Genomic DNA, 57,671 nt, shown 5'->3' with positions numbered 1-57,671 from the left:
CGTGGGTTCGACCAAATGCGATGTGATCGCAGCCGCCCAGGCCTCACTGGGCGAACGCTTGAGTTGCTTTGTGCCTGCCCATCCGATTGCAGGCAAAGAAGTGGCAGGCATTGAACATGCTGACAGCACGCTTTATCAAAAGCGCCGAACCATTCTCACGCCTTTGCCGCAAACCAGCATTCAAAAAATGCAAGCCGCGCACACGGTGTGGACGGCCATCGGCAGCCATGTCAGCACCATGACGCCCGAAGCCCATGACGCCACGTTTGCGGCTGTCAGCCACTTGCCGCACCTGTTGGCGTTTGCGGCCGTCAATGCGCTCACGGCACAGCCCAAAGGCGCAACATTTCTAGAGATGGCAGGCCCGGGCTTCAGGGATTTTTCGCGGATAGCAGCCAGTGATGCTGCCGTGTGGCGCGACATCTTGAGCGCCAACAAAACAGAAGTGCTCATGCAGGTGTCCCACTTTCGTGCTGCACTCGAACAGTTCGAAAACACCTTGAGGCTGGGCGACACCCCCGCTTTGCAACACCTGATTCAACAAGCCAGCGATGTGCGCTCGGCCTGGACACTGCAAGCGGGCAACGCTTGCAACCAAGACTCCGAAGACTAAAGCATGTTCTCCACAGCCTTTCTTGACATTCCCCCGCTGCAAGGAGCCTCCGGCAGCGTCACCCTGCCCGGCTCCAAAAGCATATCCAACCGCGTGCTGCTGCTGTCGGCCCTGTGCCAAGGCACGACCGTTGTTCACGACTTGCTCGACTCTGACGACACCCAAGTGATGCTGGCCGCCCTGCGCCAACTGGGCTGCGGCGTGGAAGCGGCGGGCACCACGGTGACCATCACGGGTTTGGGTGGTCGAGCATGGCCGACTGAGGCCATCGAATTTTTCATGGGCAACGCGGGCACTGCCATGCGTCCGCTCACGGCAGCGCTAGCGGTTCAAGGCGGTGACTTCACGCTCAAGGGCGTGCCGCGCATGCACGAGCGTCCGATCGGCGACCTGGTGGATGCGTTGCGCGAACTCGGTTGCGCCATCGACTACCTGGGCAACGCAGGTTTTCCGCCGCTGCGCATCGGCCAGCCTGCGCTCCAGCTCGACAAACCCATCCCCGTGCGCGGGGATGTGTCCAGCCAGTTCTTGACCGCCTTGTTGATGGCGCTGCCACTGGCCGCTGCCGACCGCGCCATCACGATTGAAGTGGTGGGCGAACTCATCAGCAAGCCCTACATCGAGATCACGCTCAACCTGCTGGCGCGCTACGGTATTGATGTGGAACGACATGGCTGGGCGCGTTTTGTCATTCCTGCGGGCAGTCGCTACCAGTCACCAGGCAACATCCACGTTGAGGCCGATGCCTCATCGGCCAGCTATTTCATCGCACTCGGTGCCATTGCCCAAGGTGAAGGCATTCGAGTCAACGGCGTGGGCGCTGACTCCATCCAAGGAGACATCCGCTTTGTCGAGGCGGCCGAACGCATGGGCGCACGGGTCACCAGTGGGCCCAATTGGCTGGAAATCCGACGCGGCGCCTGGCCGCTCAAAGCCATTGAGCTCGACTGCAACCACATCCCCGACGCTGCCATGACGCTGGCCGTGATGGCGCTTTATGCCGACGGCCCCACCCTGCTGCGCAACATTGCCAGCTGGCGCGTGAAAGAAACCGACCGCATCGTGGCCATGGCCGCCGAATGCCGCAAATTGGGTGCCACAGTAGAAGAAGGTCCTGACTGGCTGCGCGTTCATCCATTGCCAAACGGTCAATTCAGCAATGCGTTGGCAAAGGGCCAGTGGCAAGCGGCCCGCATCCACACCTACGATGACCACCGCGTGGCCATGTGTTTTTCGTTGGCGGCCTTCAATGCGGCGCAGGTGCCCGTGCGCATCGAAGACCCCAAATGCGTGGCCAAGACCTTTCCTGATTATTTCGAGGCCCTGTTCTCGGTGGCCACCGCCAACGCCATGCAGATCCCGGTGATCTGCATCGATGGCCCCACCGCCTCCGGCAAAGGCACACTGGCCAGTCGCGTGGCTGCGAAGCTGGGCTACCACTACCTCGACTCGGGCGCACTGTACCGTGTCACGGCTCATGCCGCGCTGCAGGCCGGGCTCACACTCGAAGCCTCCGACGAAAGCCACATCGCCGACCTGGCCCGCCATCTGCCTGTGCACTTTGAAGGCGAACAAGTCTTGCTCAATGGCGTGGACGTGACGGATGCGATTCGCAGCGAACAAGGTGGCATGAACGCCTCCAAAGTGTCTGTTTTGCCCGCAGTGCGCGAGGCTTTGGTACAGCTACAGCACAGCTTTCGCCGCCTGCCCGGCCTCTTGGCCGACGGCCGCGACATGGGTACGGTGATCTTCCCGAATGCCCCATTGAAGGTTTTTTTGACCGCCAGCGCTGCCCAACGGGCCGAAAGACGGCATAAGCAATTGATTTTGAAGGGTTTTTCGGCTAATATCGACGCTCTTCGCGCTGACTTGGAAGCGCGTGATGCCCGGGACATGTCCCGCAGCGTTGCGCCACTCAAGCCCGCACAAGATGCCTTGCAACTGGACAACTCGTCCCTGACCATCGAAGCTTCGATGGAACAGGTGATGGGCTGGTGGCAAAGTCGGCAGGTTTTTGGTTAATCGACCGAGGTTGATGAACCCAAACCGGCCACCTAGCCCGCCCTTCGCGGGCTAAATAGAGGTTCCACCCGGCTCTCTTCGTGCAGCTTGCACACTGGCCAGGTGGATTTTTGAAACCAACCGCAGCTCACGCTGCACAACCAACCGCCACAGTCAGCTCCTGGAAACGACGCATTTCGCGCTCGTCAGTCCTGTTTTGTGGATGAGGAAAATTCATGTCTGAATCATTTGCCGCCCTATTCGAAGAATCCCTGACGCGCACCGAAATGCGCCCAGGCGAAGTCATCACTGCTGAAGTCGTGCGCATCGAGCACAACTTCGTTGTGGTCAACGCTGGTCTCAAGTCAGAGTCCTACGTGCCGCTCGAAGAGTTCAAAAACGACCAGGGTGAAGTTGAAGTCCAGGTCGGCGACTTTGTCTCCGTGGCCATCGGCTCCATCGAAAACGGTTACGGCGACACCATCTTGTCCCGTGACACCGCCAAGCGTCTGGCTTCGTGGATGTCCCTCGAAAAAGCCCTGGAATCCGGCGAGTTCGTCACTGGCGTGACCAGCGGCAAAGTCAAAGGTGGCCTGACCGTGTTGGTCAACGGCATCCGCGCTTTCTTGCCTGGCTCTTTGGTCGACACACGTCCTACCAAAGACCTGTCTCCCTACGAGAACAAGACTTTGGAATTCAAGGTCATCAAGCTCGACCGCAAGCGCAACAACGTCGTGTTGTCACGCCGCGCTGTGGTGGAAGCATCCATGGGCGAAGAGCGCGCCAAGCTGATGGAAACATTGCGCGAAGGCTCCATCGTTCACGGTGTGGTCAAGAACATCACCGAATACGGTGCATTCGTGGACTTGGGTGGCATCGACGGTTTGCTGCACATCACCGACATGGCATGGCGCCGTGTCCGTCACCCATCCGAAGTGGTCACTGCCGGTCAGGAAATCACTGCCAAGATCCTCAAGTTCGACACCGAGAAAAACCGCGTGTCCTTGGGCCTCAAGCAAATGGGCGACGATCCTTGGATGGGCGTGAACCGCCGCTACCCACAGGGCACTCGCATGTTCGGCAAGATCACCAACATCGCCGACTACGGCGCGTTTGTGGAACTCGAGCCAGGCATCGAAGGCTTGGTGCACGTCTCCGAAATGGACTGGACCAACAAGAACGTGGCCCCTTCCAAGATCGTTGCACTGGGTGACGAAGTCGAAGTCATGGTCCTCGAGATCGACGAAGACAAGCGCCGCATCAGTTTGGGCATGAAGCAGTGCCGTGCCAACCCATGGCAAGAGTTCGCTCAAAACACCAAGCGCGGTGACCGCGTCAAGGGCCCGATCAAGTCGATCACCGACTTCGGCGTGTTCGTGGGCTTGGCTGCCGGCATCGACGGCTTGGTGCACCTGTCTGACCTGTCCTGGAACGAAACCGGCGAAAACGCCGTGCGCGAATTCAAGAAGGGTCAAGAAGTCGAGGCTTTGGTCTTGGCTGTGGACGTGGACCGCGAACGCATCAGCTTGGGCATCAAACAGCTCGACTCCGATCCTTTCACCACCTTCGTGTCGATCAACGACAAAGGCCAAACCGTCACCGGCAAGGTCAAGACTGTGGATGCCAAAGGCGCTGAGATCGACCTGGGCGAAGACATTGTCGGCTACCTGCGCGTCAGCGAAATCTCGCGTGACCGCGTGGAAGATGCCAGCCACGTGCTGAAAGTTGGCGACGAAGTGACCGCTGTGGTGGTGAACGTGGATCGCAAGACCCGCAACATCCAGTTGTCCATCAAAGCCAAGGACGCTGTGGACCAACAAGAAGCCATGGCTTCCTTGTCTCAGCAGTCTTCGCGTGAAAACGCGGGCACAACCAGCCTGGGCGCTTTGTTGCGTGCCAAGTTGGACAACAACTGATCTCTTTGATCTGAAGACACTTGCTGTCTGAAAAGCCTGCCCCTGTCATGGGGGCAGGCTTTTTTCAGGCTGGTGCCCGACACCTGCAAGTTGCATGAACAACAAAGTAAGCACATGACCCGCTCCGATCTGGTTGAAGAACTCGCCGCCCGCTTTGCACAGCTGACCCACCGTGACGCCGAATTGGCCGTCAAAACGGTGCTGGACGCCATGAGCGATGCGCTGGTCAAAGGTCACCGCATCGAAATTCGCGGCTTTGGCAGCTTCTCCATCAACCGCCGCCCACCCCGTGTTGGCCGCAACCCCCGCTCAGGTGAGAGCGTTCAGATTCCGGAAAAACGGGTTCCCCATTTCAAACCAGGCAAAGCCCTGCGCGAAGCCGTGGATGCCGGCACAGTGTCCAGCGCCCAAGTGAACGCCCCCAAAGTTCTGTGACCCTTATCTCTCTTGTCGCCCAAGGTGCGCGGGTTTGTGATGCCTCACCCGCAGGGGGCACGAATGGGCCCATTAGAATGGCTCCAGCTTCCGAGGTCACACCATGAAACGTCTGCTCCGGCTGCTTCAGTGGCTACTGAAAGCAGCGGTTTTTTTCACGCTGTTCGCTTTTGCGCTGAACAACCAGCAAGAAACGCGCGTCAATTTCTTTTTCAGCACCTTTTGGTCAGCACCCACCGTCTTGGTGGTGCTTTCTGCCTTCAGCTTGGGCGTGATGGTGGGCGTGCTGGGCATGGTGCCAAGATGGTGGCGTCATCGCCAGACTGCGCGTCAACATCTGCCCACCGCAAGCGAACCCACTCCTGTGCCCGAGACGCCTCATGGAACTTGACCTGACCTGGATTTTGTTGGGCCTGCCCGCTGCGTTTGCGTTGGGCTGGATAGCCTCTCGTCTCGACTTGCGCCAAATGCGCATCGCCAACCGGCAGGCACCGCGTGCTTATTTCAAAGGCCTGAACTACCTGCTCAATGAGCAGCAGGACAAGGCGATTGATGCTTTCATTGAAGCCGTTCAAAACGACCCCGACACGTCAGAGTTGCACTTTGCTCTGGGCAACCTGTTTCGCCGCCGAGGTGAATACGACCGCGCTGTACGCGTGCACGAACACCTGATGTCGCGGGCCGATCTGAGCAGTGCCGATCGGCAGCGTGCACAACATGGCTTGGCCCTCGATTTTTTGAAAGCTGGCTTGCTCGACCGCGCGGAAGAAGCGCTGCGCAAACTGGAAGGAACATCCTACGAAGGCCAGGCACGGTTGGCACGACTGGCCATCTACGAGCGTTCGCGCGAATGGCCTGAAGCCGCACGCGTGGCGCGTCTTCTTGAAACCTCAGGTGAGGCCAATTTCGACATGCGCATGGCGCACTACCAATGTGAGCAAGCTCGCGAAGCCGTGCAACAAGGCGATATCCCCAATGCCCTGAACCTGTTGACGGCGGCCATTCAGGCAACCCCCGATGCGGCCAGACCCCGCATTTTGCTGGGGCAACTGCAACTGTCCCAGGGACAGGCCGCACAAGCATTTGAGACTTTGTCGGTTTTGTTTGAACGTTCGGATGCAGCCGCCCCACTGGCTGCTGCCAGTTTGGTCAAGGCTGCCCAGGCTGCCGCCTTGACCCAAGAGGCCGCGCAATTGCTGAAAACGCATTACGCCAAACAAGCCTGCATTGATGTGCTGGATGCCATCTCGGCCATAGAGTCAACGTCCCCAGAAGGGGGGGCGGCATCACACCAACGCTATCTGGACCATTTGAGCAACCATGCCTCCTTGATGGCTGCCACTCGATGGTTGACCGAAGAAAACAAGGGGCAGAACCCTTTGCCGGCCCCGGTACAAAAAGCGCTGGAGCAAGCCATCCGGCCCTTGGCCCGGTACCGTTGTGCCGCCTGCGGGTTTGAAGCCAAAGAGCACTTCTGGCACTGCCCGGGCTGCCAGGCTTGGGACAGCTACCCCCCGAGACGCATTGAAGAGTTGTGAACAACTGACTTGAAACACCTTGTTTCAAGTGATGCGAACGTCCCTGTTCTCCGATCTGAGCGCCCGACCCACAATGGCCTCAACTGCAGAGCGCTGCAGCCCACACAGGGAGAGGCAGAGATGATCAAAAAGATGACGACCGCCATCGTGAGCGTCATGTTGGCCGGAATCGCTTGGGCGCAGGTGGATCTGAACAAAGCGACAGAAATGGAACTCGATGGCTTGAAAGGTCTTGGTCCGGCGATGACCCGCGAAGTCATGCGCGAACGGGAAAAAGCCCTTTTTCGTGATTGGCCTGATGTGATGCAACGCGTCAAAGGCATCGGCCCCAAAAAGGCCGCCAACCTTTCAGAGCAAGGCGTCCGGGTCAAGGGCCAAGGCTATGGTCAAGCCCCGGCCTATCCACCCCAAAAACCCTGAACCTCAGTCAGACGCGCTGGATTCAGCCTCGCCAAAACCACCCCCACCTGGGGTGTGGATCTCGAAGACATCGCCCACCTGCATCTCGACTTGGCCAATGTGCGCCAAGGTCTGCACTTGGCCATCGCTGCGCACCAGCCGGTTGATGCCCGGCAAACCACTGAGCCCACCGGCCATGCCAAAAGCCGGGTGCACACGCCCATTGGACAAAATGCCCGCCGTCATCGGCTCCAAAAAGCGCACACGGCGCACCCCCCCATCCCCGCCGCGCCAGCGCCCTGCTCCGCCCGAGCCTGGGCGGATGGCGTAGCTTTCCAGCCGCACCGGAAAACGAAACTCCAACACCTCAGGGTCGGTCAGGCGTGAATTGGTCATGTGGGTTTGCACCACCGAGGTGCCGTCAAAACCACCCACTTGACGGCCTTGGTCGTCAAATCGCCCGCCAGCGCCACTGCCGCCTGCAATCGTCTCGTAATACTGCACCCGCGCATTGCCAAAGGTGAAGTTGTTCATCGTCGGCTGGCTGCCCGCCATCACGCCCAATGCGCCAAACAAGGCGTTGGTGATGCAAGTGGAGGTCTCCACATTGCCCGCCACCACCGAAGCGGGCGGGTTGGGGTTGAGCATGCAGCCTGGCGGAATGATGACATTCAAGGGCTTGAGGCAGCCGGCGTTCAAGGGAATGTCATCGTCCACCAAACTGCGAAAAACATACAACACCGCCGCCATGCACACAGCCCGAGGCGCGTTGAAGTTGTTGGGCAACTGGGCGCTGGTGCCGCTGAAATCGATCTCGGCCTTGCGCTCGGCGGCGTTGACGCGCACAGCCACTTGGATCTGCGCCCCATTGTCCAGGGGCAAGGTGAAAGCCCCGTCCTTCAGGCGCGTGATGACGCGGCGCACCGACTCTTCGGCGTTGTCTTGCACGTGGCGCATATAGGCTTGCACCACATCCAGGCCAAACTGCTCGACCATGCGGCGCAGCTCCTGCACGCCTTTTTCATTGGCCGCGATTTGCGCCTTCAAGTCGGCCATGTTTTGCGAGGGGTTGCGCGAGGGGTAGGGCCCACTTTGCAGCAAGGCCACCATCTCGGCTTCGCGCAAATGGCCCGCATCAACCAGTTTGAAGTTGTGGATCTGCACGCCCTCTTCTTCGATGCGCGTGGAAAACGGCGGCATCGAGCCCGGCGTCAAACCGCCCACATCGGCGTGGTGGCCACGCGAGCCCACAAAAAACACAGGGTGCGTGGGGTCTGACAGAAACACCGGCGTGATGACCGTGATGTCGGGCAAATGCGTGCCGCCGTGATAGGGGTCATTGAGCACAAACACATCGCCCGGCTGCATGCGGCCATGGTTGTCTTGGATCACGGTCTGGATGCTCTCACCCATGGAGCCCAAATGCACCGGCATGTGCGGGGCGTTGGCAATCAAATGCCCTTGGGCACTGAAGAGTGCACATGAAAAATCCAGCCGCTCCTTGATGTTGACCGAGTAAGCGGTGTTTTGCAGCTGCAAACCCATTTGCTCGGCGATGTTCATGAACAGGTTGTTGAACACCTCCAACAGCACCGGATCGGCTTGCGTGCCTGCGGCGTAATGCACAGCCCGTGGCTGCACGCGCACCAACAGCAAATGGTCCCATGCCGTCACCCGCGCTTGCCAACCGGGCTCCACCACCGTGGTGGCATTTTTCTCGGCGATGATGGCCGGGCCGTCGATCACATCCCCTGGGCGCAGGTCTTCGCGCACCACCAGCGCAGCGCCATGCCACTGGGCCACACCTTGCGCATTGGCGGTGTACATGCGCACGGTGTCTCGGCGCGGCACCTCGCGCTCGGGATGCAAGGCATGGACAGTCTCTTCGGGCGCATCGCCGGGGAGCACCGCCTCGACCGATACCGCCTCCACCACCAAGGCCTTGCCTTGCATCAAGAAGGCAAAGCGTTGGCGGTAGGCCGCCTCAAAACCCGCCACCAATTGGGCCTGATCGCCCCAAGGCACCACCAGCGCCGAGTCGGTGCCTTCGTAGCGCACATGCACGCGTTGGCGCAGCTCGATGCGGTCGGCATGGGTTGCATCCCCGCCCATTTGCGCCAGCAAGGCTTGACGCGTGTCGTCCCCCAAAGCCTGCAAGCGCTCGGCCATGAAAGGCATGGTCGCAGCGTCCAGTGGGCGCTCCATCGATGCTTCGCGCATCACGCTCTGATCGGCCAAACCCATGCCATAGGCCGACAAAACACCAGCCAGCGGGTGCACCAGCACCTGCGACATGCCCAATGCATCGGCCACCAAACACGCGTGCTGCCCGCCCGCGCCGCCAAAGCACTGCAAGGTGTAGCGCGTCACATCGTAGCCACGGGCCACCGAAATTTTCTTGATCGCGTTGGCCATCTGCTGCACCGCAATCTGGATGAAACCGTGCGCCACATCTTCGGCAGCGCGGCCGGTTTGCACGGCCAGTTTTTCAAAGTGCCCGCACACCACCTCGGCGTCGAGCGCTTGGTCCGCATCTGGCCCGAACACCGGGGGGAAAAACCGCGGCTGCACCTTGCCCACCATCAAGTTCGCATCGGTCACGGCCAAAGGCCCGCCACGGCGGTAACTGGCCGGGCCGGGCTTGGCCCCCGCGCTTTGTGGCCCGACCCGAAAACGCGCACCGTCAAAAGTGAGTAATGACCCCCCACCCGCCGCCACGGTGTGGATGCTCATCATGGGGGCGCGCATGCGCACGCCAGCCACCTGGGTTTCAAACTCGCGCTCGAACTGCCCGGCAAAGTGCGACACATCGGTCGAGGTGCCACCCATGTCAAAACCAATCACCTTGTCGTGCCCCGCCAGCTGGGCCGTGCGGGCCATGCCCACGATGCCGCCCGCCGGGCCGCTCAAGATCGCGTCTTTGCCCGCAAACACCTGCGCGTCTGTCAAGCCCCCCGAAGACTGCATGAACATCAGTTTCACACCCGGCATTTCGCTGGCCACTTGGTCGACATAGCGGCGCAAGATGGGCGACAAATAGGCATCGACCACGGTGGTGTCGCCCCGGCTGACCAGTTTCATCATCGGGCTGGTCTGGTGCGAGGTACTGATCTGTGTGAAGCCCACTTCACGCGCCAAACGTGCCGCAGCCCGCTCATGCGCCGTGTGCTGCCAGCCGTGCATGAAGACCACCGCCACCGACCGCACACCTTGCGCAAAACTGTTCACCAATTGGGTGCGCAAATGCACCTCATCGAGCGGCTGCAACACCTGGCCATCCACCGCAACACGTTCTTGCGCTTCCACCACCGCGCTGTAGAGCAACTCGGGCAGCACGATCTGACGGTCAAACAAACGCGGGCGGTTTTGGTAGGCGATGCGCAGCGCATCGCCAAAGCCCTGCGTGGTCACCAGCAGCGTGGCTTCACCCTTGCGCTCCAGCAAGGCGTTGGTGGCCACGGTGGTGCCCATCTTCACGCATTCGACCTGCTCTGGTGTGACGAGTTCACCGGGCTTCAACTCGAGCAAATGTCGGATGCCCGCCACCGCCGCATCGCGGTATTGCTCAGGGTTTTCAGAAAGCAGCTTGTGCGTGACCAAGGTGCCATCGGGGCGCTTGCCCACCACGTCGGTGAACGTGCCGCCACGGTCGATCCAAAATTGCCAACGCGGTGGAGATGTACTCATGAACAGGTCTTCCAAAACAACAGACAAGGATCTTTCATACTGTAAATGCAAGCAGATCATCATCTATGATCATTGGATATTTCCAGGCACCTATCGCTTGGAAGTCAAGAAGGAATGCTGTGTTCAAGAATGTGATGGTTTACCGCATCGGCGAGGGCTTCGCGCCCACATTGGCCGATGTGCAGGCGGCTCTGGAGCCGATCCAATTTGTGGAATGTGGCGCCAGCCAAGAAAAATCGATTGGCTGGGTGCCGCCACGCGGCGAAGCCCATGGCCCTTTGGTCGAGTCGGTGGCTGGGCAGTGGATCATGAAGCTGATGATCGAGTCCAAGGCGGTGCCCGGCAACGTGGTGCGCCGCAAGGCCGATGAACGCATCGCCGAAATCGAAGCGGCCACAGGCCGCAAGCCCGGCAAAAAAGAAAAGCGCGACCTGATGGACGAGGTGCTGCTGACGCTGCTGCCTCAGGCTTTTGCCCGCCAATCCAGCGTGCTGGTGTGGATGGACTTGGACAACCGCCGTCTGGTGCTGAATGCGGGCAGCCAAGGCAAGGCCGACGAAGTCATGTCGGCACTCATGAACGTGATGGGCGGTCTGTCAGTGTCTTTGATCCAAACCGTCACCTCGCCGCAAGCGGCCATGACGCAGTGGCTTTTGGCCCCCACGCCGGACGAATGGCCTGCCGACCTCACGGTGGAACGCGAAACCGTGCTCAAGTCCACCGGCGAAGATGCGGCCAGTGTGCGCTTCACGCGCCACCACCTGGCCAACGACGACGTGCGCAAACATGTGTTGGAAGGCAAACTGCCCACCCAGCTGGCGCTGAGCTGGGACGGCCGCGTGGCCTTTGTGCTGACCGAAACCCTGCAGCTCAAGAAAGTGCAATACCTTGATGGCGTCATGGACGAGTCGGGCACCGACAAGAAAGAAGACCGTTTTGATGCCGATATGGCCTTGTCCACCGGCTTGCTGGCCCCCCTGATCGACAGCCTGATCGAAGCCTTGGGTGGCGAGATGGAACTGGGCGCTGCGGGTACCGATGCCCTCACGGCGAATCCCGTACAAAAAACAGTCATTCCAACCGTCTTGGCAGGTGGGTCCGACGACGGAGACCCGCCTTTTTAACGCCACACAAGGACACGGCACATGTTCACAGTGATCGCCATTTGCATCGGTGCTTGTGTAGGTGCCTTGTCGCGCTGGCAATTGGGTTTGTGGCTCAACCTAACGCCCGCAGGCAGCGGCTTATTGCCCTGGGGCACCTTGGCGGCCAACCTGATCGGCGGTTACCTGGTGGGTGTTGGTGTGGGCGTGTTTCAGCAATTGCCTGAATTGGACCCGGTCTGGCGATTGGCTTTGATCACCGGATTTCTGGGGGCACTGACCACCTTCTCCAGCTTTTCGGCCGAAGTGGTGGCTCTGCTGCAGCAGGGGCGTTTCGCGGTAGCGGTTGGCACCGCTTCACTGCATCTTTTTGGTTCGTTGGCACTCACCTTGTTGGGCTTGAAGACCGTCAGCACACTGTGGGCACATTGATGGCCCCAGCCCTGAATCGTCTGCTCTGCCCCCGCTGCGCCGCATGCGCATGAGCGCGAGCGCACGTCATCACCGCCGCAGCGCCAAAGCCTGCTTATTCAGACCAAAACCTTGACGCCAGGGGCAAGGTGGCAAAAGCCACCAGCCCCCTGGGCATCTCCGATCCACGCTTTACCGCACACTCGGCATCGCTCGAGCCAGATTACTTGCCGGCATTAGGGAAAAACAACTGCTCTCCGCCGATTTTGTAATCGGCGATCACGGCTTGGCCAGCAGCCGTGGTGATCCAGTCGACAAACTTCTGTGCATCGGCCTGCTTGACGTGCGCATGCTTGGCCGGGTTGACCACCATCACGCCGTATTGGTTGAACAAGCGGTTGTCACCTTCGACCAAAATGGCCAGATCGGCGCGGTTCTTGAAGTTCAGCCAGGTGGCGCGGTCGGCCATCACATAGGCGCCCGAAGATGCCGCGATGTTCAGCGCCGGACCCATGCCGCAGCCACATTCCTTGTAGCCACTGCCTTTTTTGTCGGTCAAATTGGCCATCTTCCAAAAGCGCAGTTCGGCCGCATGCGTGCCGCTCTTGTCACCGCGTGACACAAAAGCTGCATTGCCACCCGACAACTTGGCCAAAGCCGCCACGATGTCTTTGCCTTTGGTGCCTGCCGGGTCGGCCTTGGGGCCAATCAGCACAAAGTCGTTGTACATCACAGGCAAGCGCTTGAGGCCAAAGCCATCGGCCACAAACTTTTCTTCGGCCACCTGGTCGTGCACAAACACCACGTCAGCGTCACCGCGACGCGCCATGTCCAGCGCTTGGCCCGTGCCCAGCGCCACCACTTTCACATCCAGCCCGCTGGCTTTTTTGAAGGCGGGCAACAGGTGCGCAAACAAGCCCGATTGCTCGGTCGAGGTGGTGGACGACATCACGATGGACTGGGCTTGCGCCCACGCCGATGTGGTGGCCAAAACCGCGCACACCAGGGCGCGACGGGTCATTGAGTTTTTAAAGGTCATAAAAGTTCTCCTTGAACAAAAGCATGGGCTGCTGGGCTGCACTCAGCCAGCAGGACGGGGTTGAAAAAATCGGCCACGGGCAGATCGGCCATGATGCGACCGCCCTCCAGATAAATGACTCGGGTGGACAGGCGCTTGACCTGGCCCAGGTTGTGGCTGGCCCAGATCAGCGTCACGGGCTGCGTTGCAGTGGAGCCCGCTGCAAATTCGGCCATCAAGGTCTCGACTTCGCGTTTGGCATGCGGGTCCAGACTGGCCGTGGGCTCGTCCAGCAGCAAGACATCGGGCTGCCGTGCCCAGGCGCGGGCCAATGCCAGTCGCTGCTGCTGGCCGCCAGACAATTGGCGACCGTTTTGCCCGGCCACAGATTGCAAGCCCACGCGCTGCAGAGCTTGCAGCGCCATCGCTTGCGCCGCTTTCCAGTTCAGGCCCCGTTGACGGTCCAGCCACAAGCCCAGTGCCACATTGTTCAAGGCCGACAGGCGCAGCAAGTGGGGTCTTTGGAACAGCATGGCCTGCTGCACGCCCGGCGCGTGCAGCACTTGGCCCTGAGAATGCGGCAGCAGTCCGTGCAAAGTACGCAGCAAAGTGCTTTTGCCCGAACCGTTGGCCCCCACCAGCGCCACGCGTTCTCCGGCCTCGATGCGCAAACTCACACCCGTCAAGGCCTGCTGTGCCCCCAATTGAACGCCGACGGCGTCCAGTGCGATCTGCACGGCCGTCATGGATGAACCCCATCTAAAGCGATGACTGGCAATGGCCTCGCGTGACGCCGCTCGCCCCACCGCCGAATCACGGCCAACAAGGCATTGAGCAGCAGCACCACCCCCAACAAAACCATGCCCAACCCCAGCGCCAGCGGCAAATCGCCCTTGCTGGTCTCGAGTGCAATGGCGGTGGTCATGACCCGGGTGAAGCCATCGATATTGCCACCCACAATCATCACGGCACCAACCTCCGAGATGGCACGGCCAAAGGCAGTGACGCCAATGGTCAGCAAGGCCAGGCGTTCATCCCAGGCCAGCAGCAAACTGCGCAGCCAAGGGCCAGCGCCAAGCGAGGCCCACTGCTCGCCGTGCTGACGCTCCACGTCCTCGACCACCTGCCGGGTCAATGCTGTGACCACTGGCACCACCAGGATGAACTGGGCCAACACCATGGCCTTAAAACTGAACATCCAGCCCAAAAATCCCAAAGGCCCGGTGCGCGAGAGCAGCAGATAAACCACCAGACCCACCACCACCGAAGGCAAAGCGAGCAAGGTGTTCAAGCCCAGAAGCACCGCGCCTCGGCCGCGAAAACGCGCCACCGCCAACCAGGCCCCCAGCGCTACGCCCACACCATAGGCCAGCAGGCAGGCCGTGGCACTGACGGCCAATGACCTCGCGACAACCACCCAAAGGGCTGGATCGGCAGAGGTGATGAGTTGCAACGCCGCGATGACGCTGTCGGAGAAGGTGTTCATGAGAGGGGGATGATGCTACCGGACGAACACCTCAGTCCGAGTAGGGGATGTCAACTATGAAATCAACTGCATACGACAAGCCCACTGTTTGTGGACGGATGCCACCAGGATTAAGGCAAACTCTTGCCTGTGCAACACATCAATCTTTCTTACAGCTGGACGCCACATCAAGACGAAGTGGCGCAGCGCCATCAAACCAGCCCCCTGCGCAACCCTTTGATGGACATGCTGCAAGCTGTACGCGAAGCAGGCTCGATTGCCGGAGCAGCCAAATCATTGCAACTGTCGTACCGACATGTCTGGGGAGAACTCAAGCGCTGGGAGCAAGCGCTTGAACAGCCCCTGATCCTCTGGGAAAAAGGCCACGCCGCCCGACTGAGCGAATTTGCCGACAAATTGCTGTGGGCCGAGCGCCAAGCACAGGCCCGGCTCGCCCCCCAAATCAGTGCCCTGCATGCCGAGCTGGAAAAAACGTTTTCTGTGGCTTTTGACCCTGAGCACCACGTGTTGCCCATTTTTGCCAGCCATGACGATGCGTTGGTTCAACTGAGAGAGCACGCAGCCAAACAGTCTCTGCACCTTGATTTGCGTTTTTGCGGCAGCGTCGACGCCATTCGCGCCTTGAATGAAGGCCGCTGCATCATGGCTGGCTTTCATGCGCCCTCTCAACCCGCCACAGATTCGCTGGTGGCACGCACATACAAACCGCTGCTCAAAACAGGTTTGCATAAACTGATTGGGTTTTCCAGCAGACAACAAGGCTTGATGGTGCAGCCCGGCAACCCCCTGGCGCTGCGCCGGCTGGACCATTTGCTCAGACCGGGCGTGCGTTTTGTCAACCGAAGCCCCGGAACAGGCACACGCCTACTGCTCGATCAATGGCTCACCGCCGCCGAACTGAACCACCAAAACATAGAAGGCTATGCACATGAAGAGCCTTCGCATGCGGCCATCGCCGCCTGCATTGCGGCAGGACAGGCCGATGTGGGTTTGGGCATCGGTTCAGCCGCTCAGGCACAAGGCCTGGATTTTGTCCCTCTTGAACAGGAAGACTACTGGCTTGTTTGCCTCAAAAGTGCCGTTGATTCCCCCCCTGTTCAGCATCTTTGCCGCTTGCTTCAGTCCGCAGATTGGACCGACCAGCTGAATGCCATGGCAGGCTACACCGCAGTCAACACATCCGGACAAATCCAATCCTTGAAGCAACGCCTGCCGTGGTGGACGCACCGTTCGCACAAACCAAAGCCATAAGTAATACCACGTACAAAGTATTTTTTAATGCCCGTTTGAGAGAAATTCAAACATCGACAGGTTAAATATCAGGCCTGCAACGCTTTAAAAAGGCGAATGCAAGGCTTACTCGTTGTTACCATTGACGGCGTTTGCAAAGCGCTTGCTTTGCGCAAGAGGCCTGACAGGCCTTTGTTATTTTTTGATTGGAGAGATGCCTTGACTGCCTTACTCAAATTTGCACGCTTCATGGACTGGCTGAGCGAAGGTTTCGGCAAGATCGCTTCGTGGGCCGTGTTTCTGGCGGCCATGATTTGTGCTGGAAATGCCTTCATCCGTTATGGTTTCGACTGGAGCTCCAACGGCCTGCTCGAAATCCAGTGGTACATGTTTGCTTGGGTGGTCATGGTCGGCGCGCCCTATGTGCTCAAGGTCAACGAGCATGTCCGCGTGGACCTGATCTACGGCAAACTCAAAGGCAACGCACCCGTTTATGTCGATATTTTCGGAATCATCGTGTTCCTGATGCCCATCATGGGCTATCTGGCATGGCTGTCTTTCCCTTACTTCATGAACACCTTGGTCTCAGGCGAAATGAGCCAGAACGCTGGTGGCCTGATTCGCTGGCCGGCCACTCTGGCGCTGCCCTTGGGCTTTGCCATGGTCTGGCTGCAAGGTCTGGCTGAGCTGATCAAACGTGTGGGTTACCTGACTGGCCAATACGCCATGGACACACACTATGAAAAGCCCCTGCAATGACATTCAGGCACTGAAATAGAACATAACAACAAAAAGGACACCAAATGCAAATGGAAAATTTCGCACCGATCATGTTCGCAGGCCTCGTCGTGGTGATGTTGGTCGGCTTCCCCGTCGCTTTCTCTCTCGCTGCACTGGGCCTGGCGAGTGGTTTTTATGCCATTGAAATGGGCTGGTTCCCCGTTGCCTTCATGAGCAACCTGCCCATCTCGATTTTCTCGATACTGAGCAACGACCTGCTGCTGGCGATCCCGTTCTTCACCTTCATGGGGACCATTCTTGAAAAATGTGGTCTGGCAGAAGACATGTTGGACTCGATGGGCCAATTGTTTGGCCCTGTGCGAGGAGGGCTGGGTTACTCGGTCATCATCGTGGGCTTCATTTTGGGGGCCATCACCGGCACCGTTGCGGGGCAAGTGATTGCCATGGCCTTGATTTCACTGCCTGTGATGATCCGCTACGGTTACAACATGCGCTACGCCACGGGCGTTTTGGCGGCATCGGGCACGATCACGCAATTGGTCCCTCCATCGCTGGTCTTGGTGGTGCTGGCCGACCAATTGGGCAAACCCGTAGGCGACATGTACAAGGGCGCTTGGGGCCCTTCGCTGATCCAGATTGGCATGTTCGCGCTTTACACCTACGGTTTGAGCCTCGTCAAACCCGAGTACGTTCCCGGCGTGCCTAAAGAAGCACGCACCCTGAACGGTTGGGCGCTGTGGGGCAAGTGCCTGAAGGGCATCATTCCATCGGCTGTGCTGATTTTCACCGTGCTGGGTTCGATGGGCGGCTTGCCGTTTCAAGACTCCGCACTGGCGACTCCGACCGAGGCCGGTGCCATGGGTGTGGTGGGCGCATTGATTCTGGCCGCCATGCACAAACGCCTGAACTGGAGTCTGTTGTGGGAAGCCATGCACGGGACCATGCGCCTGACGGCCATGGTTGTGTTCATTTTGATCGGCTCTCGGGTGTTCAGTCAGGTCTTCCAAGGTGTGGACGGGGCCAAATGGGTCGAACACTTGCTGACCGGCTTGCCGGGCGGTCAGGTGGGCTTCCTGATCGTGGTGAACCTGTTTGTGTTTTTCTTGGCCTTTTTCCTCGACTTTTTTGAAATTGCTTTCATCATCGTGCCGATGCTGGCCCCCGTGGCTGACAAGCTGGGGATTGACCTGATCTGGTTTGGTGTGCTGCTGTGCGTCAACCTTCAAACCAGCTTCATGCACCCACCATTCGGCTTTGCGCTTTTTTACTTGCGTGGCATTGCCGATACCTTGTTCAAGGACAAACGCATTCCTGTGGCCGTGAAATCGAGTGACATCTATTTGGGATCCATCCCTTGGGTGATCATGCAAATTTTGCTGGTAGTGATCGTGATCTTTGTACCGCAAACTGTGACCGCCTTCCTCGACAAGGAAGTCAAAGTGGACATCGACAAGGTGGTCATCGAGATGCCGCAAGACGGCCCCTCAGAACTGGAAACAGTGACGCCGGCAACAGGTGCTGAGCAAGAAAAAACCGACAAGGACGCGCAAGACAAGATTGACGACTTGTTTAAGAAATAAAGCGCTAGACCCCTTCAAACGCCTCGACTTCGAGGCGTTTTTTATGCGTAAACCTCAATGACACCCACACCCTTACCCGATTTGACCGAGCACTTGGGCCCCGCCCCTTTTCGCTTCACCCCAAAACACGAAACCGTGGCATCACCTGCATTCAGCCTGCCTTTCAAGGTCTTGGCCGTCTCGCTCTTGCTGGGCTTGGCTTTCTGGGCGTACCAATTGCACGGTCCCCAAATGGCACAAACCGACTACCTCTGGCTGTGGGCGGCATGGGGCATCATGGCCTACACCGTTGGCCACCTGCTGCTGGGAAAAACACGGTTGACATCCCAAACCTTGGAGCAAACCTGGATCTGGCACAAAAAGGTCGAGCTTCGTGACTTGGCCTACGTCAAACTGATCCGAGTCCCCGGCCTGGACGCCGTGATTGCACCACGCCTTTATGCCCGCACCTTGATGGGTAAATTCACCGTGATTTACGCATGCAGTCCGGAAATGATCGACGAGTTCAAACGGCTGGGGGCCGAACTCAAAGAGTTTCGATCCATGCGCTGATCGTCCTTTTCATCCCTTGAATATGGACATTCAAAAACAAAAAAACCGGCCTAGGCCGGTTTTTTTGTGCGTGAGTCAGATCACAACTTCTGAGCTTGCATGAACTTGTCAAAGGTGGCTTCGGTGAAGCGGAACCACAGGTTCTGGTCTGCCTGGAACTTGCGGTAGTCACCGTAAATTTTCTTCCAGTCAGGGTTCTTCTCGTTCAACTCTTCGTAAACCGCCATGGACTGCTTGAAGGCTTCTTTCATCACAGCATCAGGGAAAGCACGCAACTTAGTGCCTTTGCCCACGAGCTCTTTCAACGCCGCCGGATTCTTGGCATCGTACTTGGCCTGCATGGTGGTGTGTGCCACGGCTGCTGAGGCTGCAACGATCGCCTTGTTCTCTGGCGACAGTGCGTCGTAGGCTTTTTGATTGATGAAGAAGTCCAGCTGAGGGCCGCCCTCCCACCAACCTGGGTAGTAATAGAAGGGTGCCACTTTGTTGAAGCCCAGCTTCTGATCATCGTATGGGCCAATCCACTCGGCTGCGTCGATCGTGCCTTTTTCCAAAGACGTGTAGATCTCGCCACCAGGGATGTTTTGCGGCACACCGCCCATGCGCTCAAGCACGCGGCCAGCAAAGCCACCGATGCGCATTTTGAGACCCTTGATGTCTGCAACGGTCTTGATCTCTTTGCGGTACCAGCCGCCCATCTGGGCACCTGTGTTGCCACCTGGGAAGCTGATCATGTTGTATTTGGCGTAGAACTCGCGCATCAGCTTCAAGCCATTGCCTTCGTACATCCAAGCCGTCATCTGGCGGCTGTTCAAGCCGAATGGAATGGCGCAACCCAGCGCGAAGGCTTCGTTTTTGCCGAAAAAGTAGTAAGGGGCGGTGTGAGCCATCTCAACCGAACCTTGCTGCACTGCGTCCACCACGCCAAAGGGGGGTGTGATTTCGCCAGCGGCATGCACCGAAATTTCAAATTTGCCACCCGACATGACTTTGACATTCTGTGCAAAGACATCGGCTGCGCCGTGAATGGTGTCCAGCGCCTTGGGGAAGCTGGAGCTCAGGCGCCAGCGGATGGCAGCTTGAGCATGAACAGCTGGAGCGACACCAGCGGCCAAGACGCCAGCCAAGCCAGCGTTTTTAATGACGGAACGACGATCCATGAATGGACTCCTGTTGAAAATGTAAGACACACCCGAGAGAGCCGGGCGTTGACTCTTGAGTCGGGCTCTATTGTAAGAAGTGCACGACTGCCAAGAGCCACGGGTTTACCCTTTTTGTGCAATCTGGAATCGAAATTTGGTTGAAATTCAATGCATTTGAAAAGAATTCAGCCTGCTACTGGAGGGGACTTCAATCGGGCCAGCGCAGCCGAATGGCGCGCTCAATGCCCACCGCATCCAGCCCCTGCGAGACCAGCAACTTGGCAGGGTCACCATGCTCGATGAATTCATCGGCAAAGCCCAACTGCAACAAAGGCCGAACCAGCTTGGCGGCTTGCAGCGCTTCTGACACCGCACTGCCTGCGCCGCCCATGATGCAACCGTCTTCCAGGGTGACCAGCCTCTCGTGACTTTGGGCCATCTGCGTCAGCAATTCTGTGTCCAGCGGCTTGACCCAGCGCATGTTGACCACCGTGGCATTGAGTTTCTCTGCCGCTTGCAGGGCCGGAGCCAGCAGGCTGCCAAAGACCAAAATGGCCAGCTGTTCGCCCTGGCGGCGCACTTCACCTTTGCCGAAGGGCAAAACATCCAAGTCACAGCCGGGCACCGCGCCCACACCAGCCCCGCGTGGGTAACGCACGGCGACCGGGTGGTTTTGGGCGTATGCAGTGCTCAGCAATTGGCGGCACTCGCGCTCATCGGCCGGGCAAGCCAGGCTCATGTTCGGAATGCAACGGACAAACGCGATGTCATATGCCCCAGCGTGGGTCGCGCCATCTGCGCCCACCAGCCCGGCACGGTCGATCGCAAAAACCACCGGCAGGTTTTGCAGGGCCACGTCGTGGATCAACTGGTCGTAGGCACGTTGCAAAAACGTCGAATAAATCGCCACCACGGGCTTGAGGCCTTCGCAGGCCATGCCTGCGGCAAAGGTGACGGCATGCTGCTCGGCGATGCCCACGTCGTAATAACGGTCAGGAAAACGGCGGTGAAATTCCAGCATCCCGGAGCCTTCGCGCATGGCTGGCGTGATGCCCACCAGCCGCTTATCTTGCTCGGCCATGTCACACAACCACTGGCCAAACACTTGGGTGAAGGTGGTTTTAGGCGGCGTAACGGGGGGCAGCAAGCCCACATTCGGATCAAATTTACCGGGTCCGTGATAGGCCACTGGATCGGCCTCGGCCAGTTTGTAGCCTTGGCCCTTTTTGGTGACCACATGCAAGAACTGCGGGCCATCAAGGTGCTTGATGTTTTCCAGCGTCGGGATCAGCGATTCGAGATCGTGCCCGTCGATCGGTCCGATGTAGTTGAAGCCAAATTTCTCGAACAACGTGGCTGGCACCACCATGCCTTTGGCATGCTCTTCGAGGCGCTTGGCCAACTCAAACAGCGGCGGCGCGTTCTTGAGCACGTTTTTACCAACCGTTTTGGCTGCCGAATAAAAACGCCCACTCATCAGCTGGGCCAGGTAGCGGTTGAGTGCCCCCACCGGCGGGCTGATCGACATGTCGTTGTCGTTCAGGATCACCAGCAGCTTGCAATCCTCGACGCCCGCGTTGTTGAGTGCCTCAAAAGCCATGCCAGCCGTCATGGCGCCATCGCCAATCACCGCAATCGCATGGCGTGACTCGCCCTTTTGGCGGGCGGCCAAAGCCATGCCCAAAGCCGCAGAAATGCTGGTCGATGAATGCCCCACGCCAAAGGTGTCGTATTCACTTTCGTCGCGGCGCGGAAACCCCGATAAGCCGCCCATTTGGCGCAAGGACGGCATGCGATCGCGCCGCCCAGTAAGGATTTTGTGCGGGTAAGTCTGGTGCCCAACATCCCACACGATGCGGTCTTCTGGCGTGTTGAACACGTAGTGCAACGCCACCGTCAACTCGACTGTGCCGAGATTGGAGCTGAGGTGACCACCCGTTTTGGACACGTTGTCCAAAACACAGTTTCTCAATTCATCGGCCAGGCGCGGCAACTCGTGGCGCGGCAAGCGGCGCAGGTCTGCAGGCGAGGCGATGGTTTGGAGTAATGCGGTCATAAATCAGTTGTTTCGTTGTACCACCATGGCGGTCAGACCACGCAATGCCGCCAGACGGGCATCGGGCAGTCCGGTATCGGCAAGGGCCTGCATGGCCTGATCGGCCAAGTCGTCGGCGTAAGCCTTGGCGGCTTCGAGCCCCATCAGGGCGACATAAGTCGGCTTATCAGCCGCCTCGTCTTTGCCTGCCGTTTTACCCAAGGTGGCCGAATCGGCCGTCACGTCCAGCACATCGTCCACCACCTGAAAAGCCAGGCCCAGTGCCTGACCGAAACGGGCCAAGGCAGTCTGCGCAGCATCGGGCACACCGGCCACACCGGCCACACAAGCCACGCCCATTTGCACACTGCACAACAGCAAAGCGCCAGTTTTGAGGCGGTGCATCTGGCGCAACTGGTCTTCGCTCAGACGCTGGCCCACGCTCGCCAGGTCAATCGCCTGGCCCCCGGCCATGCCTTGGTAGCCAGAGGCACGCGCCAACAAAGCCACACAGGTCGCTTGAGCCGATGCCGCCACACTGCCGTCCTGGGGGGTCAGCATTTCAAACGCCAAAGTTTGCAAGCCATCGCCCGCGAGCAAGGCCTGCGCCTCACCAAATTGCACATGCACTGTCGGTTTGCCGCGCCGAAGCACATCGTTGTCCATGCAGGGCATGTCGTCGTGCACCAGCGAATAGGCATGGATCAGCTCGATCGCACAGGCCGCATTCAGGGCGGCCGCACTTTGTCGGGCATCGCCTAAAGCCTCGGCAGTGGCCAGCACCAGCAAGGGGCGCAGGCGTTTGCCGCCATCGAGCACGGCATAACGCATGGCCTGACCCAAAGCGGCGGGCGATTCGGCCTGAATGGCATCGGACAAAGCAGCCTCTACGCGGTCCAGATGCACTTGCATCCAGGCTTTCAGGTCAAAAGGACTCATGCGCCACTCCAGGGTTTGAGTTGACCGCCGTCCAGTACCTGAATCTGGTCTTCCACTGCCTTGAGCTTGTCGCGGCAAAAAGTCAGCAAAGCCGCGCCGCGCTGGTAGCCGCTGAGCAACTGGTCCAAGGGCATCTGACCCGACTCCAATTGCCCCACCAAAAGCTCCAACTCGGATAAAGCAGCCTCGTAAGTTGCGGGCAAAGCCGGCACAAGGGCGTCAGCGAGGTCGGATTTGGCAGCCTTGGGCATAAAAGTGTTCCGGGAAAAGCGTCAATTTTAGGCGTTAAGCATCCGTCCAGCTGACAAAAGCCCCTTTAGTCCGCCTGCACAAAGCGTCATTTCGGCGCATTTTCAGGATGTGTGGCCGAACAGCCCGCTGCGCAAGGGCCTCCGGGGTAGAATCAAAGCTCATCGGCAGGAAATTTCCTGTCATTTTTTTGCGCCGTTTTCATTGAATTCAGCGCTTTGTCCCTGCCCCTTCATAGGGGGAGTCTCTAGGTCAGGTCACCCATGTCTGATTTAAGTCTTCAACTGCAGCAGGCCGCAAGCCAACTACCAGTTTCCACTTATTTCGATGAGGCGCTGTTTCAGCGCGAATTGAACACGCTCTTCCGGCAAGGCCCCCGCTACGTGGGCCACCAGCTGGCAGTGCCCAACCCGGGCGATTATTACGCCCTGCCCCACGAAGCCGAAGGCCGTGCCTTGGTGCGCAACGACCAAGGCGGGGTCGAACTCGTCTCCAACGTCTGCCGCCACCGCCAAGCGGTCATGCTGAATGGCCGAGGCAATCTGCAGACCCAGCAAAAAGGCAGTGCTGGCGGCAACATCGTCTGCCCCTTGCACCGCTGGACCTACGCACCAGACGGACAACTGCTGGGTGCGCCGCACTTTTCGCACGACCCCTGCCTGAATCTGAACAACTACAAGTTACAGACATGGAACGGCCTGTTGTTTGAAGACAATGGTCGCGACATCGCCGCCGATCTGGCCGGCATGGGGCCACGCTCGCAGCTCGATTTTTCGGGCTACGCGCTTGACCGGGTCGAGTTGCACGAATGCAATTACAACTGGAAGACCTTCATCGAGGTCTATCTGGAGGACTACCACGTGGGTCCTTTCCACCCGGGACTGGGCCAGTTTGTGACCTGCGACGACCTGAGCTGGGAGTTCAAGGAACACTATTCGGTGCAGACCGTGGGCGTGTCGGGCGGCTTTGGCAAACCCGGCTCGGACACCTACAAAAAATGGCACGAGGTGCTGCTGAAGTACCGCAACGGCCAGTTGCCCGAACGCGGCGCCATTTGGCTGACGTATTACCCGCACATCATGGTCGAGTGGTACCCGCATGTGCTCACGGTGTCTACCCTGCACCCGATCAGCGCCAACAAGACGCTGAACATGGTGGAGTTTTATTACCCCGAAGAAATCGTCGCCTTTGAGCGCGAATTCGTCGAGGCACAGCAGGCCGCTTATATGGAAACCTGCATCGAGGACGACGAGATCGCCGAGCGCATGGATGCGGGCCGCAAAGCCCTGCTGGCGCGTGGCGACAACGAGGTCGGTCCCTACCAAAGCCCCATGGAAGACGGCATGCAGCACTTCCACGAGTGGTACCGCCGCCAGATGAAAAGCCTCTAAGAAGACCCTCTGAGCAGAAAGCACCGATGCAAGCCTCCTGGATGATTCTGGCGTCGCTGTTTTTTGCGACGATGAGTGTTTGCATCAAATTCGCCGCACCGCATTTCGACACTTTTGAATTGGTCTTCTACCGGGGACTGATCGGCATGGCCTTCATGGCCACCTTGTGCAAGGTGCAAAAAGTGCCTTTGCGCACAACGATCCCCATGATGCACGTCTGGCGCTCCATCATCGGTGTTGCCTCGCTATCGGCCTGGTTTTACGCCATTGCCCATTTGCCATTGGCTACAGCCATGACGCTCAACTACATGAGCGGGGTGTGGGTGGCGGCCTTTTTGATCGGCGGCACCTTGGTCATGGGCCGCTTGCAAGACGCGGGCAAACAAGGTCCGATTGTGCTCACGGTGATCGCTGGCTTCAGTGGCGTGATCATGATCTTGCGCCCCACCATCGAGCAAAACCAGCTGTTTGCAGGCGTCATCGGTCTGCTTTCCGGCTTAGGGGCTGCACTGGCCTACATGCAAGTGGCCGCACTGGGCCGAGTAGGCGAACCAGAATCCCGCACGGTTTTTTACTTCTCCATCGGCACCACGGTCGTGGGTGGTGTGGTCATCTTGTTCTCGGGTGCCAGTGCCTGGACCTGGCCAGCCGCCTTGTGGCTGCTGCCGATTGGCGTGCTGGCCGCCCTGGGCCAGCTGAGCATGACCAAAGCTTACAGCCGAGGTGCCACCTTGGTGGTGGCCAACTTGCAATATTCGGGCATCGTATTTGCTGCCCTGTATGGCCTTTTCTTGTTTGGCGACCAGATTCCCCTGATTGGCTGGGCGGGCATGGCGCTCATCATTGCCAGCGGCATAGCGGCCACCGCCTTGCGCAGCCGCGCCCTGCCCCGCGCCCCTGCCGAAGAACACTGACCCCGGAGACACCGCATGTACAGCTTGTTGATCAACGCCCGCGAATTGCAACAACTGCAGCAACAAGGCACCGCCTGCGCTGTGCTGGATTGCAGTTTTGATTTGATGAAACCGGAACTGGCCGATGGTTTTTTTGAAGCGGCGCACATTGCGGGTGCCAGGCACGCCCATCTGGACAAGCACTTGAGCACACACCACCCGGACCAAGCGGTGAACGGTGGGCGTCACCCCTTGCCTCAGCGTGACATCGTGGCGCAGTGGCTGGGCAGCATGGGCATCCACAATGACATGCAAATCGTGGTGTACGACCGCAACAAAGGCCATTACTGCGGCCGTTTGTGGTGGATGCTGAAATGGCTGGGACACGACGCTGTCGCGGTACTCGATGGCGGACTGCAAGCTTGGGAGGCTGCAGGCGGCAGCTTGGCCTCGGGACCAGCCCCCGCGGTGATGCCCGCGCAGTTTGAGCTGAAAGCGCCGCTGCGCCAATTGGTGCTCACCGCGAAGGTCGCCACCGAATTGGGCAAACCCACGCAAACCATCATCGACGCCCGCGCCGGAGCGCGTTACCGAGGCGAGGTGGAGCCACTCGACCCTGTGGCGGGGCACATTCCCGGAGCACTCAACCGACCATTCACCGAGAACTTCACCGAAGACGGCTTCTTTAAATCAGCCGCAGTGCTCAAAACCGAATGGGACAAAGTACTGGCTGGGCGCACCGTCAGCAGCGTGGTGCACCACTGCGGCAGCGGCGTGACCGCAGTGCCCAACCTGATCGCGATGGAGTTGGCAGGCTTTGGGCCTACGGCGCTGTATGCGGGCAGCTGGAGCGAGTGGAGCCGCACCCCAGGCCTGGCCTGCGCTCAGGGCTGAGCGCCGCCCGCAGCCAAACCACAGAGCTCATTCAGTGGCTGTGGCCCGCTGCCGAACTGACCAGCACCACCATCCCCATACCCACGGCCAGCCAGATGATTTGTGCTGCGGTCTCTCGTGCAGACAGGCGTTTTTGCAATTGGGGAATCAAGTCTGCCAGTGCGACATAAATAAAGCTGCTGCTGGCGACCACCAAAAAGTACGGCAGCCAGTCGTGCAAAGCATCGACCAGCACATAGCCCACGGCGCCACCAAAAGCCGTGATGGCCCCGGCCATGGAAACCTTGACGATGGCCGCTCGGCGACTGCTGCTGCCTTGGCGCAAAACGGCCAAGTCACCCATGTGGTGCGGCACTTCGTGTGCCATCACGGCCAAAGCGGCAATCACACCCAGGCGCATGTCCGCCATGAAAGCCGATGCGATGAGGATGCCATCGCCAAAACAATGCACGCTGTCTCCCGCCAAAACGGCCCACTGACCTCGCGGAAGATCACTCACAGTCCCTGAGCTTGCAGGGTGGTGTCCATGCACTTCGTCGTGCGCATGGGCCTCGGCATGGTCATGGTCATGGCCGTGTGCATGACCGCTGTTGTGCCCGTGATGGTGCTCATGCCCGTGGTGCCAAAGCTCGGCTTTGTCGAGCAAAAAGAAAAACACCAAGCCCAGCAAGAGCGTCAGAAACAGCTCATGCGCTCCAGCTTCGCTTTCGAAAGCCTCGGGCAACAAATGCAAAAAAGACGTGGCCATCAAGGCCCCAGCAGCCAGACTCAGCATGTGCTGGGTGTAGCGGCTCAAAATGCCAAAACTGAGCCAAGCCGCCACCCAGACGCTGCCGATGCCCGCCACCAAAGTGCCCACCAAAATCGCCAATAAAGTCATCATGTTTCCCGGAATGCTGTGCACCCCAAAACAAACCGCCCCAAAGGGCGGTTGTTGCGTTCAAAAAGTCAAGCCACACCCTGGCGCTTGAGCCAGGCCAGCAAGCGCTGCCAGCCGTCTTCTGCCGCCGCCACGCGGTAGCTGGGACGGTAATCGGCATGGAAAGCATGCGGAGCCTCAGGATAAACCACAAACTCACTGGCTTTGGCCGCAGCTGGGCCCTGCGCCAGTTCAGCTTTCATCTTATCAACCGTGTCAAGGGGGATGCCCGTGTCGGCAGCACCGTACAAGCCCAACACCGGTGCCTTCAGCTTGCCCACCAGAGCCAGCGGGTGCGTGGGCGTCTGCGCTGTCGCATTGCCCACCAAGCGGCCGTACCAGGCCACACCCGCCTTGATTTTGGGTTGGTGCGCGGCATACAGCCAAGTGATGCGGCCACCCCAGCAAAAGCCGGTGATGGCCAGCTTGTCGGTGTTGCCACCGTTGGTCGCCGCCCAAGCCACACAGGCGTCCAGATCGGCCATGACCTGGCCATCGGGCACTTTGGAAATCACCTCGGCTTGCAGTTTGGCGATTTCACCGTACGCACTGGCGTCGCCCTGGCGCACGAACAGCTCGGGCGCAATCGCCAAGTAACCGGCCTGGGCCAGACGGCGAGTGACGTCAGCGATGTATTCGTGCACACCAAAGATCTCGGAAATCACCAGCACCACGGGCAAACCGGTTTTGCCTGCAGGTGCGCTGCGGTAGGCGGGCATCTTGAAACCATTCACATCAATGGTCACCTCGCCAGAAACCAAACCCGTTGAAGGGGTCTTGATGGCCGTTTGGGCCATGATCGGCATGGCAGCTGCGGCATAACCTACGCCCAAAGCGGCTTTCAAAGCCACTCGGCGTGTGGCACCGCTGGCGCCAATTCGTCCGCCCAGCAGGGCTTGTGTGTCGTTAATCAGATCGTTGTTCAAGGCGCGTCTCCAAAATCGTCCGTGAAAGGGGTGCTTATCTTGGCACATGCGCTTTTTTGTTGCACGAACCCGGACATTTAAACTGCTCCCATGCCCGACACTGCCCTGCCCATTTTGTATTCGTTTCGCCGCTGCCCCTATGCCATGCGAGCCCGACTGGCATTGCATGTCAGCGGCCTGGCGCACGAGCACCGTGAGGTGGTTTTGAAGCACAAACCCGCCCACATGCTGGCCTTGTCGCCCAAAGGCACGGTCCCGGTTTTGTGGCTGCGAGCCTCTTCGGGTGATCAAATTCTGGACCAAAGCCTGGACATCATGCTGTGGGCACTTCGCCAGCACGACCCACTGGCGTGGCTGGCCGATACGGATCAGGCCATGGCCGACGCGCAGGCCCTCATCGCACACAACGACGGCCCCTTCAAATACCACCTAGACCGTTACAAATACCCCAACCGCTCAGGTTTAGAAAGTGGCCATGCCGACCGTGACCTGGCCGCAGTCTGGCTGCATTCGCTCGATGCCCGTTTGCAGGCGCAGCCTTTTCTGGCTGGTACGCATGAAGGCTTGGCCGACGCGGCCTTAGCCCCTTTCATCAGGCAATTTGCCCACACCGATCCGGGCTGGTTTGCGGCGCAGCCCTGGTCTGACCTGCTTGCATGGCTGGCTCGATTTGAGGCCTCTGAGCTGTTCAAGGCCATCATGCACAAGCATGCGCCGTGGCAAGAGGGCGCTTGATGCTCAGTGCGCCTGTTCCCAACTGGGCCCAAAACCCACTTCGGCCAGCAAAGGCACTTTCAGATCGGCCACGCTGGCCATGATGCGCGGCACCTCGGTGCGCACCCATTCCACCTCAGCCTCAGGCACCTCGAACACCAGTTCGTCATGCACCTGCATGATGACTTTGGTGGCCTTGCCTTGCTCGTCCAGCGCTTTTTGCACCGCCACCATGCTCAGCTTGATCAAATCTGCCGCTGTGCCCTGCATGGGCGCATTGATGGCGGCTCGCTCGGCCCCGGCGCGGCGCGGGCCGTTGGGGCTGTTGATCTCGGGCAGCATCAAGCGGCGACCAAACACCGTCTCGACATAGCCCAAGGCCTTGGCCTGTTCACGGGTGGCGTCCATGTACTGCTTGACCCCCGCAAAGCGTTCAAAGTAACGGGCGATGTAGTTCTTGGCAGCCGTGTTGTCGATGCCCAGCGCCTTGGCAAGCCCAAAGGCGCTCATGCCGTAAATCAGGCCGAAGTTGATGGTCTTGGCGTAACGGCGCTGCTCGCTGCTCACCGTATCGGGCGTGAGGCCAAACACCTCGGCGGCGGTGGCCTTGTGCACATCGAGTCCGTCATGAAAAGCCTTGAGCAAGGCCGCATCGTCGCTCAGGTGCGCCATGATGCGCAGCTCGATCTGGCTGTAGTCGGCGCTGGCGATCACGCAGCCGGGCGGGGCCACAAAGGCCTCGCGCACCTTGCGGCCTTCGGCGGTGCGCACCGGGATGTTTTGCAGATTAGGCTCGTTGCTCGACAGGCGGCCTGTCACGGCCACGGCCTGCGCGTAATGCGTGTGCACACGGCCTGTGCGCGGCAGCGCCATTTGCGCCAATTTGTCGGTGTAAGTGCCCTTGAGCTTGGACAGGCTGCGGTGCTCCAGGATGCGGGCAGGCAGCGGGTAGTCTTCGGCCAGTTTTTCCAGCACCTCTTCGTCGGTGCTGCGTGCGCCCGTGGCGGTTTTCTTGATGACGGGCAGGCCCAGCTTGTCAAAAAAGATTTCGCCCAGCTGCTTGGGGCTGGCCAGGTTGAAGGGCTGCCCCGCGATCTCGTAAGCCTCGGTTTCGAGCTGCACAATGCGCTCGCCCAGCGCCTGGCTTTGCGCGGCCAGCGTGGGTGCGTCGATCAGCACGCCATTGCGCTCGATGCGGTAGAGCGCTTCGCTGGTCTGGATTTCCAGCTCATAAACATACTTGAGTCCCGCATGCGCCTCGATCTGCGGCCAGAGCGCCAGGTGCACATCCAGACACTGGTCCGAGTCTTCGCACGAATAATTCGCCGCCTTGTCCACATCCACCTGCGCAAACGGGATCTGGTGCACACCCTTGCCACACAGGTCTTCGTACGTCACGCCTTTGCGCCCCACATGGCGCTCGGCCAGGCTAGAGAGGCCGTGAGGTTTGTGCACTTCGAGCACATAGCTCTCGAGCATGGTGTCGTGGGCGTAGCCCTGCACCTCAATGCCGTGGTTGGCGAACACATGCCGGTCGTATTTGATGTTCTGGCCCAACTTGTGACGGGCCGGGTTTTCCAGCCAGCCCTTGAGCTTGGCCAACACCTCAGCCAAAGGCAGTTGCTCGGGCGCACCCGGGCCGTTGTGGGCCAGCGGAATATAGGCCGCCTCGCCCGGCTGCACGCTCAGCGAAATGCCCACGATCTCGGCACGCATGGCGTCGAGCGAGGTGGTTTCGGTGTCGATGGCCGTCAGTGGGGCTTGCTCAATCCGGGCGAACCACTGGTCAAACGTGGCCCAGTCGAGCACCGTGTCGTATTTCAAGTCGCCATTGACCGAACTGGCCGCGATGGCGGCACTGTCCTGCACGGGCAATGCCAGTGCTTCTTCATCTTCCGAAGCACCGAACAAATCCCCCATGCCCATGCCCGTACTCTTGGGCTTGGCGGTTTTGGCTTTGGGCGCGGGCGCAGGCATGGCCCCACCCAGCGACTGCACCAAACCTTTGAAGCCATAGGTCTGGTAAAAATTCAGCAACTTGTCTTTGTCGGGCTCGTGCAGGTGCAAGCTGGCCAATGAGGGCAAATCGGGCACCCAGCCATTCAAATCGCAATCGATCTTCATGGTCACCAAGGCGCGGCCTTTGGGCAGCCAGTCCACGGCCTGGCGCAAGTTTTCACCTGCCACGCCCTTGATCTCGTGGGCGTTTTCCATCAGCTTGTCGAGCGAGCCGTATTCGAGCAGCCACTTGGCCGCTGTCTTGGGGCCCACTTTATGCACGCCGGGCACGTTGTCCACCGGGTCGCCCACCAAGGTCTGGTAGTCAATCATCAGCGAGGGCGGCACGCCAAACTCTTCGGTCACACCCGCCACATCGCGCACCTTGCCGTTCATCGTGTCGATGATGGTGATGTGCGCGTTGACCAGCTGGCTCAGGTCCTTGTCGCCGCTTGACACCGTGACCTGGATGCCCTGCTGGGCGGCCGTGTGCGCCAGCGTGGCGATCACGTCGTCGGCCTCCACGCCGGGCACGTCCAGCACCGTCCAGCCCATCAGGCGCACCAGTTCGTGAATGGGTTCGATCTGCGTGCGCAAATCGTCAGGCATAGGACTGCGGTGGGCCTTGTACTCGGGGTACATCTCGTCGCGGAAAGTGGGGCCTTTGGCGTCGAACACGCAAGCGGCATAGACGGCGGGCACATCCTTGCGCAGCCGCTCCATCATGTTGATCATGCCGCGAATGGCGCCCGTCGCGGCACTCGTCGGATCGCCGGGGACGGCCCGCAGGTCGGGCATGGCGTGGAATGCACGGTACAGGTAGCTGGAGCCGTCGACCAGCAAGAGGCTGGGTTTGGATGTTTCAGGGGTGTTTTCGCTCATCCCCCGATTGTGTACCGGCTTTACACCCGAAAAACCACCATGACTTGGGGCTGGCGGCGCGGGGCCTCAGAGGCGCTTCGCTTTGCCACATCGGCCCCGCGCCGCCAGCCCTTCCCGGATCATTTTTGACTTATCGCCCTCTACAATCGTCGTTTTATTACCCAAGCCAGCCCGAGCTGGCGCTCACACCTCTTCCCATGGCGGTATTCACCGAAGTCTCTGAAGCCCAGGCCAACGACCTGATGCAAGCCCTGAATTTGGGCCAACTCACTGCCTTGCGCGGCATCGAAGGCGGTATCGAAAACACCAATTACTTCGCCACCACCGATCAGGGCGAGTATGTGCTCACCCTGTTCGAGCGCCTGACACATGCGCAGCTGCCGTTTTATCTGTTGTTGATGAAACACCTGGCCGGGCGCGGCATTCCCGTGCCGGACCCTGCCGCCAACCGCGATGGCGATGTCCTTCACACCGTGGCCGGAAAACCCGCTGCTGTCGTCAACAAGTTGGCAGGCAAGAGCCAATTGCAACCGCAGACTGTGCACGCAGCCGCCGTGGGCGAAATGCTCGCACGCATGCACCTGGCGGGGGCCGACTACAACCGCAGCCAGCCCAACCTTCGCGGCCTGCCTTGGTGGAACGAGACCGTGCCCGTGGTGCTGCCTTATCTGGACGAATCCCAGTCCAGCCTGCTGCGCAGCGAGCTGGCCTTTCAAAACCACACGGCGGCCAGGGCCGCATATGCGGCCCTGCCACGAGGCCCGGTGCATGCCGATCTGTTCCGCGACAACGTGATGTTTGACGGCGAGCGGCTGACGGGTTTCTTTGATTTCTATTTTGCGGGTGTGGACACTTGGCTGTTTGACTTGGCGGTGTGTCTCAACGACTGGTGCATCGACTTGCCCACAGGCGTGCACGATGCCGAACGCGCCCAAGCCATGCTGAAAGCCTACAACCAGGTGCGCCCCTTGAGCGCAGCAGAGCGCGAGCTGCTGCCTGCCCTTTTGCGGGCAGGGGCTTTGCGTTTCTGGATTTCAAGGCTCTGGGACTACCATCTGCCCCGTGAAGCCTCCATGCTCACACCCCACGACCCCACGCACTTTGAGCGCGTGCTGCGTGGCCGCGTTGACCACCCTGTTTTGGCCTCTGCCCTCATTTGACACCATGAACCTGCACATCGTTCCCGCCCGAACAGGCCTCCACTGGGCCATGCAAGGCGTGCGTACCTTCTGGCGCCAGCCACTGGCCATGTCGGGCTTGTTCTTTTTGTTCATGGCCAGCGTATCGATCGTGTCCATGGTGCCCTTTGTAGGCGGCGCTTTGGCTTTGGTGATATTGCCTGCCCTCACGCTGGGCATGATGGCCGCCACACAAACCGCCGTGCTGGGCAAATTTCCCATGCCCAGCATTTTGTTTGTTGCGCTGAAGGCAGGCCCCCAACGCAAAACCATGCTCCACTTGGGCGGCTGGTACGCGATGATGTTTTTGGGCCTGATGCTCGCGTCCATGCTGGCCGACGGTGGCACCTTTGCCAAAGTCTATTTCGGCGGCAGCCCCATGACGCCTGAAGTGGTCAATACCGAATCATTTCAAGCGGCTTTGTGGATCTCGATGGTGCTGTACATCCCGGTGTCCATGATGTTCTGGCATGCCCCGGCTCTGGTCTATTGGCATGGTCTGCCTGCCGGCAAAAGCCTGTTTTTCAGCCTGGTGGCCTGCTGGCGTAACCTGAAGGCTTTCTCGGTCTATGTGCTGGTCTGGATCGGCATTTTCACCGGCTCAGGCATTGTGGCCTTGCTGGTCGCCAGCTTGCTGGGCGATCCGCAGTTGATGATGGCGATACTCATGCCCATGGCCTTGATGGTGGCAGCCATGTTCTTCACATCCATGCTGTTCACCGTGCAAGACTGCTTCAGCGCCAGCCCTGACGAACCTGTTTAACCCGGTAGGCTCACGGGCAAAAGCCCGTCAGCATCTGGCGTTGGGCTTTGCATCTCAGTGGTGATGACCGTGCGCACCGTGCGCGTGGCGGTGGGTCACCTCTTCTTCTGACGCAGCACGCACTTCCTGCACCGTCAAGCTCAGGGTCAAGTGCTGACCAGCCCAGGGGTGGTTGGCGTCCAAAATGACTTTGTCGCCCTTGATCTTGACCACATTGAAAACCTGTTCATGGCCCTCGGCCGAGCGGCCACGCAGCTGACCGCCCACTTTGACGCCCGGTGGGAATTCGCTTTTGGGGATGGTCTGCACCAGTGCCTCATCGCGTTCACCAAAGGCGTCTGCCGGGGCCAGCTTCAAAGTGGTGGTAAAGCCCACTTCCTGCCCTTCTAACGCTTCTTCAATTTTGGGGAAAGTGTTGTCATACCCGCCGTGCAAGTAAGCGGTGGGCTCTTGTGTCTTGTCGAGCAACTGGCCTTGGGCGTTCACCACTTTGTGGTGCATGGTGACGACGGTGTCTTTGGTGATTTTCATCTGGCATTTCCAAGTTTTGAAACCCTGAATTGTCGTTCAGTTGCGCGGCCCCCAGCGACGGGCGATCCACATCAGTCGTCCTGACACCCGTCGTCCTCGCGCATGCGGGGATCCATGCCTGCGACGACCATGGATTCCCGCCTTCGCGGGAATGACGAAAAAGGGCAATGACGACAAAAATAGACGCGAAGCGCACTCAAACCACGGTGAGTTTGGCCACGCTCAGCGCCAGCCACTTCACGCCGTGGCGCGGGAAATTCACTTGTGCGCGGGCATCGACCCCGGCACCTTCGACCGCCAGCACCTTGCCCTCACCAAATTTGGTGTGGAAGACGTTTTTGCCAGCGCTGATGCCGTGCTCAGGTTCGGCCTTTTGCACCGGCACGGGCGGGCTTTTGTAGGTTTCGGTGCTCAGGCTGCTCTGGCCCCAGGCCGGTCGGGCATGGCGGCTTTGCGCCGGGGTCTGGCCCCAGCCACCACCAGAACCACCAGAACCACCTAAAGCACTGCCATAAGCGCCGCCACCACCGCCCGTGCCCAGGTTAGAAAATCCGGCTTGTTTGGGCGTGATCCATTTCAGGCACTCTTCTGGCAACTCTTCCAGAAAACGGCTTTTCAGGTTGTATCGGGTCTGGCCGTGCAGCATGCGTGTTTGCGAATGGCTCAGATACAGGCGCTTGCGAGCGCGTGTGATGGCCACATACATCAGACGGCGCTCTTCCTCCAACCCGTCAAAGTCGTTCATGGCGTTTTCGTGCGGGAACAGACCTTCTTCCAGGCCCGTGATGAACACCGCATCAAACTCCAGGCCCTTGCTGGCGTGCACCGTCATCAACTGCACAGCGTCTTCTCCGGCTTGCGCTTGGTTGTCGCCCGCCTCCAATGAAGCGTGGGTCAAAAAGGCCGCCAACGGGCTCATGATCACGCCGTCTTCGCTGAACTCATCAATCGTGCCCAAGTCTGCGTCTGTAGAGCCGCTCAAACCTTGGCTGGCCGGGCTTTGCCCCAGGCCTGAGGTGCCTTGCGGCAAAGCCACTGCACTGCGGCCAAAACCTTCTTGCGTGACAAAGCTCTCGGCCGCGTTGACCAATTCTTCCAAGTTTTCAACGCGGTCAGCGCCTTCTTTTTCGGCGCGGTAATGGTTCACCAAACCGGTCTTGTCCAGCACCAGGTCAATGATCTCGCGCAGGGTCAGGCCCTCGGTTTGTTCCCGAAGCACATCGACCATGGCCACAAAGGCGGCCAAATTGGCCCCTGCCTTGCCCGTGGTGGCGCTCACCGCGTCGTGCAAAGAACAACCTGCGGCACGCGCAGCGTCTTGCAACTGCTCGATGCTGCGTGCCCCAATGCCGCGCGGCGGAAAGTTGACCACCCGCAAAAAGCTGGTGTCGTCGTTGGGGTTCTCCATCAAGCGCAGATAGGCCAGCGCGTGTTTGATTTCGGCGCGTTCAAAAAAGCGCAAACCGCCGTACACCCGGTACGGAAACCCGGCGTTGAACAAAGCGGTCTCGAGCACGCGACTTTGCGCGTTGCTGCGGTACAGCAGCGCAATCTCTTTGCGTGCAAAACCGTCTTGTTTGACCAATTGACGCAACTCATCCACCAGCCACTGGGCCTCGGCAAAGTCAGACGGCGATTCCACCACCCGCACCGGCTCGCCCGCACCCTGATCGGTGCGCAGGGTTTTGCCCAAACGCGTTTTGTTGTGGCTGATCAGGTGGTTGGCAGAGTCGAGGATGTTGCTGTAACTGCGGTAGTTCTGCTCCAGCTTGATTTGGTGTTTGACCTGAAACTCACGCACAAAATCGGCCATGTTGCCCACGCGGGCACCGCGGAAGGCGTAAATGCTCTGGTCGTCGTCGCCCACGGCCAAGATGGCGCACCCAACTCCGTCATGAGCGCCCTCACCCGGCAAACCCGCCAGCTGCTTGAGCCAAGCGTATTGCAGCTTGTTGGTGTCCTGAAACTCGTCCACCAAAATATGGCGAAAACGGCGGCGGTAATGCTCGCGCACATGCGTGTTGTCGCGCAGCAGCTCATACGAGCGCAGCATCAGTTCACCAAAATCCACCACGCCTTCGCGCAGGCATTGCTCTTCGTACAGCTGGTAAAGCTCAACCTTGCGGCGGGTCTCGTCGTCACGCACCGGCACGTCTCCCGGACGCTGGCCGTCTTCTTTGCAACCCGAAATGAAATACTGCACCTGCTTGGGCGGAAAGCGGTCTTCGTCCACATTGAACTGCTTGCACAGCCGCTTAACCGCCGAGAGCTGGTCTTGCGTGTCCAAAATCTGAAACGTCTGCGGCAGCCCCGCCAACTGGTAATGCGCCCGCAAAAACCGATTGCACAGCCCGTGAAAAGTACCAATCCACATGGCGTTCACGTTCACCGGCAGCATGGACTGCAAGCGCAGCTTCATCTCCTTGGCGGCCTTGTTGGTAAACGTCACCGCCAAAATGCCGCCGGGCGAGACTTGCGAGGTTTGCAGCAGCCAGGCGATGCGTGTGGTCAACACCCGGGTTTTGCCAGAGCCTGCGCCCGCCAGGATCAGGGCGTGCTCTGGTGGCAAAGCCACTGCACGGTGCTGCTCGTCGTTCAGTTGGGCCAACAAAGGGGAGGAAGTGTTCGATTGGGTGTCTGACAGCATAGGGGGAGATTGTAGGAACTAACTTGTCGAAACCGAGGCCCTTTCGACGGCTTAAAAAGCAGTCAGGCAATGCGGGTAGAATCAGACACCGGGCCCAAGATTCTTGTGCCCGGTTTTTTTTGCCCCGAATCTGCAATGGGTTCATTTCAGGGGCCAGAAAACCGGCCAAGCCAAGCGCTCATTCGTTCCTTTTAACGATTCCTTTTTGGAGCTTGGTTTTCTCATGGAAATTTTTGATTACGACAACATCTTGTTGCTGCCACGCAAGTGCCGCGTGGAGAGCCGTTCCGAGTGCGACGCGGGCGTCGAACTGGGTAGCCGCAAGTTCCGCCTGCCGGTGGTGCCTGCCAACATGAAGACGGTGGTGGACGAGTCCATTTGCCTGTGGATGGCGCAAAACGATTACTTCTACGTGATGCACCGTTTTGACCTGGACAACGTTCAGTTTGTGCGCGACATGCACGCCAAAGGCGTCTACGCCTCGATTTCTCTGGGTGTCAAAGCCCCTGACCGCGCCACGGTGGACCAGCTGGCCGCCGAAGGTTTGGTGCCCGAATACATCACCATCGACATTGCGCACGGCCATGCCGACAGCGTGCGCGACATGATCGGCTACATCAAGGCCAAATTGCCTGCGAGCTTCGTCATCGCCGGCAATGTGGCCACGCCCGAAGCCGTGATCGATCTGGAAAACTGGGGCGCTGACGCGACCAAAGTGGGCGTGGGCCCCGGCAAGGTGTGCATCACCAAACTGAAAACCGGTTTTGGCACGGGCGGCTGGCAGTTGTCGGCGCTCAAGTGGTGCGCTCGCGTGGCCACCAAGCCGATCATTGCCGACGGCGGCATCCGCAGCCACGGCGACATCGCCAAGAGCATCCGCTTTGGCGCGAGCATGGTCATGATCGGTTCGCTGTTTGCCGGCCACGAAGAGTCGCCCGGCAAGACCGTTGAGGTCGATGGCGAGATGTTCAAAGAGTACTACGGCTCAGCATCTGACTTCAACAAGGGCGAGTACAAGCACGTGGAAGGCAAGCGCATTTTGGAGCCAATCAAGGGCAAGCTGGCCAACACGCTGATTGAGATGGAGCAGGACGTGCAAAGCTCGATCAGCTATTCAGGCGGCACCAAGCTGATGGACATCCGCAAGGTCAATTACGTGACCTTGGGTGGTGACAACGCTGGCGAACACCTGTTGATGTAACGCCGTCACCGCGTTTCGTCAAACAAAGGGAGTCCATGGGCTCCCTTTTTTCATGCTCAGTCGGTCAGCCAGTGGGTGACAAAAGACCGGAACACCGCCATCACCGGCAGTTCGGTGCGCCCTGCCAGGGTGATGAGCGCCAGCTGCGCCCCCCCGCGAAACGGCGGGTCCAAAACCAGTTCCACCAGCGAGCCATCGGCCAGCCCCTGCCGAGCGGCCCCCACAATGCCCAGAAAAATCGCATCGGTACGGCGCACTACGTCGATCAGACTGGAGATCTCTTCGCACTGCAAGGTGGTCATCTGAGCCGGGTTGGCGCGGGGGCCATAGTGGTCCACCATGGTGCGGGCCACCTCTTGCGACAGCGGTGTCGAGGCGATGGGGTAAGCCAGCAGGGCTTCAAATGGCACCGACTCAGGCTGGCGCGCCAAGATCGGGTGCCCCTGACGACACACAAAACCGGCCCGCATCTCGACGATGTGCGCCATTTTCAGGTCAGGCGCAGCATCTACCCGCCGCACATCGACCACCAGGGCGTCCAATTGCCGCTCACGCAACTGCACCAGTTGCAACTCGGTCGAGCCTCGCGACACAGCCACCTGAACCGTCGGATGGTGTTCGGCCATGTGCTGGAGCCAGGGCGTCATCAGCATGGCCCCCGGCCCCGAACCCAGCCCGACCCGCAAACTGCCCAGCCCACCCTGTTGCAGCAAAGCAGCCCCCTGCCGCAGCTCTTGCGCCTCATGCACGATGCGCCGGGCCCGCTCCAGCACCGACTGGCCAAGCGGAGTCAGTTCGTTCTTTTTACCAATGCGGTCCACCAGTGGCCCGCCCAATTCTTCTTCCAGCACCTGAATGCTGCGACTGAGCGCCGACTGGGTGATGTGCAGCTTCTCGGCGGCACGGCTGAACGAGCCTGTCTCGGCCAGTGCGAGCCAATGCGCCAGATGTTTGAGGTTCATGCATTCATTTTACGAATGAAAATCATAAAAATAAGTCATTGGACACATGAATTTTGACTTCTTACGATCTGTGCATGGTTTTAGGACCATTCAAAATCCAACAGTAAACAGGAGACAACATGAACGTCAAAACCCTTCTCAGCAGCTTGCTCGTCGCCGCCAGCGCTTTCGGCCCTGCTTGGGCGCAAACTTACCCGGCCAAAACCATCAGCCTGATCGTGCCCTACCCCGCAGGCGGTCCTTCTGACTTTTTTGCCCGCAAACTGCAACCCGATGCGGCAGCCAAGTTGGGCCAGACCATGATCATCGAAAACATCGGTGGCGCTGGTGGCGCGATCGGCATGGCCAAACTGGTCAATGCACCGGCCGACGGCTACACCCTGAGCTTGGGCAGCCCGATGGAGTTGGTGCTGGCCCCGATGGCCATCCAGGGTGTCAAGTACAAATCCGAAGACTTCAAGTTGGTCGCGCAGTTCGCCACCACCAACACGATTTTGGCGGTGCGCAACTCGCTCAATATCAAGACGGTGGACGAACTGCTGGCCCTGGCTCGCAAAACCACTGACAAGCCTCTGAGCTATGGCAGCGTGGGCCCTGGCTCGCTGTACCACTTGATTGGCGAGCGCTTTTCGCAGCTGACCAAAGTGCAGATGTTGCACGTCCCCTACAAAGGCATTGCCCCCCTGTTGACCGACCTGATGGGTGGCCAAATCGACATGGCTTTCCTGCCCATGGCCGGCTCCATCCCCCAAACCCTCATCGACGGCAAAGTTCAGGGCTTGGCCGTGACCTCTAAAACGCCGCACCCCTTGTTCAAACAGTTCCCCGCCATGGCCGCCATGAAAGGCTTGGAAGCCATGGACTTTGACATCTGGGCGGGTGTGCAAGTGCACAAAAACACGCCAGACGCCGTGGTCAACACCCTGAACAAAGCTTTCTATGCGGCCGCTGAAGCCCCCGAAAACCGCAAAGCCCTGGAAGGCAGCGGCAACGTGGTCTTGCCATCACGCACCCCGGCCGAGCTGGCTCGTGTGTACCAAGGTGAAATCGAGCGCTACCGCGCCATTGCCAAGTCGATCAACCTGCAACCCCAATGAGCCACAGGGACTGACCATGAATGCCCCCAGTGACGCTTTTCTGCACGACAAACTGCAGGCCCTGCATGCCGAAGCGGATGAATTCATTGCGGTTCGCCGCGATATTCACAAGCACCCGGAGATGGGCTACAAGGAGTACCGCACCAGTGATCTGGTCGCCGAGCAACTGAGCGCCTGGGGTTATCAGGTCACGCGCGGCCTGGGCGGCACAGGCCTGGTGGGCCAGATCAAGAAAGGCACGGGCAACAAAAGCATCGGCATTCGGGCCGACATGGACGCCCTGCCCATTGACGAAGCCACGGGCTTGCCTCATGCCAGCTGCAACGTGGGCATCATGCACGCCTGCGGTCATGACGGCCACACCGCCATGCTGCTGGCAGCGGCCAAGCACATTGCCCAGCAAGGCGTGTTCTCGGGCACGGTGAACCTGATTTTTCAACCCGCCGAAGAAGGTCTGGGCGGCGCGAAAAAAATGATGGAAGACGGTCTGTTCAAGCAATTCCCTTGCAACGCCATCTTTGCCATGCACAACATGCCCAGCCACCCGCAAGGGCACTTGGTCTTGCGCGATGGCTCGGCCATGGCGTCTTCTGACAACGTGACCATCACCTTGCACGGCAAGGGCGGGCACGGTGCCATGCCGCATGTGGCGGCCGACCCGGTGGTGGCCGGATCGGCCATCGTGCTGGGCCTGCAAAGCATCGTGGCCCGCAACATTGACCCGCAGCAAATGGCCATCATCACAGTGGGTGCGTTCAACGCCGGGGTGGCCAACAACGTGATCCCGCAAACCGCCACACTCAAGCTGAGTGTTCGTTCACTCGACCGGGATGTGCGCGTCCTGCTCGAAAAGCGCATCACCGAGCTGGTGCATGCGCAAGCCCAAAGCTACGGCGTCACGGCCGAGATCGACTACCAACGCGGTTACCCGGTGCTGGTCAACCACCTGCACGAAACCGACTTTGCCCGCACGGTGGCCGAAGAACTGGTAGGCGCAGACAAAGTGGTGCGACAAGGCCGCGCGCTGACTGGCAGTGAAGACTTTGCCTTCATGCTCGAAGAGGTGCCGGGCAGCTATTTGCTGATCGGTAATGGCGACGGCACAGGTGACGGCCACGGCGCTTGCATGGTGCACAACCCCGGCTATGACTTCAACGACAAAAACGTGGCGATCGGCTCGGCTTTTTGGTCGCTGCTGGTGGAGCGATTCTTGCCCGCTTGAACCTGCGGCACTGTTATGCAAAAGGGCAAGCCAAATGGCTTGCCCTTTTTTTGGGGTGTGGGCTTGGGATCAGGCCGATTTCTGCCCGATCAAGGTTTTGGCCAGCACGTTCAGGCGACTGCCAGGGCGGGTGAGGTCTGTGACCACACTGAAATGGTTCAAACCGGGCAGGTCTTCGCAGACGGGCACGGTCTTGGGCCCCCAGGCTTGGTGAATCAAGCGGTTGTGCCGCAAAAACTCAGCGCTCTCGTCACCCCCGACCACGGTGTACAAAACTCCTTGGCGAGGCCTCTGCCATTTGGCCGGGCTGGCCATGCGCACATGGGCTGGGGTGATGCGCAGATCGCCCTGCACAAAAGGTGTTTTGCGCACAGGCGCCAGATCGAACAGGCCCGAGATCGACAAAGCCTTGCGCACCAAGCCGGCAGGCAAATCGCGCCCCAGCTTCTTCCAGTCACAAGCCAGCAACATGGCGGCCAAGTGGCCACCCGCCGAATGACCGATCACGGTGATGTTGTTGCGGTCGCCCCCGTGCGCGCCAATGTGACGCCAAACCCAGGCACTGGCTTGTGCCATTTGCAAGGCGATGTCGGGCACGGTCACAGGCTGCGCCTCGGTGCCGGGGCACAGGGCGTAATTGACCACCACCACGCAAGCGCCCATGTCGCGCAGCGCAGGCGCCACAAAAGAATGGTCCGCTTTGTCCAGACTGCGCCAATAGCCACCATGGATGAAGATCACCACAGGCGCATCGGCACGGGCTGCCGGAAAAATGTCCAGCGTTTCGTTGGGTCCGTCGCTGTAACGCACATCCAGCTGCGCTGGCAAGGTCTGGCGTGCCTGCTCAGAGGCGTTTTTCCAATGCGCAAAATGGTCGGCAAAGTCAGGCACCAGCGCCCGGTTGTTGTACATGCGGTCGTGCCAGGCGGCGTCTTTTTTGGGCATGGGTGTCTCCTTTTTTAGATTTTCATTTCCACTCGAAGCTGCACATTGCGCCAATTGCGGTCGGTGGTTCGGGCTGTCTCGCTCGCACCGCCGCTGCTGAACGTCGTGGCGGTCTCGTAGTGACGGGGCAGCAAGTTGCTGACCGTCAAGCGCAAGGCCGTCGCAGCAGAATAACGCCACAGACCATACACATCAACCACGCGCTTGACACCCTGGTATGAGAACTGCTCTTGGCTGCGACGGGTGTCGTAGTCAGGGTTCCAGTTGACATTGCCGCCCACGGTCAACGGCAAGCCGCGCAAGCGGTAATCGGCGCCGAGGTTCGCGGTCATGCTGGGCTGCTGGTCCAGCCGGTTGTCGGGGCCTGGAACCTCCTTGACCTTGGAATGGAAAAAGCTGACGTTGCTGCGAATGTCCACAGGCCAAGCCTCTGCCCAAGCTTGGTTCAAGCGGAATTTGGCTTCCAGCTCGATGCCTTGGGTGACCGCATCGCCCACGTTTTGAGGCGTAGACACCCAGCGCGTTTGATTCGACCAATTCATGGTCTGCAAGCTGGTCTGGTATCGGATCAGGTCCTTGATATTCCGACGGAACACATTGGCACTGAGCACCCCACCGCCCTCCAGGTAACGCTCGAAACCGAGGTCAATGCCGGTGGCCAGCTCGGGGCGCAAATCGGGGTTGCCCAAACGGTCGGGCTGGGTGGGCACATTGTTGCCAGAGATGGGGTAATCGCGCGAGTACCGCAGCGGTGCCACCAAGTTGTAAAGCGTGGGGGTCTTGTAGCTGCGCGTCAGGCTCATGCGGATCTGGTCGCGCTGGGCCGGATCGGGTTTCCACAAGGCGTGCAACAGCGGTGTCCACACCTGGCTTTGGTTGCGCTTGAGGGTTTCGCTCACTTGCCCCTCGGTCAAGATGCTCTCGTAGCGAACGCCCGCATAGGCCGACCAGTTCGGGTTGATCTTGAACTCGTCTTGGGTGTAAGCCGCCCAACGCGCCGTGCTGGCCTTCAGGTTGCCGCTGTCGTCGCCCGCACCCGCGCTGGCCTCTTCGACGCGACGCACGCCTTCGTGCTCCAAGCCACTGACCAGCTGGTGTCCATTCTCGAGCACACGGGTCCACTTGCCATTCAGGCTGGTGCTGCGGTCTGTGAAGCGCTGCTCATCAAGGGAATTGGCCAACAGCGCCGTGGTGCTCACAGCCGTCTGGGTGATCTGTTGGTCGTAGTGGGATTGCCCCAAACCGAAACGCACTTCCAGACGGTCATCGGCTGACAAGCGCTGGCTCCACTGGCCGTTCAAACGGGCTGCGGCGTAGCGGCTTTGGTTGTCGGTCAAGGCGGTGTCGGTGATGGCAGGCGACGTCAACCGCCGGGCATCGGTGCGGCCTTGGGCTGCGTATTCGGAATAAATCAAAAAAGGCGTCAAGGTCAGGCTTTTGCCCTGCTCACCTTTCCATTGCAAACGGGCATTGGCGTGCACGCCTTGGCGATGGCTCTCCGACTGCGCCATGCGTACCTGGGGGTCACGAAAATCCGACGCAATCTCGGTCACGCTGTCATCGGCACGTCGGCTGTCCATCGCAGACAGCGTGAACGTCCCGCTCAAGGGCTCGGTTTTGAGGTTGTGCACCCAATTGAGCTGGTTGGAGCCCTGTCCATGCTCTTGGCTGCGGGTGATCTTCAAATCGTCCGGATTGGCCCTTTGCCCTTCACGCAGCACGATGTTGATCGTGCCTGCGATGGCCTGCGCCCCGGTTTCGGCGGTCGGTGCACGCAAAATCTCGATGCGCTCGACCTGCTCTGGCGTCAAAGAATCCACCGAAAAACCCGGCGGCATGCGCTCACCGTCCAGCAAAATCTGTGTGTAGCCGCCACCCAAGCCACGCATGCGGATGGCCCCGCCCCGGCCCGGTGCGCCTTGCACCGTCACACCCGGCAAACGCTTGAGAACATCACCCAAGGTGGCATCGCCTTGCTTCTCGATCTCTTCACGACCGATCACGATTTTGGAGGCCGTAGACTCCCGCCGCACTTCGGTGTCGTTGTTGCGATTGCCACGAATCTCAACCTGACCGAGATCGGTCACTGCGGGCGTGGTCGATGGGGTTTGCGCCAAGGCAACAGGAACGGCCAGACAAACTGCCGCCGATGCCGCAAAGACCCGCGACAGAGGCATCGAAGGCCCTGTCAGAGGCATGAAAAACGAGGGAAATGAAGGGGTGGAGCTGGTGTCGCGCATTTGCCGATTTTGACAGCCTCAAATGACACCCGTTTGAAGCCCCATGAAAGACCGGGACTGAAACCCGATCAATCAGACAAGCGCTCGCCCGATGGGCAAGCCTTGGTTCATGCTTTTACTCGCCCGACTTGAACAAGGCAGCCACCTTGCGCTTGGGTTTGATGTTGGCCGAAATCGACGAACGCACAGTTTGAGGGCCACTGGGCTCCCAACTCGGTGCGGTGTCGGTAGCCGCCGCCTCGTAGGGCTTTTGGAAAAACGGATCGCGGTTGACCGGCGCAGGACGGAAGCCGCCACGGCGCTCTTGAGGTGCGTCCAGCGCATCACGCGGGTCGTGCTCCCGACGACGGCCTTCGGGGGCACGCGAACGGGGACGGTCTTCGGCGCGTTCGCCCCACTTTTCAGGCGCAGGGCCTGCGGGACGGGTGTCCAGCTGCAGGGTTTCCACCTCCAGCTTTTTCTTGATCAGCTTTTCAATGTCACCCACCAAGCGGTTGTCAGATGGGCTGACCAAAGTCACCGCCAAGCCCGACGCACCAGCGCGGCCCGTGCGACCAATGCGGTGCACATAGTCTTCGGCGTTGAAAGGCACATCGAAGTTGAACACCGCAGGCACATCCTTGATGTCCAGACCGCGCGCGGCCACATCGGTGCACACCAGCAAATCGACTTCGCCTTTTTTGAAGGCTTCCAGTGCTTTCAAGCGCTCGTCCTGGCTCTTGTCACCGTGCAAAGCCGCAGTGCGCAGACCTTCACGTTCCAGCGAGCGGGCCAGGCGGCCGCAACCGAGCTTGCTGTTGACAAAAATGAACGCCTGCTTGATACCCCGGTCGTCCAGTACTTTGCGGATCACGCGGCGCTTGTCATCGTCTTGCGCGGCGTAAAAACGCTGCTCGACAGTGGATGCAGTCTCGTTGGGGCGGGCCACCTCGATGGTGACCGGGTTTTGCAAGTAGCTGCCAGCCAGGCGCTTGATTTCGGGAGAGAACGTGGCCGAGAACAGCAAGGTGGTGCGCTGCTTGGGCAAGAAACTCAAAATGCGTTGCAAATCGGGCAAGAAGCCAATGTCCAGCATGCGGTCGGCTTCGTCGAGCACCACATATTCAACTTGGTTAAGCACTGCGTTTTTGGCTTCGATGTGGTCCAGCAAACGGCCCGGCGTGGCGACCAGCACCTCAACGCCTTTTTTCAGCTCTAGGGTCTGGGGCTTCATGTCCATGCCGCCAAACACCACAGCGCTGCGCAGCTGGGTGTACTTGGCGTACATCTTGATCTGCTGAGCCACTTGGTCGGCCAGCTCGCGCGTAGGCAACAGCACCAAGGCGCGCACCGGGTGACGGGCGGGCGATGTGGAGGGGTTTTCGTGTTTGAGCAGGCGCTGCAGCAAAGGCAGCGAAAATGCCGCCGTTTTGCCTGTGCCGGTCTGGGCCGCGCCCATCACGTCCTGGCCTGTCAACACCACTGGAATGGCTTGGGCCTGGATAGGGGTCATGGATTCGTAGCCCATTTCGGCTACGGCTCGTGCCAGCGTGGGCGCCAGCGATAAATTTGAAAAAGAGTCGGTCATTAACCTGCTATTGTCGCATTTTGGCTGACGCGCCCAAAATCACGTTTTAGGCAAGGTCACGCCCACCTGGCCCTGGTACTTGCCGCCACGGTCTTTGTAGCTGGTTTCACAGACTTCATCGCTCTCGAGGAACAACACTTGGGCACAGCCCTCGCCCGCATAAATTTTGGCAGGCAGCGGTGTGGTGTTGCTGAATTCGAGGGTCACATAACCCTCCCACTCGGGTTCAAACGGCGTGACGTTGACGATGATGCCGCAACGGGCATAAGTGCTTTTGCCCAGGCAAATGGTCAACACATTGCGCGGAATGCGGAAGTATTCGACCGTGCGGGCCAATGCAAAACTGTTGGGCGGGATGATGCAAACATCGCCCTCGATGTCCACAAAGCTGCGTTCATCGAAGTTTTTAGGGTCCACCACGGTGCTGTAAATGTTGGTGAAAACTTTGAACTCGGGCGCGCAGCGGATGTCATAGCCGTAGCTGCTGGTGCCGTAGCTCACGATTTTCTGGCCTGCGGCGTTTTGACGGATCTGACCGGGCTCGAACGGCTCGATCATGCCGTGCTGCTCGGCCATGCGGCGGATCCATTTGTCGCTCTTGATGCTCATGGTGCGTCCTTTGATGATGGACATGATTTTAGTGGCGATCCAAGGGCCCCGCCGGTCAGTGGCTACACGGCTCCGATCCGCTTTAACGCGAAATTTTGCCCACCACGCCTTGCACGAGGTAGTTCATGCCCAAAATCTGGGCATCGCTCAGGCTTTGACCGGCAGGCAAAACCACGTTGCCTTCGTTGTCCATGATCGGACCGGCAAAGGGGAACAATTTGCCCGCACCCACGGCCTTTTGTTTGGCGACAATTTCATCCTGAACTTTTTTCGGCACCTTAGGACCAAAGTCGCCGACGCGGATCATGCCGTCCTTGACACCACCCCACACACTGCCCGAGGCCCAAGTGCCTGACATGGCGGCTTTGACCCTGGCCGCGTAGTAATCACCCCACTGGTGCGTCACGGCAATGATCTGCGCATCGGGGCCGATCTTGCGCATGTCGGAGTGGTAGGCCACCGCCATCTTGCCGCGCTCTTGCGCTGCGGCCATCACGGCGGTTGATCCGGTGTGAAAAGCGATCACATCCACATCTTGGTTGAACAAGGCCATGGCGGCTTCGCGCTCTTTCGGTGGGTCAAACCAAGCATTGAGCCAAACCACTTTGACGGTGGCTTTGGGGTTGACCGATCGCATGCCCAAAGTGAACGCATTGATGCCTTGCAGCACCTCAGGGATCGGGAAACCTGCCACATAACCCGCCACGTTGGACTGGGTCATGCGACCGGCAGCAATGCCCGCCAAATAGCGGCCTTCGTAGTAACGGGCGTTTGAGGCCGCCACGTTGGACGCCGTTTTGAAGCCCGTGACCGACTCGAACTTCACATTCGGAAACTCTTTGGCCACCTTGAGCGTGGGCTCCATGTAGCCAAAGCTGGGCGTGAAAATGATCTGATTGCCCTGCTGGGCCAAATCACGGATCACGCGCTCGGCATCTGCGCCCTCGGGCACATCGGCCACAAACGTGGTCTTGACCTGATCACCCAAAGCACGCTCGACAGCCTTTCGGCCCTCGTCGTGCTGCTTGGTCCAGCCCGCCTCGGTGATCGGCGAGACATAGACAAAACCAGCTTTGATGGGCTCGGTGGATTTGGTGGGCGTTTTTGCCGAAGTTTGGGCAGGCGTTTGAGCCTGAACGGCGGATAAGAAAAAGCAGGCGGCCACGAGCGTGGCAGCGAGGTTTTTGTACATGGTAGTCCTCTACATGGCCCCGGGGATTGAACAAAACGAAGCCCGCCGGGGCAGCGGGCTTCGGGGCGTGATTTTACATGGCGCTTGAGTTCAAATCTTCCACGCGCCACACTGCCGCAGGTGCTGCAAAGCCTTGCATTTGCGGCAGCGCCTTGAGCCGGTTCGCCAAATCGTCCCCCGTGAGGCTTTGCGTCAACACGACCAGCGCATCTTGGCGCACATTTTCAGGATGCCGCACATGTGCCCATTGCTGAACCTCCACACCCGCTGACTGGAGCCAGCCTGGCAGACAAGTCAACAACTCGGGCCGCTCATGCAAGGCGAACCGCAGGTAATGGCGCGAAGCCACCTGGCCAATGGGCAACAGGGGCCAAGATTGGATTGCGCTCGCTTGCACAGAGCGGTACGGCACCCGAGCAGACAAGCCGGCAGAGGCCAGTCGAGCCACGTCCATCAAATCGGCTACCACCGCCGAGGCCGTGGTCAGCGACCCCGCCCCGGCACCGTAATGAAACGTTGGCCCAGCGGCATCCGCGTTCACCCAAATGCCATTCATCGAGCCCTGCACCTGAGCCAGCAAATGCTTCTCGGGCACCAGCGCCGGGTGCACCCGCACCTCGATCGATTCTGAACGCTGCCTGGCCACGCCCAACAATTTGATGCGGTACCCCAGCGCTTGGGCACAGACCATGTCCCAGGCTTCCACGCGGGTGATGCCCTGGGCGTGCACCTGCGCAAAGGGCACATCGGCCCCAAACGCGATGGCCGCGAGCAATGCCGTCTTGTGGGCTGCATCCACGCCCTCGATGTCAAAAGACGGGTCGGCTTCGGCAAAACCAAGCGCTGTGGCCTGCCGCAAAGCCGCGTCAAAGCCCATCCCTGTCTCTTGCATGTGGGTCAAAATGAAATTCGTTGTGCCGTTCACGATGCCCACCACCTCATAGATGCGGTTGGCGGCCAAACCCTCGCGCAGGGCTTTGATGATGGGGATGCTCACGGCCACAGCGCCTTCATAAGCCACGATCACACCTTGGGTTTGTGCCGCTGCAAAAATCTCGCTGCCGTGTTCAGCCAACAGCGCTTTATTGGCCGTGACCACATGCTTACCTTGTGCGATGGCTTCGAGCACCAGCGTTTTGGCCAGCGTCACCCCGCCCATGACTTCCACCACCACATCAATGTCTGGGTGCCGCACCAAGGCCAAGGGATCGCTGACCAAGTCCACGTCAGGCCCGACCACCTGCGCGGCTTTGTGCAAGTCCCGCGCAGCAGCCATGACCAGCCGAATCGGCCGCCCCACACGTTGCGCGATCAAATCGGCATTTCGGGCCAGCAATTGACAAGTGCCAGAGCCCACTACGCCTGTGCCGACCAAACCGACCCGCAAAGCGCCAAGGCCCGAAACTTTGAGAGCCGCAGGCCACGCAGAAAAAGAAGAATCTTGAAACATGCTCATCTCCAAACAGTTAGAACCAGCTGCCGGGGCTGGTTTGTTTGGAAATCCACCAGTGGGCAGCCAGGAAGGCCACCCGAACGCGCTCAGGTGGCCGCGTGGGTCGTGGTGGTAATCATGTTGAAACGCCCGCTCGAACAACGGGCCCAAGCCGCAGCCCGTGCAGGAAGCACACAGACCCAAGTTTGGTGTTTGTTCAATGCAAAAGGTTTCAACATGGTTTGAGTTTATCGCAAACCACCCACCACACCGAGCGGCAAACGGCTGCCCCGCCAAGTACCAAGCCATGCAGCATGGCCTGGCCAGCGTGGTGAACCACCGTCAAAGTGTTTGGATGGCGCCATCTGCGGGTGCTGCCCGCTTCAGTCTTGTTCTACAAAACCCGCAAAGCATTGCTTGAGTTCATGCATCCAGCGGTGCTTGTCGGCCTCTGGGGCAAAGCTCGCCTCAATGCTGTTGGCAGCGAGTTTGTAGGCTTGTTGGGCATTCAGCTGCAAGGCGGCGAAAGTTTGCAGGTAGTTCTCATTCAAGTAGCCGCAAAAGTAAGCCGGGTCGTCCGAGTTGATCGTCACGCACAGGCCCGCCTCCAGCATCTGGCCCAGGTTGTGGTCGGTCAGCTGCTTGAACACGCACAACTTGAGGTTGGACAGCGGGCAAACGGTGAGTGGGGTCTGCTCATCGGCCAGTCGTTTCATCAAGGCTGCATCGTGGATGGCTTGCACGCCATGGTCGATGCGCTCCACGTTCAGAACATCAAGCGCGCTCCAGATGTAGGCGGGTGGCCCTTCCTCACCGGCATGGGCGACGACATGCAGGCCCAGCTCGTGCGCACGCGCAAACACGCGGGCAAACTTCTCGGGCGGGTGGCCCACTTCGCTGGAATCGAGACCCACGCCAATAAAGTGCTCACGCCAAGGCAGGGCTTCTTGCAGCGTGGCCAGGGCGTCGTCTTCGGACAAGTGGCGCAAAAAACACAAGATCAAATCGGCGCTGATGTTCAGCTGCGTTTGCGCATCGCGGCAAGCGCGGCTCAGGCCCCCGATCACCTTGGCCATGCTCACGCCACGCGCCGTGTGGGTTTGGGGGTCAAAGAACAATTCGGCGCGCACCACATGGTCGGCCGCCGCTTTTTCAAAGTAAGCCCAAGCCATGTCGTAAAAGTCTTGCTCGTGCAACAGCACACTGGCCCCGGCGTAATACAGGTCCAGAAAACTTTGCAAGTTGGTGAAGGCATAAGCGCTGCGCAACGCCTCGACATCAGCGTAGGGCAACGTCACGCCGTTGCGCTGGGCTAGTCTAAAGATCAGTTCGGGCTCAAGGGAGCCTTCGATGTGGATGTGCAGCTCGGCTTTGGGCATGACCCGCAGCAATTCAGGCAAGCGATGGGGGGCGATGGCGTGGACTTTGAACATGTCGATTTCCCTGTGTGGGTGGTGCGCCATGTTAAGCCGGAAATTGGCCCAAAAATGAGGAAGCCGCCTGACTTGCATCAGGCGGCTCAAGTGTCACAGAGGAAAACCGAGAGATGGATTCCCGATCGAGTCGGGAATGACAAGCCCCGTGAATTCCCGATCACGTCGGGAATGACAAGCCCCGTGGATTCCCGATCAAGTCGGGAATGACAAGTCCCGTGAATTCCCGATCACGTCGGGAATGACAAGCCCCATGGATTCCCGATCGAGCCGGGAATGACAAATCAGCGGAATTCCCGAACAAGTCGGAAATGACGCGTCACTTGCCGGGGATCTTGCCTTCCACGCCCTTGACGTAGAACATCACACCGCCCAGGAACTTGTCGTCAGCGACAGCGTCTTTGGCCAGCACTTCTTTACCAGCTTGGTCCTTGATAGGGCCTTTCCAGATGGTGAAGCTGCCGTCTTTCAGACCGGCTTTGATCTCGTCGATCTTTTTCTTGGTGTCTTCTGGCACGTCAGCGGCCACGTTGACCATGTCGATCGCGCCTTCTTTCACGCCCCACCAGCTTTGGCCGGTGCTCCACTTGCCTTCCAGCGCCTCACCCACGGCCTTGACGTAGTAAGGACCCCAGTTGATCACTGCCGAACCCAGGTGGGCCTTGGGGCCGTAGGCGGTCATGTCGGAATCCCAACCAAAGGCACGCTTGCCCAATTTTTCGGCGGTTTGCAGCACTGCCGACGAGTCGGTGTTTTGCATCAGCACGTCGGCACCGCCATTGATCAGCGATGTGGCGGCTTCTGTTTCTTTCGGTGGGTTGAACCACTCGTTCACCCACACCACTTTGGTCTTGACCTTGGGGTTGACCGACTGGGCACCCATGGTGAAGCTGTTGATGTTGCGCACCACTTCAGGGATGGCGATCGAGGCGACCACGCCCAGCGTGTTGGTCTTGGTCATCTTGCCGGCGATCACGCCAGCCATATACGCGCCTTCGTAGGTGCGGCTGTCGTAAGTGCGCATGTTCTCGGCAGTTTTGTAGCCGGTGGCGTGCTCGAACTTGACGTCTTTGGTGTCAGCAGCCACTTTGAGCATGGGCTCCATGTAACCAAAGGTGGTGCCAAAAATCAGCTTGTTGCCTTGGGCCGCCATGTCGCGGATGACGCGCTCGGCGTCAGCGCTTTCTGGCACTTTTTCGACAAAGCTGGTGACCACTTTGTCGCCGAAAGCTTTTTCGACTTCTTTGCGGCCGTTGTCGTGCGCAAAGGTCCAGCCGCCGTCGCCCACAGGGCCGACATAAGCAAACGCAATCTTCAGGGGCTCGGGCTTGGCGGGCGCTGCAGCGGGGGCTTCGGCCTTGGGCGCTTCTTCTTTTTTGCCACAGCCGACCAGTGCGGCGGCGGCCACAGCGGTCAGGGCCACCATCTTGACGATGGAGCGCTTGGAGATGTCTGTCATGTCAGTTCCTTTTGTTGTTGAACAGGGTTACAGGGGTTGAAAAAAAGCAATTATGAACCGGGATAAAACGGTTTACCCAAGGAAGCGGGCATGTTCACACGAATCCAAGCCGGATTGCGCGAGATCAAGGCCAACACCACGATGGTGGCGATGTAGGGCAGCGCCGTGAGCATCTGGCTGGGCACCTCAACACCCATGCCTTGCAAATGGAACTGCAGCATCGTCACGCCACCAAACAAATAAGCCCCGAGCAAAACCCGTGCCGGACGCCATGTGGCAAAGGTGGTCAGTGCCAACGCGATCCAGCCCTTGCCCGCCACCATGCCTTCGACCCACAGCGGGGTGTAGCTCACCGAGATGTAGGCCCCGGCCAAACCGCACAATGCGCCGCCAACCACCACCGCGGCCAAACGGATGCGGCGCACCGGGTAGCCCAAGGCATGGGCCGAAGCGGGCGATTCGCCCACGGCTCGCAGCACCAAACCAGTGCGGCTTCGGTACAAAAACCAAACCAAGACCAAGACCAGCAGCATCGCCACATAGACCAAGGGATGCTGCTTGAACAAAGCGGGCCCGACCAATGGGATGTCGGCCAAACCGGGGATGGCGTAGTTCGCACGTTCGGGCAGTTTTTCTTGCACGTAGCCAATGCCCACAAAGGCCGAAAAACCAACGCCAAACAAACTCAGGGCCAGCCCCGTGGCGTATTGGTTGGTGCCCAGCCAAATGACCAGCACGCCAAAAATGGCCGCCAGCACCGCGCCCGCGCCCATGCCCGCCGCAAAGCCCAGCCAGTCGTTGCCCGTGTGCACCACGCAAGCAAAGCCCGCAATGGCGGCGCACAGCATCAGGCCCTCGGCGCCCAGATTCACCACCCCGGCTTTTTCATTGATCAGCAAGCCCAAGGCGGCCAAGGCCAATACCGTGCCCGCGTTCAAGGTGGCGGCGATCAGCAATGCATAAGACTCCATCAGACACTTCCCTTCTTCGTTGCCACCCAGCGCAAACGGTAGGCCACCAAGGTGTCACACGCCAACAGGCAAAACAACAGCAAACCCTGGAACACACCCGTGATCGACTTGGGTAAACCCAGCCGCGACTGTGCCAACTCACCGCCGATATAAAACATGCTCATCAGCACCGCCGACAGCACCATGCCCGCTGGGTGCAAACGCCCGACAAAGGCCACGATGATGGCGGCAAAACCGTAGCCCGCAGGCACATACGGCGTGAGCTGTCCGATGGGGCCCGCCACCTCCAGTGCGCCCGCCAAGCCCGCCGCACCGCCCGAAGTCAAGAGCGCGACCCAAAGCGCCTTGCGCGAAGAAAAGCCCGCGTAACGCGCCGCATCGGGTGCCAAGCCGCCCACTTGCTGGGCAAAGCCCGCCCGTGTGCGGAACAAAAACACCCACAGCAGCCCCGCGCCCACCAGCGCCAACAGCAAGCCCACGCTGACGCGTGAGCCGCTCATCAAGCGCGGGATCTGCGTCACGGCCTCAAAGGTTTTGGACTGTGGAAAGTTGAAACCCGCAGGGTCTTTCCAGGGGCCGTAAACCAGATAACTCAGCACCATGTCGGCCACATAGACCAGCATCAGGCTGACCAAAATTTCGCTGGCGTTAAAGCGGTCACGCAGCAGCGCCGTGATGCCCGCCCACAGCATGCCACCCAGCACGCCCGCCAGCAGCACCGCCAACACAATCCAGCGGCTGCTGTCTTTGTCGGCCAGCAAGGCCACACCCCCAGCGCACACTGCGCCAATGACAAACTGCCCCTCGGCCCCGATGTTCCACACGTTCGACCTGAAGCACACCGCCAAACCCAGCGCGATCACCAACAGCGGCGTGGCCTTGACCATCAACTCGCCCAGCGCATAGCTGGTTTTGACCGGTTCCCAAAAGAACATCTGCAAACCGCGCACGGGGTCTTTGCCCAGCGCCATGAACAAGGCCACGCCCAGCAACACGGTGAGTACCAGCGCCAGCAAGGGCGAGGCATAAGTCCACAGGCGCGAAGCCTGAGGACGGGGTTCAAGCCGCAGCATGTTGAGCTCCTTGTTGTTGAGACGCGGCAGAGGCGGCCTCGGGCCACAGCCCACTCATCCACTCGCCAATGCGCTCAACAGTGGCCTCGGTCCGCGCCACTGAGGGCGACAAACGCCCCTTGGCGATCACATGCATTCGGTCTGACAACTCAAACAATTCGTCCAGCTCCTCACTCACCACCAAGACCGCGCAACCTGCGTCGCGCAGCGCCAAAATCTCGGCGCGGATTTGCGCCGCTGCGCCCACGTCCACGCCCCAGGTGGGCTGCGACACGATCAACAACTTGGGGGCTGCGCTGATCTCGCGCCCGACAATGAACTTTTGCAAATTGCCGCCCGACAGCGACTGCGCCGGGGCGTCTGGCCCGGCCGCCTTGACCTTGAAACGCTCGATGACGCTGCGGGCCTGATCGGCCAGCGCCCCCATGCGCACCCAGCCGCCCGCACCCAGGGCTTCGCTGCGCGTCAGCAAGAGGTTTTGCGACAGACTCAGCGATGGCACCGCCCCTCGGCCTAAGCGCTCTTCGGGCACAAAGTGCAGGCCCAACTGCCTGCGCGGCACGGGCCCCAAGCCCGCCACCGCCTGGCCCAACAAACACACGCTGTCCGCTGCGCACTCCACGCCCGCGCGGGTGTCTTCCCCCGACAAGGCCCACATCAGTTCTTTTTGGCCATTGCCCGACACCCCGGCCAGGCCCACCACTTCGCCTGCCCGCACTTGCAGGTCGATGCCCTCCAGGTCCACGCCAAAAGGGTCTTGGCGCTTCAGGCTCAGGCCCTTGACCGACAAAACCACTTGGCCCGGTTCACGCGCCAGATGCTGCAAAGCCGGTGGCTCAGCCCCAATCATCAAGCGGCTCAAGCTGGCGTTGGTTTCTTCGCGTGGATCGCACACCCCGGTGAGCTTGCCGCCGCGCAGCACGGTGCAAGCGCTGCACAGCGCCCGGATCTCGTGCAGCTTGTGCGAGATGTACAAAATGCTGACGCCCTGGCTGACCAGCTTGTGCAAGACCACAAACAATTTCTCGACCGCCTGAGGCGTCAACACCGAAGTGGGCTCGTCCAAGATCAACAGCTTGGGCTCGGTCAACAAGGCGCGGATGATCTCGACCCGCTGCATCTCGCCCACGCTCAAGGTGTGCACCGGGCGGTCGGGCTCCAAGTCCAGGCCATATTCGCTGGCCTTGGCCACAATGCGCTCGGTCACTTCGGCCAAGCTCAGAGATTTGTCCAGGCCCAGCCAGACGTTTTCGGCCACAGTCAAGGTGTCAAACAAGCTGAAGTGCTGGAACACCATGCTGATGCCGAGCTTGCGGGCTTCTTGCGGGTTTCGGATATTGACCGACTGGCCGTTGAACACCACCTGACCCTCGTCGGGTTTGACCGAGCCATAGATGATTTTCATCAAAGTGGACTTGCCCGCGCCGTTTTCGCCCAGCACGGCATGGGCTTGGCCGGGCATCACGGTGAGCGACACGTCCTGGTTGGCCACCACGCCTGGATAGCGTTTGGTGATGCCTTGCAAAGACAAAAGGGGTGTGGTCATGTCGGGTGCGAATGAGTAACTAAACAGGTCACATGCAAAGCGCGTGCCTAAAGCGTTGGCCCCAGCCTTGCATACAAAGAGATTGCCGCACAATGTACCACCGGGCGATGCCTGTTCTTCCCGGTATTTGCCCCGTATTTGCCACTGCTCTCCCGCACACTGTTCACCCGCCTGCCCATGCACCCCGAAAAGACATTGACCGATCTGCAAGGTTGGCGTGCTGGCCTGCTTTGGTTCACCCAAGCCAAGCAGCCCCAAGCCCGCCACGAAACCGATGGCTTGCTCGTCACCGCCCGCGAGGCCGACGGCATCGTTCGCATCCAGGCCATCGGGCCCTACCGCGAACTGGCGGCGCAATACCCCGATCTGCCCACCACCCACTGGCCTGGCCTGTGCATCGCGCCCGGCTTTGTCGATCTGCACATCCACTACCCGCAAACCGACGTGATCGGCTCACCCGCCGAGGGCCTGTTGCCCTGGCTGGAGCACTACACCTTTCCGCACGAAAAACAGTTTTCAGACCCGGCCTATGCACATGCGGTGACCGGCTTTTTTCTGGACGAACTGATGCGCCACGGTGTCACCACCGCCCTGTGCTTTGCCACCGCGCACCCCGAATCGGTCGATGTGTTCATGGCCGAAGCCCAAAAACGCCGCCTGCGCATGGTCACCGGCAAGGTGCTGCAAGACCGCCACAGCCCCGACGGCCTGCGCGACACCGACACGGCTTTGAGCCTGCGCCAGACCGAAGACCTGATTCGCCGCTGGCACGGCGTGGACCGCCTGGGCTACGCCATCACACCGCGCTTTGCGCCCACCAGCACGCCCGCGCAATTGCACGGTGCGGGCGAGATCGCGCAGCAATTCCCCGATGTGTGGATCCAGTCGCATGTGGCCGAAAACCTGGACGAAATCCGCTGGGTGCACGAACTCTTCCCCAAAGCACGCAGCTACCTCGATGTGTACGACCGCGCAAACCTGCTGCGCCAGCGCTCGGTCTATGCGCACTGCATTTATCTGGACGACACCGACCGCGGCCGCATGGCCGAGGTGGGCGCGACAGCCGCCGTCAGCCCCACCAGCAACTTGTTTTTGGGCAGCGGCTTTTTTGATTACGCCGCATCCGACGCAGCCGGTCTGCGCTACGGCCTGGCCAGCGATGTGGGCGGCGGCACCAGCTTCAGCCCGTTTCACACCATGCACGCGGCCTACACGGTGGCCCGGCAAAGCGTGGGCCGCCCCGGCATCAGCCTCGCGCCCGAACACCTGTGGTGGCAACACACGGCGGGCGCTGCCGCGGCGATGGACCTGAGCGGCCAAGTGGGCAATCTCTTGCCCGGCTGCGAAGCCGACTTCGTGGTGCTCAACCCCAAGGCCACACCCCTGCTGGCCCGGCGCACCGCGCAAACCGAGACACTGGCCGAATGGCTGTTCGCCATGATCGTACTGGGCGATGACCGCTTGATTGCGCACACGGTGGTGCAAGGCCAAACCGTCAACATCGCGTCGCAGGTCAACAGCTTCAGCCCCTGAAAACGTCTAAATCTTGCCCGACAATCAGGCATGACCGAAGGCAACGACCACCCCATCATCGACCCCTACGCCTCCCAACGCGACGCTGTGCGCCGGGGCATTGCGCAATTTCAAGAGCGCCTGCAGGCTGCGGGCCACGACTTCAGAGATCCTCCCCCCGAACCCACCTCGTGCTGCGGGCGTGGCTGCAGCGGCTGCGTGTGGGAAAGCTATGACGCTGCGCTGATGTTCTGGTACGAGGATGCGGGGGCCTTGTTGGCGGGGTGAAGGTTTGGGCTTGACCCGGCCCTGCATGCCAATGTTCGGTACACAGCAAAACTCAGTGCCCGTGCCGATGGTGGATGTCAGGGTAATGCGGATGCTGGTGCGTCAAGGCAA

Annotated in this window: 50 protein-coding genes (2 of these 50 only partly in view); 24 read left to right on the top strand and 26 right to left on the bottom strand. The window is 59.8% G+C overall.

Going from position 1 to position 57,671, the window contains the following annotated elements; genetic code table 11:
- The 7 genes from ACZ5RG_RS03535 to ACZ5RG_RS03505 all read left to right on the top strand — a co-directional run.
- Positions 1-613, top strand: the 3' portion of a protein-coding gene (locus tag ACZ5RG_RS03535) for a prephenate dehydrogenase (RefSeq protein ID WP_298602246.1). The gene continues 308 nt to the left of window position 1, outside the view; the window shows 613 of its 921 coding nt (coding positions 309-921); its start codon lies off the left edge, out of view; the stop codon is at positions 611-613.
- A gap of 3 nt (positions 614-616) precedes the next feature.
- Entirely contained in the window at positions 617-2,635 is a 2,019-nt protein-coding gene (locus tag ACZ5RG_RS03530) for a bifunctional 3-phosphoshikimate 1-carboxyvinyltransferase/cytidylate kinase (protein ID WP_464447798.1), read from the top strand.
- Positions 2,636-2,850: 215 nt separating this feature from the next.
- A complete protein-coding gene (gene rpsA, locus ACZ5RG_RS03525) occupies positions 2,851-4,530 on the top strand; it encodes a 30S ribosomal protein S1 (protein ID WP_019431250.1) in 1,680 nt (559 codons plus the stop codon).
- Positions 4,531-4,620: 90 nt separating this feature from the next.
- The gene (locus tag ACZ5RG_RS03520; RefSeq protein WP_298602238.1) at positions 4,621-4,965 is read left to right on the top strand and encodes an integration host factor subunit beta; all 345 of its coding nucleotides are present in this window, start codon (positions 4,621-4,623) and stop codon (positions 4,963-4,965) included.
- A 103-nt stretch (positions 4,966-5,068) separates the two neighbouring features.
- On the top strand, positions 5,069-5,356 hold the full coding sequence (locus tag ACZ5RG_RS03515) for a LapA family protein (protein ID WP_312261118.1): 288 nt from the start codon (positions 5,069-5,071) through the stop codon (positions 5,354-5,356).
- Entirely contained in the window at positions 5,346-6,503 is a 1,158-nt protein-coding gene (gene lapB / locus ACZ5RG_RS03510; protein ID WP_312261120.1) for a lipopolysaccharide assembly protein LapB, read from the top strand. The genes ACZ5RG_RS03515 and lapB overlap by 11 nt, the downstream gene beginning before the upstream one ends.
- A gap of 120 nt (positions 6,504-6,623) precedes the next feature.
- Complete coding sequence (locus ACZ5RG_RS03505; RefSeq protein WP_298602230.1) at positions 6,624-6,923, top strand: ComEA family DNA-binding protein; 300 nt, start codon at positions 6,624-6,626, stop codon at positions 6,921-6,923.
- Positions 6,924-6,926: 3 nt separating this feature from the next.
- On the opposite strand, the gene ACZ5RG_RS03500 is transcribed toward ACZ5RG_RS03505, so the two are convergent.
- Positions 6,927-10,589, bottom strand: a complete 3,663-nt coding sequence (locus ACZ5RG_RS03500) for a hydantoinase B/oxoprolinase family protein (protein ID WP_464447797.1) — start codon at positions 10,587-10,589, stop codon at positions 6,927-6,929.
- A 119-nt stretch (positions 10,590-10,708) separates the two neighbouring features.
- On the opposite strand from ACZ5RG_RS03500, the gene ACZ5RG_RS03495 reads away from it, so the two are divergent.
- Both ACZ5RG_RS03495 and crcB read left to right on the top strand, forming a co-directional pair.
- Positions 10,709-11,713, top strand: a complete 1,005-nt coding sequence (locus ACZ5RG_RS03495; protein WP_464447796.1) for a recombination-associated protein RdgC — start codon at positions 10,709-10,711, stop codon at positions 11,711-11,713.
- Between the two features lie 21 nt (positions 11,714-11,734).
- A complete protein-coding gene (gene crcB / locus ACZ5RG_RS03490; RefSeq protein ID WP_464447795.1) occupies positions 11,735-12,124 on the top strand; it encodes a fluoride efflux transporter CrcB in 390 nt (129 codons plus the stop codon).
- A 202-nt stretch (positions 12,125-12,326) separates the two neighbouring features.
- On the opposite strand, the gene ACZ5RG_RS03485 is transcribed toward crcB, so the two are convergent.
- From ACZ5RG_RS03485 to ACZ5RG_RS03475, 3 genes are read right to left on the bottom strand one after another with little or no spacing between them, the layout of a single operon-like run.
- Positions 12,327-13,124 carry an ABC transporter substrate-binding protein gene (locus ACZ5RG_RS03485; protein WP_464448175.1) on the bottom strand — a complete coding sequence of 266 codons (798 nt, stop codon included), beginning with the start codon at positions 13,122-13,124 and terminating at the stop codon, positions 12,327-12,329.
- Positions 13,125-13,138: 14 nt separating this feature from the next.
- Complete coding sequence (locus ACZ5RG_RS03480) at positions 13,139-13,867, bottom strand: ATP-binding cassette domain-containing protein (RefSeq protein ID WP_312261138.1); 729 nt, start codon at positions 13,865-13,867, stop codon at positions 13,139-13,141.
- Entirely contained in the window at positions 13,864-14,607 is a 744-nt protein-coding gene (locus tag ACZ5RG_RS03475; protein WP_315234962.1) for an ABC transporter permease, read from the bottom strand. The genes ACZ5RG_RS03480 and ACZ5RG_RS03475 overlap by 4 nt, the downstream gene beginning before the upstream one ends.
- Before the next feature lie 129 nt (positions 14,608-14,736).
- On the opposite strand from ACZ5RG_RS03475, the gene ACZ5RG_RS03470 reads away from it, so the two are divergent.
- From ACZ5RG_RS03470 to ACZ5RG_RS03455, 4 genes are all read left to right on the top strand, one after another.
- Entirely contained in the window at positions 14,737-15,858 is a 1,122-nt protein-coding gene (locus ACZ5RG_RS03470; RefSeq protein WP_409418264.1) for a substrate-binding domain-containing protein, read from the top strand.
- A 198-nt stretch (positions 15,859-16,056) separates the two neighbouring features.
- A complete protein-coding gene (locus ACZ5RG_RS03465; RefSeq protein ID WP_298602216.1) occupies positions 16,057-16,596 on the top strand; it encodes a TRAP transporter small permease subunit in 540 nt (179 codons plus the stop codon).
- A gap of 44 nt (positions 16,597-16,640) precedes the next feature.
- Entirely contained in the window at positions 16,641-18,158 is a 1,518-nt protein-coding gene (locus tag ACZ5RG_RS03460) for a TRAP transporter large permease (RefSeq protein ID WP_298602213.1), read from the top strand.
- A 57-nt stretch (positions 18,159-18,215) separates the two neighbouring features.
- Positions 18,216-18,710, top strand: a complete 495-nt coding sequence (locus ACZ5RG_RS03455; protein WP_464447794.1) for a hypothetical protein — start codon at positions 18,216-18,218, stop codon at positions 18,708-18,710.
- Positions 18,711-18,790: 80 nt separating this feature from the next.
- Here ACZ5RG_RS03455 and ACZ5RG_RS03450 read toward each other — a convergent pair whose 3' ends face one another.
- The 4 genes from ACZ5RG_RS03450 to xseB form a co-directional block, all read right to left on the bottom strand.
- Complete coding sequence (locus tag ACZ5RG_RS03450) at positions 18,791-19,870, bottom strand: TRAP transporter substrate-binding protein (protein ID WP_464447793.1); 1,080 nt, start codon at positions 19,868-19,870, stop codon at positions 18,791-18,793.
- Between the two features lie 190 nt (positions 19,871-20,060).
- Positions 20,061-21,908: a 1-deoxy-D-xylulose-5-phosphate synthase gene (gene dxs, locus ACZ5RG_RS03445; RefSeq protein WP_464447792.1), complete on the bottom strand. Its 1,848-nt coding sequence runs from the start codon at positions 21,906-21,908 to the stop codon at positions 20,061-20,063.
- Between the two features lie 3 nt (positions 21,909-21,911).
- The gene (locus ACZ5RG_RS03440) at positions 21,912-22,826 is read right to left on the bottom strand and encodes a polyprenyl synthetase family protein (protein ID WP_464447791.1); all 915 of its coding nucleotides are present in this window, start codon (positions 22,824-22,826) and stop codon (positions 21,912-21,914) included.
- A complete protein-coding gene (gene xseB, locus ACZ5RG_RS03435; protein ID WP_298603214.1) occupies positions 22,823-23,077 on the bottom strand; it encodes an exodeoxyribonuclease VII small subunit in 255 nt (84 codons plus the stop codon). Before xseB ends, ACZ5RG_RS03440 begins: the two co-directional genes overlap by 4 nt.
- Positions 23,078-23,338: 261 nt before the next feature.
- Here xseB and ACZ5RG_RS03430 point away from each other — a divergent pair, with 261 nt between their 5' ends.
- The 3 genes from ACZ5RG_RS03430 to ACZ5RG_RS03420 are packed head-to-tail and all read left to right on the top strand — an operon-like array spanning position 23,339 to position 26,253.
- Positions 23,339-24,466: an aromatic ring-hydroxylating oxygenase subunit alpha gene (locus ACZ5RG_RS03430; RefSeq protein ID WP_464447790.1), complete on the top strand. Its 1,128-nt coding sequence runs from the start codon at positions 23,339-23,341 to the stop codon at positions 24,464-24,466.
- A 26-nt stretch (positions 24,467-24,492) separates the two neighbouring features.
- Positions 24,493-25,380, top strand: coding sequence for a DMT family transporter (locus ACZ5RG_RS03425; protein ID WP_298603208.1), 888 nt, complete (start codon positions 24,493-24,495; stop codon positions 25,378-25,380).
- 15 nt (positions 25,381-25,395) lie between these two features.
- Positions 25,396-26,253: a sulfurtransferase gene (locus ACZ5RG_RS03420; RefSeq protein WP_464447789.1), complete on the top strand. Its 858-nt coding sequence runs from the start codon at positions 25,396-25,398 to the stop codon at positions 26,251-26,253.
- 31 nt (positions 26,254-26,284) lie between these two features.
- Here the strand turns inward: ACZ5RG_RS03420 and ACZ5RG_RS03415 are convergent, their stop codons facing one another.
- Entirely contained in the window at positions 26,285-27,133 is an 849-nt protein-coding gene (locus ACZ5RG_RS03415; protein ID WP_298600183.1) for a ZIP family metal transporter, read from the bottom strand.
- Between the two features lie 68 nt (positions 27,134-27,201).
- On the bottom strand, positions 27,202-28,146 hold the full coding sequence (locus tag ACZ5RG_RS03410) for a dienelactone hydrolase family protein (RefSeq protein ID WP_315234955.1): 945 nt from the start codon (positions 28,144-28,146) through the stop codon (positions 27,202-27,204).
- 42 nt (positions 28,147-28,188) lie between these two features.
- Here ACZ5RG_RS03410 and ACZ5RG_RS03405 point away from each other — a divergent pair, with 42 nt between their 5' ends.
- A complete protein-coding gene (locus tag ACZ5RG_RS03405) occupies positions 28,189-28,833 on the top strand; it encodes a glutathione S-transferase (protein ID WP_464447788.1) in 645 nt (214 codons plus the stop codon).
- 3 nt (positions 28,834-28,836) lie between these two features.
- Here ACZ5RG_RS03405 and polA read toward each other — a convergent pair whose 3' ends face one another.
- On the bottom strand, positions 28,837-31,692 hold the full coding sequence (polA, locus tag ACZ5RG_RS03400; protein WP_464447787.1) for a DNA polymerase I: 2,856 nt from the start codon (positions 31,690-31,692) through the stop codon (positions 28,837-28,839).
- 197 nt (positions 31,693-31,889) lie between these two features.
- Between polA and ACZ5RG_RS03395 the strand changes: the two genes are divergently transcribed.
- Both ACZ5RG_RS03395 and ACZ5RG_RS03390 read left to right on the top strand, forming a co-directional pair.
- Positions 31,890-32,852 (top strand): homoserine kinase, encoded by a 963-nt coding sequence (locus ACZ5RG_RS03395; protein ID WP_464447786.1) that lies wholly within the window; start codon positions 31,890-31,892, stop codon positions 32,850-32,852.
- Between the two features lie 4 nt (positions 32,853-32,856).
- Positions 32,857-33,633, top strand: coding sequence for a BPSS1780 family membrane protein (locus ACZ5RG_RS03390; protein ID WP_298600147.1), 777 nt, complete (start codon positions 32,857-32,859; stop codon positions 33,631-33,633).
- Positions 33,634-33,687: 54 nt separating this feature from the next.
- On the opposite strand, the gene ACZ5RG_RS03385 is transcribed toward ACZ5RG_RS03390, so the two are convergent.
- Together ACZ5RG_RS03385 and ACZ5RG_RS03380 are read right to left on the bottom strand one after the other, a co-directional pair.
- Complete coding sequence (locus ACZ5RG_RS03385; RefSeq protein ID WP_298600144.1) at positions 33,688-34,164, bottom strand: FKBP-type peptidyl-prolyl cis-trans isomerase; 477 nt, start codon at positions 34,162-34,164, stop codon at positions 33,688-33,690.
- Positions 34,165-34,360: 196 nt separating this feature from the next.
- A complete protein-coding gene (locus ACZ5RG_RS03380) occupies positions 34,361-36,811 on the bottom strand; it encodes a UvrD-helicase domain-containing protein (protein ID WP_464447785.1) in 2,451 nt (816 codons plus the stop codon).
- A gap of 223 nt (positions 36,812-37,034) precedes the next feature.
- On the opposite strand from ACZ5RG_RS03380, the gene ACZ5RG_RS03375 reads away from it, so the two are divergent.
- Entirely contained in the window at positions 37,035-38,012 is a 978-nt protein-coding gene (locus ACZ5RG_RS03375) for a GMP reductase (RefSeq protein WP_312259511.1), read from the top strand.
- 56 nt (positions 38,013-38,068) lie between these two features.
- Here ACZ5RG_RS03375 and ACZ5RG_RS03370 read toward each other — a convergent pair whose 3' ends face one another.
- Positions 38,069-38,974, bottom strand: coding sequence for a LysR family transcriptional regulator (locus ACZ5RG_RS03370; protein ID WP_464447784.1), 906 nt, complete (start codon positions 38,972-38,974; stop codon positions 38,069-38,071).
- Between the two features lie 119 nt (positions 38,975-39,093).
- On the opposite strand from ACZ5RG_RS03370, the gene ACZ5RG_RS03365 reads away from it, so the two are divergent.
- Together ACZ5RG_RS03365 and ACZ5RG_RS03360 are read left to right on the top strand one after the other, a co-directional pair.
- Positions 39,094-40,071 (top strand): Bug family tripartite tricarboxylate transporter substrate binding protein, encoded by a 978-nt coding sequence (locus tag ACZ5RG_RS03365; protein WP_464447783.1) that lies wholly within the window; start codon positions 39,094-39,096, stop codon positions 40,069-40,071.
- 16 nt (positions 40,072-40,087) lie between these two features.
- Positions 40,088-41,293, top strand: a complete 1,206-nt coding sequence (locus ACZ5RG_RS03360; protein ID WP_464447782.1) for a M20 aminoacylase family protein — start codon at positions 40,088-40,090, stop codon at positions 41,291-41,293.
- Positions 41,294-41,362: 69 nt separating this feature from the next.
- Here ACZ5RG_RS03360 and ACZ5RG_RS03355 read toward each other — a convergent pair whose 3' ends face one another.
- From ACZ5RG_RS03355 to ACZ5RG_RS03305, 11 genes are all read right to left on the bottom strand, one after another.
- Entirely contained in the window at positions 41,363-42,238 is an 876-nt protein-coding gene (locus tag ACZ5RG_RS03355; protein ID WP_464447781.1) for an alpha/beta hydrolase, read from the bottom strand.
- A 14-nt stretch (positions 42,239-42,252) separates the two neighbouring features.
- Positions 42,253-44,415: a TonB-dependent receptor plug domain-containing protein gene (locus ACZ5RG_RS03350; RefSeq protein WP_464447780.1), complete on the bottom strand. Its 2,163-nt coding sequence runs from the start codon at positions 44,413-44,415 to the stop codon at positions 42,253-42,255.
- A gap of 178 nt (positions 44,416-44,593) precedes the next feature.
- The gene (locus tag ACZ5RG_RS03345; protein WP_312259517.1) at positions 44,594-46,045 is read right to left on the bottom strand and encodes a DEAD/DEAH box helicase; all 1,452 of its coding nucleotides are present in this window, start codon (positions 46,043-46,045) and stop codon (positions 44,594-44,596) included.
- A gap of 39 nt (positions 46,046-46,084) precedes the next feature.
- The gene (gene dcd, locus ACZ5RG_RS03340) at positions 46,085-46,654 is read right to left on the bottom strand and encodes a dCTP deaminase (RefSeq protein WP_019425458.1); all 570 of its coding nucleotides are present in this window, start codon (positions 46,652-46,654) and stop codon (positions 46,085-46,087) included.
- A gap of 82 nt (positions 46,655-46,736) precedes the next feature.
- Positions 46,737-47,846, bottom strand: coding sequence for a BMP family ABC transporter substrate-binding protein (locus tag ACZ5RG_RS03335; protein WP_298597868.1), 1,110 nt, complete (start codon positions 47,844-47,846; stop codon positions 46,737-46,739).
- A 73-nt stretch (positions 47,847-47,919) separates the two neighbouring features.
- Entirely contained in the window at positions 47,920-49,296 is a 1,377-nt protein-coding gene (locus ACZ5RG_RS03330; protein WP_464447779.1) for a homoserine dehydrogenase, read from the bottom strand.
- A gap of 365 nt (positions 49,297-49,661) precedes the next feature.
- A complete protein-coding gene (locus ACZ5RG_RS03325) occupies positions 49,662-50,711 on the bottom strand; it encodes an adenosine deaminase (protein ID WP_464447778.1) in 1,050 nt (349 codons plus the stop codon).
- 319 nt (positions 50,712-51,030) lie between these two features.
- The gene (locus ACZ5RG_RS03320) at positions 51,031-52,170 is read right to left on the bottom strand and encodes a BMP family ABC transporter substrate-binding protein (RefSeq protein ID WP_312259521.1); all 1,140 of its coding nucleotides are present in this window, start codon (positions 52,168-52,170) and stop codon (positions 51,031-51,033) included.
- A gap of 50 nt (positions 52,171-52,220) precedes the next feature.
- Positions 52,221-53,141: an ABC transporter permease gene (locus tag ACZ5RG_RS03315; RefSeq protein WP_464447777.1), complete on the bottom strand. Its 921-nt coding sequence runs from the start codon at positions 53,139-53,141 to the stop codon at positions 52,221-52,223.
- On the bottom strand, positions 53,141-54,214 hold the full coding sequence (locus ACZ5RG_RS03310) for an ABC transporter permease (RefSeq protein WP_464447776.1): 1,074 nt from the start codon (positions 54,212-54,214) through the stop codon (positions 53,141-53,143). The genes ACZ5RG_RS03315 and ACZ5RG_RS03310 overlap by 1 nt, the downstream gene beginning before the upstream one ends.
- The gene (locus ACZ5RG_RS03305; protein ID WP_464447775.1) at positions 54,201-55,760 is read right to left on the bottom strand and encodes an ABC transporter ATP-binding protein; all 1,560 of its coding nucleotides are present in this window, start codon (positions 55,758-55,760) and stop codon (positions 54,201-54,203) included. Before ACZ5RG_RS03305 ends, ACZ5RG_RS03310 begins: the two co-directional genes overlap by 14 nt.
- 177 nt (positions 55,761-55,937) lie before the next feature.
- Here ACZ5RG_RS03305 and guaD point away from each other — a divergent pair, with 177 nt between their 5' ends.
- Both guaD and ACZ5RG_RS03295 read left to right on the top strand, forming a co-directional pair.
- Positions 55,938-57,293 (top strand): guanine deaminase, encoded by a 1,356-nt coding sequence (guaD, locus tag ACZ5RG_RS03300; protein ID WP_464448174.1) that lies wholly within the window; start codon positions 55,938-55,940, stop codon positions 57,291-57,293.
- A 30-nt stretch (positions 57,294-57,323) separates the two neighbouring features.
- Positions 57,324-57,560 (top strand): oxidoreductase-like domain-containing protein, encoded by a 237-nt coding sequence (locus ACZ5RG_RS03295; RefSeq protein WP_464447774.1) that lies wholly within the window; start codon positions 57,324-57,326, stop codon positions 57,558-57,560.
- Between the two features lie 52 nt (positions 57,561-57,612).
- On the opposite strand, the gene ACZ5RG_RS03290 is transcribed toward ACZ5RG_RS03295, so the two are convergent.
- A protein-coding gene (locus tag ACZ5RG_RS03290; protein WP_298600646.1) for a DMT family transporter crosses the window boundary here: on the bottom strand, positions 57,613-57,671 show its final stretch. Its footprint extends 982 nt past the window's final position; 59 of the gene's 1,041 nt are visible here — the last part of the coding sequence; the start codon falls outside the window, past its right edge; its stop codon occupies positions 57,613-57,615.

The organism is Limnohabitans sp. TEGF005 (assembly GCF_055394835.1).
This window is presented reverse-complemented; position numbering and strand designations above follow the sequence as displayed.

Bases quoted from the DNA above. Each gene is read 5' to 3' on its own strand.
- polA (WP_464447787.1), bottom strand. From the start codon at position 31,692: ATGAGCGAAAACACCCCTGAAACATCCAAACCCAGCCTCTTGCTGGTC.
- ACZ5RG_RS03425 (WP_298603208.1), top strand. From the start codon at position 24,493: ATGCAAGCCTCCTGGATGATTCTGGCGTCGCTGTTTTTTGCGACGATG.
- dxs (WP_464447792.1), bottom strand. From the start codon at position 21,908: ATGACCGCATTACTCCAAACCATCGCCTCGCCTGCAGACCTGCGCCGC.
- ACZ5RG_RS03380 (WP_464447785.1), bottom strand. From the start codon at position 36,811: ATGCTGTCAGACACCCAATCGAACACTTCCTCCCCTTTGTTGGCCCAA.
- ACZ5RG_RS03395 (WP_464447786.1), top strand. From the start codon at position 31,890: ATGGCGGTATTCACCGAAGTCTCTGAAGCCCAGGCCAACGACCTGATG.
- ACZ5RG_RS03475 (WP_315234962.1), bottom strand. From the start codon at position 14,607: ATGAACACCTTCTCCGACAGCGTCATCGCGGCGTTGCAACTCATCACC.
- rpsA (WP_019431250.1), top strand. From the start codon at position 2,851: ATGTCTGAATCATTTGCCGCCCTATTCGAAGAATCCCTGACGCGCACC.
- ACZ5RG_RS03460 (WP_298602213.1), top strand. From the start codon at position 16,641: ATGCAAATGGAAAATTTCGCACCGATCATGTTCGCAGGCCTCGTCGTG.
- xseB (WP_298603214.1), bottom strand. From the start codon at position 23,077: ATGCCCAAGGCTGCCAAATCCGACCTCGCTGACGCCCTTGTGCCGGCT.
- dcd (WP_019425458.1), bottom strand. From the start codon at position 46,654: ATGAGCATCAAGAGCGACAAATGGATCCGCCGCATGGCCGAGCAGCAC.
- ACZ5RG_RS03315 (WP_464447777.1), bottom strand. From the start codon at position 53,141: ATGGAGTCTTATGCATTGCTGATCGCCGCCACCTTGAACGCGGGCACG.
- ACZ5RG_RS03355 (WP_464447781.1), bottom strand. From the start codon at position 42,238: ATGCCCAAAAAAGACGCCGCCTGGCACGACCGCATGTACAACAACCGG.
- ACZ5RG_RS03350 (WP_464447780.1), bottom strand. From the start codon at position 44,415: ATGCCTCTGTCGCGGGTCTTTGCGGCATCGGCGGCAGTTTGTCTGGCC.
- ACZ5RG_RS03295 (WP_464447774.1), top strand. From the start codon at position 57,324: ATGACCGAAGGCAACGACCACCCCATCATCGACCCCTACGCCTCCCAA.
- ACZ5RG_RS03385 (WP_298600144.1), bottom strand. From the start codon at position 34,164: ATGAAAATCACCAAAGACACCGTCGTCACCATGCACCACAAAGTGGTG.
- ACZ5RG_RS03365 (WP_464447783.1), top strand. From the start codon at position 39,094: ATGAACGTCAAAACCCTTCTCAGCAGCTTGCTCGTCGCCGCCAGCGCT.
- lapB (WP_312261120.1), top strand. From the start codon at position 5,346: ATGGAACTTGACCTGACCTGGATTTTGTTGGGCCTGCCCGCTGCGTTT.
- crcB (WP_464447795.1), top strand. From the start codon at position 11,735: ATGTTCACAGTGATCGCCATTTGCATCGGTGCTTGTGTAGGTGCCTTG.
- ACZ5RG_RS03450 (WP_464447793.1), bottom strand. From the start codon at position 19,870: ATGGATCGTCGTTCCGTCATTAAAAACGCTGGCTTGGCTGGCGTCTTG.
- ACZ5RG_RS03500 (WP_464447797.1), bottom strand. From the start codon at position 10,589: ATGAGTACATCTCCACCGCGTTGGCAATTTTGGATCGACCGTGGCGGC.
- ACZ5RG_RS03335 (WP_298597868.1), bottom strand. From the start codon at position 47,846: ATGTACAAAAACCTCGCTGCCACGCTCGTGGCCGCCTGCTTTTTCTTA.
- ACZ5RG_RS03410 (WP_315234955.1), bottom strand. From the start codon at position 28,146: ATGTGCCAAGATAAGCACCCCTTTCACGGACGATTTTGGAGACGCGCC.
- ACZ5RG_RS03305 (WP_464447775.1), bottom strand. From the start codon at position 55,760: ATGACCACACCCCTTTTGTCTTTGCAAGGCATCACCAAACGCTATCCA.
- ACZ5RG_RS03360 (WP_464447782.1), top strand. From the start codon at position 40,088: ATGAATGCCCCCAGTGACGCTTTTCTGCACGACAAACTGCAGGCCCTG.
- ACZ5RG_RS03375 (WP_312259511.1), top strand. From the start codon at position 37,035: ATGGAAATTTTTGATTACGACAACATCTTGTTGCTGCCACGCAAGTGC.
- ACZ5RG_RS03310 (WP_464447776.1), bottom strand. From the start codon at position 54,214: ATGCTGCGGCTTGAACCCCGTCCTCAGGCTTCGCGCCTGTGGACTTAT.
- ACZ5RG_RS03530 (WP_464447798.1), top strand. From the start codon at position 617: ATGTTCTCCACAGCCTTTCTTGACATTCCCCCGCTGCAAGGAGCCTCC.
- ACZ5RG_RS03405 (WP_464447788.1), top strand. From the start codon at position 28,189: ATGCCCGACACTGCCCTGCCCATTTTGTATTCGTTTCGCCGCTGCCCC.
- guaD (WP_464448174.1), top strand. From the start codon at position 55,938: ATGCACCCCGAAAAGACATTGACCGATCTGCAAGGTTGGCGTGCTGGC.
- ACZ5RG_RS03345 (WP_312259517.1), bottom strand. From the start codon at position 46,045: ATGACCGACTCTTTTTCAAATTTATCGCTGGCGCCCACGCTGGCACGA.
- ACZ5RG_RS03485 (WP_464448175.1), bottom strand. From the start codon at position 13,124: ATGACCCGTCGCGCCCTGGTGTGCGCGGTTTTGGCCACCACATCGGCG.
- ACZ5RG_RS03515 (WP_312261118.1), top strand. From the start codon at position 5,069: ATGAAACGTCTGCTCCGGCTGCTTCAGTGGCTACTGAAAGCAGCGGTT.
- ACZ5RG_RS03440 (WP_464447791.1), bottom strand. From the start codon at position 22,826: ATGAGTCCTTTTGACCTGAAAGCCTGGATGCAAGTGCATCTGGACCGC.
- ACZ5RG_RS03420 (WP_464447789.1), top strand. From the start codon at position 25,396: ATGTACAGCTTGTTGATCAACGCCCGCGAATTGCAACAACTGCAGCAA.
- ACZ5RG_RS03370 (WP_464447784.1), bottom strand. From the start codon at position 38,974: ATGAACCTCAAACATCTGGCGCATTGGCTCGCACTGGCCGAGACAGGC.
- ACZ5RG_RS03320 (WP_312259521.1), bottom strand. From the start codon at position 52,170: ATGACAGACATCTCCAAGCGCTCCATCGTCAAGATGGTGGCCCTGACC.
- ACZ5RG_RS03480 (WP_312261138.1), bottom strand. From the start codon at position 13,867: ATGACGGCCGTGCAGATCGCACTGGACGCCGTCGGCGTTCAATTGGGG.
- ACZ5RG_RS03505 (WP_298602230.1), top strand. From the start codon at position 6,624: ATGATCAAAAAGATGACGACCGCCATCGTGAGCGTCATGTTGGCCGGA.
- ACZ5RG_RS03455 (WP_464447794.1), top strand. From the start codon at position 18,216: ATGACACCCACACCCTTACCCGATTTGACCGAGCACTTGGGCCCCGCC.
- ACZ5RG_RS03390 (WP_298600147.1), top strand. From the start codon at position 32,857: ATGAACCTGCACATCGTTCCCGCCCGAACAGGCCTCCACTGGGCCATG.
- ACZ5RG_RS03325 (WP_464447778.1), bottom strand. From the start codon at position 50,711: ATGTTCAAAGTCCACGCCATCGCCCCCCATCGCTTGCCTGAATTGCTG.
- ACZ5RG_RS03430 (WP_464447790.1), top strand. From the start codon at position 23,339: ATGTCTGATTTAAGTCTTCAACTGCAGCAGGCCGCAAGCCAACTACCA.
- ACZ5RG_RS03330 (WP_464447779.1), bottom strand. From the start codon at position 49,296: ATGTTTCAAGATTCTTCTTTTTCTGCGTGGCCTGCGGCTCTCAAAGTT.
- ACZ5RG_RS03415 (WP_298600183.1), bottom strand. From the start codon at position 27,133: ATGACTTTATTGGCGATTTTGGTGGGCACTTTGGTGGCGGGCATCGGC.